The 56,347-nt window shown below is 67.1% G+C and carries 54 protein-coding genes (2 of these 54 only partly in view); 45 read left to right on the top strand and 9 right to left on the bottom strand.

All coding sequences use genetic code 11. From position 1 onward, the window contains the following. Positions 1-776, top strand: the 3' portion of a protein-coding gene (gene glmU / locus WG902_RS15955; RefSeq protein WP_340061122.1) for a bifunctional UDP-N-acetylglucosamine diphosphorylase/glucosamine-1-phosphate N-acetyltransferase GlmU. 628 nt of this gene lie to the left of the window's left edge; the window shows 776 of its 1,404 coding nt (coding positions 629-1,404); the start codon falls outside the window, past its left edge; it ends in the stop codon at positions 774-776. Positions 777-779: 3 nt separating this feature from the next. On the opposite strand, the gene WG902_RS15950 is transcribed toward glmU, so the two are convergent. Then, on the bottom strand, positions 780-1,283 hold the full coding sequence (locus WG902_RS15950) for an Lrp/AsnC family transcriptional regulator (RefSeq protein WP_340061121.1): 504 nt from the start codon (positions 1,281-1,283) through the stop codon (positions 780-782). 122 nt (positions 1,284-1,405) lie between these two features. On the opposite strand from WG902_RS15950, the gene glmS reads away from it, so the two are divergent. Together glmS and WG902_RS15940 are read left to right on the top strand one after the other, a co-directional pair. After that, on the top strand, positions 1,406-3,250 hold the full coding sequence (gene glmS / locus WG902_RS15945; protein WP_340061120.1) for a glutamine--fructose-6-phosphate transaminase (isomerizing): 1,845 nt from the start codon (positions 1,406-1,408) through the stop codon (positions 3,248-3,250). Positions 3,251-3,296: 46 nt separating this feature from the next. Continuing rightward, positions 3,297-3,974 (top strand): hypothetical protein, encoded by a 678-nt coding sequence (locus tag WG902_RS15940; RefSeq protein ID WP_340061119.1) that lies wholly within the window; start codon positions 3,297-3,299, stop codon positions 3,972-3,974. A 128-nt stretch (positions 3,975-4,102) separates the two neighbouring features. Here WG902_RS15940 and ligD read toward each other — a convergent pair whose 3' ends face one another. Continuing rightward, positions 4,103-6,691: a DNA ligase D gene (gene ligD, locus WG902_RS15935; RefSeq protein ID WP_340061118.1), complete on the bottom strand. Its 2,589-nt coding sequence runs from the start codon at positions 6,689-6,691 to the stop codon at positions 4,103-4,105. Between the two features lie 78 nt (positions 6,692-6,769). Beyond that, positions 6,770-7,744: a ferritin-like domain-containing protein gene (locus WG902_RS15930; protein ID WP_340061117.1), complete on the bottom strand. Its 975-nt coding sequence runs from the start codon at positions 7,742-7,744 to the stop codon at positions 6,770-6,772. A gap of 246 nt (positions 7,745-7,990) precedes the next feature. On the opposite strand from WG902_RS15930, the gene WG902_RS15925 reads away from it, so the two are divergent. Further along, positions 7,991-8,470 (top strand): hypothetical protein, encoded by a 480-nt coding sequence (locus WG902_RS15925; RefSeq protein WP_340061116.1) that lies wholly within the window; start codon positions 7,991-7,993, stop codon positions 8,468-8,470. Further along, complete coding sequence (locus tag WG902_RS15920; protein ID WP_340061115.1) at positions 8,467-9,303, top strand: hypothetical protein; 837 nt, start codon at positions 8,467-8,469, stop codon at positions 9,301-9,303. Before WG902_RS15925 ends, WG902_RS15920 begins: the two co-directional genes overlap by 4 nt. Positions 9,304-9,363: 60 nt before the next feature. Here WG902_RS15920 and metK read toward each other — a convergent pair whose 3' ends face one another. Continuing rightward, positions 9,364-10,545, bottom strand: coding sequence for a methionine adenosyltransferase (gene metK, locus WG902_RS15915; RefSeq protein WP_340061114.1), 1,182 nt, complete (start codon positions 10,543-10,545; stop codon positions 9,364-9,366). Positions 10,546-10,679: 134 nt separating this feature from the next. On the opposite strand from metK, the gene WG902_RS15910 reads away from it, so the two are divergent. Together WG902_RS15910 and WG902_RS15905 are read left to right on the top strand one after the other, a co-directional pair. After that, entirely contained in the window at positions 10,680-11,504 is an 825-nt protein-coding gene (locus WG902_RS15910) for a lysophospholipid acyltransferase family protein (protein ID WP_340061113.1), read from the top strand. Continuing rightward, the gene (locus WG902_RS15905) at positions 11,501-12,367 is read left to right on the top strand and encodes an LpxL/LpxP family acyltransferase (protein WP_340061112.1); all 867 of its coding nucleotides are present in this window, start codon (positions 11,501-11,503) and stop codon (positions 12,365-12,367) included. The genes WG902_RS15910 and WG902_RS15905 overlap by 4 nt, the downstream gene beginning before the upstream one ends. A 108-nt stretch (positions 12,368-12,475) precedes the next feature. On the opposite strand, the gene WG902_RS15900 is transcribed toward WG902_RS15905, so the two are convergent. Further along, on the bottom strand, positions 12,476-13,399 hold the full coding sequence (locus tag WG902_RS15900; protein WP_445263696.1) for an alpha/beta fold hydrolase: 924 nt from the start codon (positions 13,397-13,399) through the stop codon (positions 12,476-12,478). Continuing rightward, positions 13,366-14,052: a ribosome biogenesis GTP-binding protein YihA/YsxC gene (gene yihA, locus WG902_RS15895; protein WP_340061110.1), complete on the bottom strand. Its 687-nt coding sequence runs from the start codon at positions 14,050-14,052 to the stop codon at positions 13,366-13,368. The genes WG902_RS15900 and yihA overlap by 34 nt, the downstream gene beginning before the upstream one ends. Positions 14,053-14,165: 113 nt before the next feature. Between yihA and WG902_RS15890 the strand changes: the two genes are divergently transcribed. From WG902_RS15890 to WG902_RS15865, 6 genes are all read left to right on the top strand, one after another. Further along, a complete protein-coding gene (locus WG902_RS15890) occupies positions 14,166-14,834 on the top strand; it encodes a c-type cytochrome (RefSeq protein WP_340061295.1) in 669 nt (222 codons plus the stop codon). An 87-nt stretch (positions 14,835-14,921) separates the two neighbouring features. After that, entirely contained in the window at positions 14,922-17,033 is a 2,112-nt protein-coding gene (locus WG902_RS15885) for a cytochrome c biogenesis protein ResB (protein WP_340061109.1), read from the top strand. Then, complete coding sequence (gene ccsB, locus WG902_RS15880) at positions 17,030-18,358, top strand: c-type cytochrome biogenesis protein CcsB (protein ID WP_340061108.1); 1,329 nt, start codon at positions 17,030-17,032, stop codon at positions 18,356-18,358. Before WG902_RS15885 ends, ccsB begins: the two co-directional genes overlap by 4 nt. A 57-nt stretch (positions 18,359-18,415) precedes the next feature. After that, the gene (gene msrP, locus WG902_RS15875) at positions 18,416-19,414 is read left to right on the top strand and encodes a protein-methionine-sulfoxide reductase catalytic subunit MsrP (protein WP_340061107.1); all 999 of its coding nucleotides are present in this window, start codon (positions 18,416-18,418) and stop codon (positions 19,412-19,414) included. Positions 19,415-19,457: 43 nt separating this feature from the next. Next, positions 19,458-19,736 (top strand): hypothetical protein, encoded by a 279-nt coding sequence (locus WG902_RS15870; protein ID WP_340061106.1) that lies wholly within the window; start codon positions 19,458-19,460, stop codon positions 19,734-19,736. Positions 19,737-19,753: 17 nt separating this feature from the next. Beyond that, positions 19,754-20,398: a sulfite oxidase heme-binding subunit YedZ gene (locus WG902_RS15865; protein ID WP_340061105.1), complete on the top strand. Its 645-nt coding sequence runs from the start codon at positions 19,754-19,756 to the stop codon at positions 20,396-20,398. Positions 20,399-20,482: 84 nt separating this feature from the next. Here the strand turns inward: WG902_RS15865 and lysA are convergent, their stop codons facing one another. Then, positions 20,483-21,760: a diaminopimelate decarboxylase gene (lysA, locus tag WG902_RS15860; protein WP_340061104.1), complete on the bottom strand. Its 1,278-nt coding sequence runs from the start codon at positions 21,758-21,760 to the stop codon at positions 20,483-20,485. Beyond that, positions 21,757-21,987: an LPS translocon maturation chaperone LptM gene (lptM, locus tag WG902_RS15855; protein WP_340061103.1), complete on the bottom strand. Its 231-nt coding sequence runs from the start codon at positions 21,985-21,987 to the stop codon at positions 21,757-21,759. Before lptM ends, lysA begins: the two co-directional genes overlap by 4 nt. A gap of 14 nt (positions 21,988-22,001) precedes the next feature. On the opposite strand from lptM, the gene cyaY reads away from it, so the two are divergent. Next, complete coding sequence (cyaY, locus tag WG902_RS15850; RefSeq protein ID WP_340061102.1) at positions 22,002-22,325, top strand: iron donor protein CyaY; 324 nt, start codon at positions 22,002-22,004, stop codon at positions 22,323-22,325. A gap of 251 nt (positions 22,326-22,576) precedes the next feature. Here cyaY and WG902_RS15845 read toward each other — a convergent pair whose 3' ends face one another. Continuing rightward, complete coding sequence (locus WG902_RS15845; protein ID WP_340061101.1) at positions 22,577-25,033, bottom strand: penicillin-binding protein 1A; 2,457 nt, start codon at positions 25,031-25,033, stop codon at positions 22,577-22,579. A 265-nt stretch (positions 25,034-25,298) separates the two neighbouring features. Here WG902_RS15845 and WG902_RS15840 point away from each other — a divergent pair, with 265 nt between their 5' ends. From WG902_RS15840 to hisB, 31 genes are all read left to right on the top strand, one after another. Beyond that, entirely contained in the window at positions 25,299-26,378 is a 1,080-nt protein-coding gene (locus WG902_RS15840) for a pilus assembly protein PilM (protein WP_340061100.1), read from the top strand. After that, the gene (locus WG902_RS15835) at positions 26,375-27,067 is read left to right on the top strand and encodes a PilN domain-containing protein (RefSeq protein ID WP_340061099.1); all 693 of its coding nucleotides are present in this window, start codon (positions 26,375-26,377) and stop codon (positions 27,065-27,067) included. The genes WG902_RS15840 and WG902_RS15835 overlap by 4 nt, the downstream gene beginning before the upstream one ends. 31 nt (positions 27,068-27,098) lie before the next feature. After that, positions 27,099-27,776, top strand: a complete 678-nt coding sequence (locus WG902_RS15830) for a type 4a pilus biogenesis protein PilO (RefSeq protein WP_340061098.1) — start codon at positions 27,099-27,101, stop codon at positions 27,774-27,776. Next, entirely contained in the window at positions 27,773-28,315 is a 543-nt protein-coding gene (locus tag WG902_RS15825; RefSeq protein WP_340061097.1) for a pilus assembly protein PilP, read from the top strand. The genes WG902_RS15830 and WG902_RS15825 overlap by 4 nt, the downstream gene beginning before the upstream one ends. After that, complete coding sequence (gene pilQ / locus WG902_RS15820; RefSeq protein ID WP_340061096.1) at positions 28,312-30,429, top strand: type IV pilus secretin PilQ; 2,118 nt, start codon at positions 28,312-28,314, stop codon at positions 30,427-30,429. The genes WG902_RS15825 and pilQ overlap by 4 nt, the downstream gene beginning before the upstream one ends. 31 nt (positions 30,430-30,460) lie before the next feature. Then, positions 30,461-32,317 carry an Ig-like domain-containing protein gene (locus WG902_RS15815; protein WP_340061095.1) on the top strand — a complete coding sequence of 619 codons (1,857 nt, stop codon included), beginning with the start codon at positions 30,461-30,463 and terminating at the stop codon, positions 32,315-32,317. Further along, a complete protein-coding gene (locus WG902_RS15810) occupies positions 32,314-32,841 on the top strand; it encodes a shikimate kinase (protein ID WP_340061094.1) in 528 nt (175 codons plus the stop codon). The genes WG902_RS15815 and WG902_RS15810 overlap by 4 nt, the downstream gene beginning before the upstream one ends. A gap of 9 nt (positions 32,842-32,850) precedes the next feature. Further along, positions 32,851-33,954: a 3-dehydroquinate synthase gene (gene aroB, locus WG902_RS15805; RefSeq protein WP_340061093.1), complete on the top strand. Its 1,104-nt coding sequence runs from the start codon at positions 32,851-32,853 to the stop codon at positions 33,952-33,954. Positions 33,955-33,966: 12 nt separating this feature from the next. Beyond that, positions 33,967-35,109 carry a deoxyguanosinetriphosphate triphosphohydrolase gene (locus WG902_RS15800; RefSeq protein WP_340061092.1) on the top strand — a complete coding sequence of 381 codons (1,143 nt, stop codon included), beginning with the start codon at positions 33,967-33,969 and terminating at the stop codon, positions 35,107-35,109. Then, a complete protein-coding gene (locus WG902_RS15795; RefSeq protein WP_340061091.1) occupies positions 35,106-36,329 on the top strand; it encodes an MFS transporter in 1,224 nt (407 codons plus the stop codon). Before WG902_RS15800 ends, WG902_RS15795 begins: the two co-directional genes overlap by 4 nt. A 14-nt stretch (positions 36,330-36,343) precedes the next feature. Then, on the top strand, positions 36,344-36,991 hold the full coding sequence (locus WG902_RS15790; RefSeq protein WP_340061090.1) for a hypothetical protein: 648 nt from the start codon (positions 36,344-36,346) through the stop codon (positions 36,989-36,991). A 6-nt stretch (positions 36,992-36,997) separates the two neighbouring features. Further along, on the top strand, positions 36,998-37,549 hold the full coding sequence (locus WG902_RS15785) for a DUF1415 domain-containing protein (RefSeq protein WP_340061089.1): 552 nt from the start codon (positions 36,998-37,000) through the stop codon (positions 37,547-37,549). Next, entirely contained in the window at positions 37,546-38,400 is an 855-nt protein-coding gene (locus tag WG902_RS15780) for a class I SAM-dependent methyltransferase (protein ID WP_340061088.1), read from the top strand. Before WG902_RS15785 ends, WG902_RS15780 begins: the two co-directional genes overlap by 4 nt. A gap of 9 nt (positions 38,401-38,409) precedes the next feature. After that, positions 38,410-39,111, top strand: coding sequence for a transposase (locus tag WG902_RS15775; protein WP_340061087.1), 702 nt, complete (start codon positions 38,410-38,412; stop codon positions 39,109-39,111). A 112-nt stretch (positions 39,112-39,223) separates the two neighbouring features. Next, a complete protein-coding gene (locus WG902_RS15770; RefSeq protein ID WP_340061086.1) occupies positions 39,224-43,954 on the top strand; it encodes a glutamate synthase-related protein in 4,731 nt (1,576 codons plus the stop codon). A gap of 15 nt (positions 43,955-43,969) precedes the next feature. Continuing rightward, the gene (locus WG902_RS15765; RefSeq protein WP_340061085.1) at positions 43,970-45,436 is read left to right on the top strand and encodes a glutamate synthase subunit beta; all 1,467 of its coding nucleotides are present in this window, start codon (positions 43,970-43,972) and stop codon (positions 45,434-45,436) included. Between the two features lie 108 nt (positions 45,437-45,544). Continuing rightward, positions 45,545-46,363 carry an ABC transporter ATP-binding protein gene (locus tag WG902_RS15760; protein WP_340061084.1) on the top strand — a complete coding sequence of 273 codons (819 nt, stop codon included), beginning with the start codon at positions 45,545-45,547 and terminating at the stop codon, positions 46,361-46,363. Continuing rightward, a complete protein-coding gene (gene mlaE, locus WG902_RS15755; protein WP_340061083.1) occupies positions 46,360-47,142 on the top strand; it encodes a lipid asymmetry maintenance ABC transporter permease subunit MlaE in 783 nt (260 codons plus the stop codon). Before WG902_RS15760 ends, mlaE begins: the two co-directional genes overlap by 4 nt. An 8-nt stretch (positions 47,143-47,150) precedes the next feature. Further along, positions 47,151-47,639 (top strand): outer membrane lipid asymmetry maintenance protein MlaD, encoded by a 489-nt coding sequence (gene mlaD, locus WG902_RS15750; RefSeq protein ID WP_340061082.1) that lies wholly within the window; start codon positions 47,151-47,153, stop codon positions 47,637-47,639. A 35-nt stretch (positions 47,640-47,674) separates the two neighbouring features. Beyond that, positions 47,675-48,433 (top strand): MlaA family lipoprotein, encoded by a 759-nt coding sequence (locus WG902_RS15745; protein ID WP_340061081.1) that lies wholly within the window; start codon positions 47,675-47,677, stop codon positions 48,431-48,433. 110 nt (positions 48,434-48,543) lie between these two features. Continuing rightward, positions 48,544-49,191 (top strand): MlaC/ttg2D family ABC transporter substrate-binding protein, encoded by a 648-nt coding sequence (locus WG902_RS15740; protein ID WP_445263695.1) that lies wholly within the window; start codon positions 48,544-48,546, stop codon positions 49,189-49,191. Positions 49,192-49,198: 7 nt separating this feature from the next. Further along, positions 49,199-49,471, top strand: coding sequence for an STAS domain-containing protein (locus WG902_RS15735; RefSeq protein ID WP_340061080.1), 273 nt, complete (start codon positions 49,199-49,201; stop codon positions 49,469-49,471). A gap of 60 nt (positions 49,472-49,531) precedes the next feature. Beyond that, positions 49,532-50,452: an ABC transporter ATP-binding protein gene (locus WG902_RS15730; RefSeq protein ID WP_340061079.1), complete on the top strand. Its 921-nt coding sequence runs from the start codon at positions 49,532-49,534 to the stop codon at positions 50,450-50,452. Further along, a complete protein-coding gene (locus WG902_RS15725; RefSeq protein WP_340061078.1) occupies positions 50,449-50,616 on the top strand; it encodes a hypothetical protein in 168 nt (55 codons plus the stop codon). Before WG902_RS15730 ends, WG902_RS15725 begins: the two co-directional genes overlap by 4 nt. After that, complete coding sequence (locus tag WG902_RS15720) at positions 50,613-51,368, top strand: ABC transporter permease (protein ID WP_340061077.1); 756 nt, start codon at positions 50,613-50,615, stop codon at positions 51,366-51,368. Before WG902_RS15725 ends, WG902_RS15720 begins: the two co-directional genes overlap by 4 nt. Positions 51,369-51,386: 18 nt before the next feature. Then, on the top strand, positions 51,387-51,629 hold the full coding sequence (locus WG902_RS15715; RefSeq protein WP_340061076.1) for a BolA family protein: 243 nt from the start codon (positions 51,387-51,389) through the stop codon (positions 51,627-51,629). Positions 51,630-51,636: 7 nt separating this feature from the next. Next, positions 51,637-52,899 (top strand): UDP-N-acetylglucosamine 1-carboxyvinyltransferase, encoded by a 1,263-nt coding sequence (murA, locus tag WG902_RS15710; RefSeq protein ID WP_340061075.1) that lies wholly within the window; start codon positions 51,637-51,639, stop codon positions 52,897-52,899. Then, a complete protein-coding gene (gene hisG, locus WG902_RS15705) occupies positions 52,899-53,567 on the top strand; it encodes an ATP phosphoribosyltransferase (RefSeq protein ID WP_340061074.1) in 669 nt (222 codons plus the stop codon). Before murA ends, hisG begins: the two co-directional genes overlap by 1 nt. After that, the gene (gene hisD, locus WG902_RS15700) at positions 53,564-54,880 is read left to right on the top strand and encodes a histidinol dehydrogenase (RefSeq protein ID WP_340061073.1); all 1,317 of its coding nucleotides are present in this window, start codon (positions 53,564-53,566) and stop codon (positions 54,878-54,880) included. The genes hisG and hisD overlap by 4 nt, the downstream gene beginning before the upstream one ends. Before the next feature lie 146 nt (positions 54,881-55,026). Next, positions 55,027-56,103, top strand: a complete 1,077-nt coding sequence (gene hisC / locus WG902_RS15695; protein ID WP_340061072.1) for a histidinol-phosphate transaminase — start codon at positions 55,027-55,029, stop codon at positions 56,101-56,103. After that, positions 56,100-56,347 carry the 5' end (the start) of an imidazoleglycerol-phosphate dehydratase HisB gene (gene hisB / locus WG902_RS15690; RefSeq protein ID WP_340061071.1) on the top strand. The gene runs 346 nt beyond the window's last position, so only the first 248 of its 594 coding nucleotides appear in the window; its start codon is at positions 56,100-56,102; its stop codon lies off the right edge, out of view. Before hisC ends, hisB begins: the two co-directional genes overlap by 4 nt.

Raw genomic sequence — 56,347 nt, 5'->3', positions numbered from 1 at the left:
CCGCCGCGGATGGCGTCGAGGTCGTCGCCGCCCCGGCATCCGAGCAGGTGGAGGTGGATGGCGTCAACAGCCCGGTGCAACTGGCGGACCTGGAACGCGCGTTCCAGCGCCGGCAGGCCAACGCGCTGATGGAGCAGGGCGTGCGGCTGGCGGACCCCGCCCGCTTCGACCTGCGCGGCACGCTCGCTTGCGGGCAGGACGTGGAGATCGACGTCAACTGCGTGTTCGCGGGCCAGGTGAGCCTGGGCGACAACGTGCGCATCGGGCCGAACTGCGTCATCGCCAACGCCCGCATCGCGGCCGGCGCCGTGATCCACGCCTTCACCCACATCGACGGCGAGACGTCCGGCGTCGAAGTCGGCGAGGGGGCGCTGGTCGGTCCGTTCGCTCGCCTGCGCCCCGGCGCGCAACTGGGGGCCGAGGTGCACATCGGCAACTTCGTCGAGGTGAAGAACTCGACGATGGCGCGCGGCGCCAAGGCCAACCACCTGGCATACCTCGGCGACGCCACCGTGGGCGAGCGCGTGAACTACGGCGCCGGCAGCATCACGGCCAACTACGACGGCGCCAACAAGAACCGCACCGTGATCGAGGCTGACGTGCACGTCGGCAGCAATTGCGTGCTGGTCGCACCCGTGACGGTGAAGCAGGGCGGCACGATAGGCGCGGGCTCGGTCATCAACCGGAACACCGAGGCCGGCAAGCTGACCGTCGCGCGGGCGCGGCAGGTGAGCCTGGAGGGCTGGGAACGGCCGAAGAAGCCGGCGAAGAAATAGCAGCTACCGCGTGCGCGGCAGCGCGATGCGCGGGCGGAACTTGGCGCGGCGCACCGAGAAGAAGGCCTTGACGTTGCGCACGTTGGCGTCGCTCGTGAACAGGCGCTGCGCCAGCGCCAGGTAGTCGGGCATGTCGCGCGCATAGACCACCAGGATGAAGTCCGGACCCGGCGAGACGCGGTAGCACTGCTGCACGGCGTCGTCGGCCACGACCCGCGCCTCGAAAGTTTCCTGCTCCTCGCTGCCTTGCCGGTCCAGCGACACCTCCACCACCGCTTCGAGACCGTGCCCCAGCGTGGCGGCCAGGCGCTCGCGACTGAGCAACGCCACCTCGCCTTCGATCAGGCCGGCGTCCCAGAGGCGCTTGACCCGGCGCAGGCAGGTGGCGGGTGAAATGTGCACCTTCCTCGCCAAGTCCAGGTTGCTCAGCGAGCTGTCGTCCTGAAGCTGGGCCAGGATGGCCAAGTCCGCTTGATCGATGTCCGATGATTTCTCTTTATCAGGCATTTCGGAATTTTATTGCGGATCTGTTTCTCAATGGTTGTAAGTTTCAAATTAGATGGAATTTAGCATCCATATTGCACGACGCCACGCCTAAAGTCGCTGCATCTCAGCTTGAAAGGGCAGCCATGTGCGGCATCGTCGGCGCGGTTTCCACCCGCGATATCGTTCCCATCCTCGTCCAGGGCCTGCAGCGACTGGAATACCGCGGCTATGACTCCTGCGGCGTCGCGGTCTACGCCGACGGCCTGAAGCGCGCGCGCAGCACGGCGCGGGTCGCGGAGCTCGCTGAACAGGTGGCCACCGAACGCATCGCCGGCGGCACCGGCATTGCCCACACCCGCTGGGCAACGCACGGCGCACCCGCCGTCCACAACGCCCATCCCCACTTCAGTCACGGCCCGGGCGAGGCAGCCGCGTCGGCCCCCGGGAAGATCGCGCTGGTGCACAACGGCATCATCGAGAACCACGACGAGCTGCGCGCCGCGCTGCAGGCCCGGGGCTACAAGTTCAACAGCCAGACCGACACCGAGGTGATCGCGCACCTGGTGGACAGCCTGTACGAGGGCGACCTGTTCGAAGCCGTCAAGTCTGCGCTGGGCCAACTGCACGGGGCTTATGCCATCGCGGTGTTCTGCAAGGACGAGCCGCACCGCGTGGTCGGCGCGCGCGCCGGCTCGCCGCTGGTGCTGGGCGTGGGCAAGGACGAGAACTTCCTCGCCAGCGACGCCATGGCGCTGGCCGGCGTGACGGACCAGATCGTGTACCTGGAAGAGGGCGACATCGTCGACCTGCAGCTGGGGCGCTACTGGATCGTCGACCGCAACCACAAGCCCGCGACCCGCGCGGTGAAGACGGTGCAGGCGCACAGCGGCGCGGCGGAGCTGGGCCCGTACCGGCACTACATGCAGAAGGAGATCTTCGAGCAGCCGCGCGCCATTGGCGACACGCTCGAGGGCGTCATCAACATCATGCCGGAGCTGTTCGGCGACAACGCGCTGTCCGTCTTCAAGCAGGTCGACAACGTTCTGATCCTGGCCTGCGGCACCAGCTACTACAGCGGCTGCACGGCCAAGTACTGGCTGGAGTCGATCGCGAAGATCCCGACGCAGGTGGAGATCGCCAGCGAATATCGCTACCGCGAGAGCGTGCCGAACCCGCGCACTCTGATCGTCACCATCAGCCAGTCGGGCGAAACGGCCGACACGCTGGCAGCGCTGAAGCATGCGCGCGGTCTGGGCATGGAACACACCCTGACCATCTGCAACGTGTCCACCTCTGCGATGGTGCGCGAATGCAAGCTGGCCTACATCACCCGCGCCGGCGTGGAGATCGGCGTGGCCTCCACCAAGGCCTTCACCACCCAGCTCGCCGGCTTGTTCCTGCTGACGCTGACGCTCGCGCAGCTGCGCGGCCACCTGACGGACGAAGAGGAGTCCGCGCACATGAAGGCGATGCGCCACCTGCCTTCCGCGCTGTCGGCGGTGCTGGCGCTGGAGCCGCAGGTCATCAGCTGGGCCGAGGACTTCGCGGACAAGGAGCATGCGCTGTTCCTGGGCCGGGGCTTGCACTACCCGATCGCCCTCGAAGGCGCGCTCAAGCTCAAGGAGATCACCTACATCCACGCCGAAGCGTATGCCGCGGGCGAGCTGAAGCACGGACCGCTGGCGCTCGTGACCAGCGAGATGCCGGTGGTCACGGTGGCGCCCAACGACGCGCTGCTGGAAAAGTTGAAGAGCAACATGCAGGAAGTGCGCGCCCGCGGCGGCGTCCTGTACGTGCTGGCCGATGCGGACAGCCGCATCGAGAGCAGCGAAGGCGTGCACGTGATCCGGATGCCGGAACACTATGGAGCGCTCAGCCCCCTGCTGCACGTGGTGCCGCTGCAGCTGCTGGCATACCACACGGCCATCGCGCGGGGGACGGACGTGGACAAGCCCAGGAACCTGGCCAAGAGCGTGACGGTGGAGTGACAGGGCGCGTTTGACAGCGTCCTGCCGCTTCCCCTACCCTCGCCGCATGGCTTCATCCCCCGTCCCTTCCGGCAGTTCCGCTCTGCCGTCGCCCCAGGCCGAGGCCGCCCGCTACGCGCTTATCCGGCGGCTGGCGCCTTCCATGCGCCACCACCTGGTGGTCAACCTGCAGCCGATCGGCATGATCTACGAGGTGATGGAGCGGCGCCTGCGCGCCCCCACACCCGACCTGGCGCACGTGCAGGACAGCGCGGGCAAGATCAACGGCTTCGCCAGGGCCGCCCTGGCGTCTTGCCTGGACGTGGTCGGCTGGCTGGCGCCGGACGACACCGCGACCGCGACCGTGGACGACGTGGTGCGCGAGTGCGCGGGATTGCTGGCCACCAGCCTGAGTTTTCGCGGATATGCGCTGCGCAACCAGGTCTCTTCGCTGCCGGGCGCCATCCGCCGGTCCGGCGCGCGTACGCTGCTGACCGCCGCGTTGATCCATTGCACGGACCACCTGCCCGCGCCCGCGGACCTGGTGATCACCGGGGACGCCGGCGACGGCGGCGCGCAGCTGACCATCGAATTCCAGCCCACCCCCGGCGAGCACACGTTCGGCAGCGAGGCGAACTACCGCAAGCTGGCCTGGGTCGACCTGCATGCGCTCGCGGTGGCGGATGGGATCGGTGTCGAGACGAATGGCACGCAGGCGGTGCGGCTGCGGCTGCCGTGGGCGTAGGCCGGCGGTGAGCGCGGCGCCGAACCCCGGTATGGCGCGCAGTCACCGGGGTTCCTGACGTCACCCCGGCCTACGGGGCTGGGCGTAGCCGAACGCGCGCTCCGCTGGGGTTCCTGCGTCACCCCAGCCTACGAAGAGAAACCCAGCTTCTTCATCGCCGCGCCCAACGCGACGCGGCTGCGCTCGTAATCCGCCCACGGCGCATTGCCCTGGTCCAGGCGACGGTGCACCGTGCCGACGGTCCAGTGCGCCCCGCTTTTCAGCGCGCCCAGTTCGTCCCATCCGACCGGCACCGAAATGCCCAGGCCCGGACGCGCCCGGGCCGACCACGCGCATGCGGTCGTGGCGCCGTAACCGTTGCGCAGGTAGTCGATGAAGATGCGGCCGACGCGGTTGGTCGCGCCGCTCTTGGCCACGAAGCGGTCCGGCAGCGTGCGCGACAGGTGCTGCACCACGGCTTGCGAGAACGACTTGACCGTGTCCCAGTCCAGTTGCTTCTTCAGGGGCACCACCAGGTGCAGGCCCTTGCCGCCGCTGGTTTTCAGGAAGCACGGCAGGTCCAGCTCCTGCAGCATCGTGCGCACCAGCGTCGCCGCTTCCTGGATCTGGGCCCAGCTCACGCCTTCGCCCGGGTCGATGTCGAAGGTCATGCGATCCGGCTTGTCGATCGCGCTCTTCACGCCGTTCCAGGTGTGGATCTCGATCACGTTCATCTGCGCGGCCGACAGCAGCCCGCGCTCGTTGACGATCTCCAGCATCGCGGGGTGGCCGGGAAAGATCGCCGGATCGAGCTGCGCGACCCCTTCCATCTTGTAGCGGTCCAGGTGCTTCTGGAAGAACAGCTGTCCCTCCACGCCGTCGGGGGCCCGCACCATCGCGATCGGCCGGCCCTTGAGGTGCTCCATCATCAGCGGCGCGACCAGCGCGTAGTAGCGCACCAGGTCGATCTTGGTGGCGCCGCTTTGCGGATCGATGACGCGGTCCGGGTTGCTGATGCGCAGCGTGGGCGGCAGCGTGGCTGCAGCCGGCGCGCCCCCAGGCGCTGGAGCGGGTGCTGAAGTGGTCGTCTTCGCCGCCTTGCGGGGCTTGGCTGCGACCGCATCCGCCGGCGGTTCGTGCACCGTCGGCTCCCGCGAGATCGCGTCGGCAGGCTTGTCGGTGCGCAGGCCGTGGAAGACGGAATGGCGGACCTTGCCGTCGCGCGTCCACTCGCCGAAAGACACCTCGCACACCAGCTGCGGCTGCACCCAGTGCGCGGCGCGCGGCAGCCCCGTGCCGCTGCCGAAGGGACTGCGCTGCGCCTGGAGTGCATCCAGCTGGCGCCGCACTTCCGCCAGCGTCTTGTCATTGAACCCGGTGCCCACGTTGCCCGCGTAGCGCAGCTTCCCGTCGTCGTCGTGCACGCCCAGCAGCAGCGAGCCGATGCCGGTGCGCGAGCCTTTGGGGTCGGTCCAGCCGCCGATGACGAACTCCTGCCGCAGCTTGCACTTGAGCTTGATCCAGTCGCTGGAGCGACGACAGACGTAGGCCGAGTCGCGGCGCTTGGCGATCACGCCTTCCAGCCCGAGGCGGCAGGCGGAGTCGAGCATCTGCCGGGGCGGCACGTCGAACACCTCACTGAAGCGCACGTTCGGGTGCGGCTTGCGTTCGACGATGCGCTGCAGCACTTCGCGGCGCTGCAGCAGGGGCACGTCGCGCAGGTCATGGCCCGCGCAGTACGGCACGTCGAACAGGTAGAAGACGATCTGTTCGGTGCGCTTGCTGTCGAAGGCGCCCTGCAGCGCCTGGAAGTCGGCCGGCACGTCCTCGCCCGGCATGATGATCTCGCCGTCGTACCAGCCGTCGGGCAGCTCCATGGTGCGCAGCGCGGTCAACAGCCCGGGCAGCCGCGACGACCAGTCATTGCCGTTGCGCGAGATGAGCTGGATCTCGCCGGCTTCCACGCGCGCAAGCATGCGGTAGCCGTCGAACTTGATCTCGAAGATCCATTCTTCCGGGTCTTTCGGCGGCTCGTCGACCAGCACCGCCAGCTCCGGTTGCAGCGACGCGGGCAGTGCGGCCTTGCGCGCGCCCGCTGGCGGTCCGGACGATGCGGTCGGCGCGGTGGCAGTGGAGGGTGCAGCACTGGCGGCGCCCGGTGCGGCGACCGCTTCGGGACGGTCCGCCATCTTCTGCACGCTGTCCGGCATCTCGTCGACCAGGCTGAACTCGGCGATCGGCCGGGCGAACGCGTCGCGTTCCTTGATCAGCAACCAGGGATCCTCGCGGCCATTGCCGCGGCCCTTCATGCGCACCAGGGTCCAGTGCCCGTGCAGCTTGTGTCCGCGCAGTTCGAACTTGAGCTTGCCGTCACGGTAACCCTTGTGCGGGTCTTCCAGCGGGATCCAGGTGCCCTTGTCCCAGATGATCACCTTTCCCGCGCCGTAGTTGCCGGCGGGGATGGTGCCTTCAAATCGGTTGTACGCGATGGGATGGTCCTCGGTGGGCATCGCCATGCGCTTGTCGCCGGGGTCGTAGCTCGGGCCCTTCGGCACGGCCCAGCTTTTCATCGTGCCTTCCAGCTCCAGGCGGAAGTCGTAGTGCAGCCGGGAAGCCCAGTGCTTCTGGACGACGAAGCTGCGGGCGCCTTCATTCGCTTCGCCGCCTTCCGCCGGTTCCGGCGTGGCGTCGAAGTTGCGCTTGTCCCGGTATTTCTGGAGTGCGCTTTTGTCTGCCATTTCAGGGTGGAGCGTTGGGAGTCGGGCCCCGAGCGTAAGACGAATCCACGCTCAGCCCTGTACGCCCAACGCCCGACTTCAGGAGGCCGCGCGGAACTGGTCGCGCAGCATCTTCACCTGGTCATGGTTGCGCTGCACACCCTGCAGCTGGCGCTCCACGATCTGGCGCATGTCGGCCGGCAGGTTCTTCTGCAGCGCCTTGGTGTAGCGGGCCTTGGCGTTGTCTTCGCCGCGCTCGCACTCCTCCAGCACCGCCTTGTCGTCGTAGCTGGTCAGCTTGGACTTGATCGACACCCAGCCGCGGTGCATGGCGCCCATCGCGCTGCCGCCGTCCTCGGTGCTGCCGCCATTCTTGCGGATGCAGTCGTTGAGCTCCTGTGCGGCCCGGCGGCAGTCGTCGGCGCGTTGCAGGAACATCGACTTCAGGTCCTGGCGCTTGGCCTGCTCGGCGCATTCGCGGAAGCCGTATTCGCCGTCCTTGCAGCACTCGACCAGGTCCTTCAGCACGTCGACCGCGTCATCCCTGTCGCCGTCGTTGTTGCCGGCCGTCTGCATCGCGCCGACGGCACCCGCAGCGCCCGTTGCGGCGGTGCCGCTGCCGGAGCCGCGGTACTGGCTGTCGGCGCGTTGCCATGCGGCCTGCGAAGCAGGCCTGGCGCGATCCCAGTCCAGGGACGAACTGCCGCGGCTGCGTTCCCATTCGGAAGCCAGCCTGGGTTCGACGCTGGTCCAGGGATCCTGCGAGCGTTCGCGGCCCGACACGCCCAGGCGGTAGGCCGGACCGTAGTCGTCGAAGCTTCGGCCGGACTCGACGTACGGCTCCTTCGTGTAGTTGTCCTTCCAGAAGGCCTCTTCGGCCGTGGGGTTCACGGCTTCGCCCGCGGCCTTGCCCGCGAGGCCACCCACGACCGCGCCGACCACGCCGCCGACGGCAGCACCAATCGGACCGGCGATGGCGCCTGCGGCCGCGCCAGCCATCGCTCCGCCGGCAGCGCCGATGCCGGTGCCGACCGGGTGCGCACCGGGCTCATCGGTGATGGGGTCGCGGTTCATGTCTCGCTCTTCTCGTTCTTCAGCAGCCATTTGCTTGCTCCTTGTGTGGGGTGAAAGAAAGTCCTCTTCCCCATCTTGGGCCGATGGCCGAGCCTGGCCGTGCGCCAAAAGCCCACAGCGCTTGTAGGACGTGTCGGGCGGGCAGTTGGCGATGGGTCCTGGCTGCGGCCGCGCACAGCCGGTCGCAGCAGCGTCCTACAACTCGGGCGTTGTGTGTGAAGCAACCTGTCTGCACGGGGCAAAACCATGAAATATTCGCTTCGCAAGACTCCATCCCATCTCCACCTCACATACAAGTACGGTGAGGCGAACGGCGGCCTGCTGGGCCGCAACCTGTCCCTGGAAGCCGATGGCAACCGGCTCACGCTGGAAGTCGATCTCTCCGCGAACCTGCTGGCGCGCAACAAGCAATCGTCGTGGTACCTGGACGCGGTGTCCCTTTCGACCAACTTCCACAAGCTCAAGTCGCTGCAGTGCCCGGACAACCTGGTGCGCACCAGGCTCATCCGCGCGTGGGAAGGCGTCACCGATCCGCGGCTGCGCATGCGCCTGGTGCTCAGTCCGCGCGGCAGCTACCTGTACGAGGTGGCGCCGCATTCGTTGTTCATGGGGGGCATCCAGCTCGACGTGCAGGCTTTCCTGGAAGAAGAGTCGGACGTGGGCACCGCAACCACCGAGGCATCTGCCATGGCCGAAGCCGATGCCGACGGAAAGCACGCAACATGAACAACCTCCGCTGGTGGAAGAGCATCGGCGCTGCCTGCCTGCTGTCCTGCGCATCCCTGGCCGCGCATGCCGATGCCGGTGAATTGCGTGGACGCCACGTCGACCTGAAGGACCAGCTGCGCAGCAATTCCTACGGCCGCCCGCTGGTCATCGACTCCAAGGAGGGCAGCAACTCATTGCAGGGTGACGTGTACGCGGTGCTCGACCATCCGTTCGAGAAAGTCAAGGACGCGCTGCAGGACCCGGATGCGTGGTGCGCCATCATGCTGCTGCCTTTCAACACCAAGGCATGCCATGCGAACGGCTCCCGGCTGGCGATGCGCATCGGCCGCAAGCCGGATCAACCGGTGGAGCAAGCCTACCGGATCGACTTCTCGTTCCAGAACGCGGCAGCGACCGCCGACTATTTCGAATCGCGCCTGACGGCAGCACAAGGACCGTTCGGCACCCGCGACTACGTCATCGTGGCCGAGGCAGTGCCGCTGGAGGGCGGCAAGACTTTCATGCACATGCGTTACGCCTATGGCTTCAGCGGCAGCGGCCGCTTCGCGATGCAGGCTTACCTGGCCACGGCCGGGGCGAGCAAGGTGGGCTTCACCACCAACGGCGTGCGCGGCGCGGTGGAGCGCAACGCCATGCGCTACTACCTCGCCATCGATGCCTACCTGGACACGCTGCACTTGCCCGTCGCCCAGCGCGTCGAGAAGCGCGCGCTCGAGTGGTTCAACGCCACCGAACGCTACCCGAGGCAATTGCGCGAGATGGACCGGCACACCTACCTGGCCATGAAGCGGCTGGAGTACGACCGGCAGCAGACGGCGTCGGCGAACTGAAGAAGAAAGGGGCGCAGAGCGCCCCTTGTCATGTTCCGAACCGCTACGCGGTTGCGTGCCTCACTTGAGGCCGGCCGCTGCACGCAGCGCGGCAGCCTTGTCCGTGCGCTCCCACGTGAACTCCGGCTCCTCGCGGCCGAAGTGGCCATACGCTGCCGTCTTGGTGTAGATCGGGCGCATCAGGTCCAGCATCTGGATGATGCCCTTCGGACGCAGGTCGAAGTGCTCGTTCACCAGCGCGGCGATCTTCTCGTCGGAAATCACGCCGGTGCCTTCGGTGTACACCGTCACGTTCATGGGGCGGGCGACGCCGATGGCGTACGCCACCTGGATCTGGCACTGGCGCGCGATGCCCGCGGCCACGATGTTCTTGGCGACGTAGCGCGCCGCGTAGGCGGCGGAGCGGTCGACCTTGGACGGGTCCTTGCCGGAGAACGCACCGCCGCCGTGGGGGCAGGCGCCGCCGTAGGTGTCGACGATGATCTTGCGGCCGGTGAGGCCGCAGTCGCCCTGCGGGCCGCCGATGACGAAGCGGCCGGTGGGGTTGATCAGGTAGCGCGTCTCCTTCAGCCACTCCTTGGGCAGCACGGGCTTGATGATCTCCTCGATCACCGCCTCGATGAAGGAGGCCTTCATCTTGCTGCCGTCGCTCTGCTCGGGGCTGTGCTGGCTGGAGAGCACCACGGTGTCGATGCTGTGCGGCTTGCCGTCGACATAACGCATCGTGACCTGGCTCTTGGCGTCGGGCCGCAGGAAGGGCAGGCTGCCGTCCTTGCGCTTTTGCGCCTGGCGCTCGACGAGGCGGTGCGCGTAATAGATCGGCGCGGGCATCAGCACCGGCGTCTCGTCGCAGGCATAGCCGAACATCAGGCCCTGGTCGCCGGCGCCGGTGTTCAGGTGGTCGTCGGAGGCGTGGTCCACGCCCTGGGCGATGTCGTTGGACTGCTTGTCGTAGGCGACCAGCACCGCGCAGCCCTTGTAGTCGATGCCGTATTCGGTGTTGTCGTAGCCGATGCGCTTGATGGTGTCGCGCGCCACCTGGATGTAGTCGACGTGCGCGTTGGTCGTGATCTCGCCGGCGAGCACCACGAGGCCGGTGTTGGCCAGCGTTTCGGCCGCCACGCGGCTGCGCGGGTCCTGCTCGAAGATCGCGTCGAGGATTGCGTCGGAAACCTGGTCGGCCAGCTTGTCCGGGTGTCCTTCGGACACCGATTCGGACGTGAAGAGAAAGTCGTTCGCCATTTGAATACACTCCGTGCGTTGATGTGAAAGGGCGCGTTGCCTTCCGCCGGAGCCTGGGCGAACGCTTTAGCAGTGTTGTTTACCGTCGCCCTGCAAGTAGTTCATAACTCGGCGACGTCGTCATTCTAACCGGTGTGAAATCCCTTTTCCAACTGCTTTCGGGATGGCCGCTGCCCCTGCTGCATGCGCTCGGCGCCGCCGTCGGATGGCTGGCCTTCCTGCTGTCGCCCACGTATCGCCGCCGGTTCCTGGCCAATGCGGCGCAGGCCGGCTATGGTTTCGCGCAGGTCCGGGCCGCGGTGGCGCAGGCCGGCCAGCTTGTCACCGAAACGCCGCGGCTGTGGTTCGGCGCGCCGCCGCAGGTGCAGTGGCATGGCGCCGAGGCCATCGAGGCCGTGCGTGCGCAGGGGCGCGGCATCGTCTTCCTCACGCCCCACCTGGGCTGCTTCGAGGTGACCGCGCAGGCTTATGCGCAGCGCTTCGGCCCGATCACCGTGCTGTACCGGCCGCCGCGCAAGGCGTGGCTGCGCGACCTGGTGGAGACCGCGCGCAATCGCGCCAACCTCCACGCGGCGCCAACCACGATGGCCGGCGTGCGCCAGATGCTGCGCGCGCTGAAGGCGGGTGATGCCGTGGGCCTGTTGCCGGACCAGGTGCCGCCGCAAGGGCTGGGGGTGTGGGCGCCTTTCTTCGGCCGCGAGGCCTACACGATGACCCTGCCGGCGCGGCTGGTGCAGCAGACCGGCGCGGCGATCCTGCTGGCCTGGGGCGAACGCCTTCCTGGCGCGCGCGGCTACTGCGTGCATGTGTACCCGTGGGACGGCGAGTCGACCGCCGATGCGCAGCAGTCGGCGGCGCAATTGAACGCGCGCATGGAAGAACTGGTCCGCGCCGGCCCCAAGCAGTACCTGTGGGGCTATGCGCGCTACAAGAAGCCGCGCACCGAGGCCGTCGCATGATCAGCCGCCTGGGCGTGGTCTTCATGCATCTGCTGGCGCGGCTGCCGCTGCCGTGGGTGCGCACGCTGGGGCGCGGGTTCGGCTTGTTCCTGCACCTGGTGGTGTGGTCCCGGCGCCGGGTCGTCGACGTCAACCTGCGCCTGTGCTTTCCCCAGTGGAGCGATGCGCAGCGGCGGCAGGTGAGGAAAGAGGTGTTCGTGCATGTTGCGCAGTCGTTCTTCGACCGCGCGTGGCTCTGGCATGCGGACCCGGAAGTCGTGCGGCGCCGCATCGTGCTGACGGGTGCGCTGCGCGAGCTGGCGGGAGACGAGCCGACCATCGTGTTCGCGCCGCACTTCGTGGGGCTGGACGCCGGCGTCACCGGCCTGACGCAGCAGGTGCCGCGCCGCTTCACCGGCATCTACACGCCGCAAAGCAATGCGGTGGTGGACGAGTGGATCCTGAAGGGCCGGCACCGGTTCGGTGGCGCCAAGCCGCTGAGCCGCAATGCGGGCGTCCGCGTGCTGGTGGCGTCGCTGCGCGCGGGTGACGTGATGTACCTGCTGCCCGACATGAACTTCGGCCCGGAGGAATCGATCTTCGTGCCGTTCTATGGCGTGTCCGCGGCCACCGTTCCTTCGCTTTCCCGGTTTGCACGGCTGGGGCGCGCGAAGGTGGTGCCGGTCATCACGCGGCTGACGCCGACGGGCTACGAGGTGCGGGTGCTCGAAGCGTGGGCCGGGTTTCCGACCGACGACGTCGAAGCCGATACGGCCCTGATGAACGCGCGTCTGCAGGACTGGATCGACGAGATGCCGTCGCAGTACTACTGGGTGCACAAGCGATTCAAGACGCGGCCGCCGGGGGAGGCGAAGGTTTATTGATCACCGGGGTTCGGCTGCGCGCTCACCGCCGGCCTACCGGCTCACCGCCGGCCTACGGTTGGACGTGCCTGCGTAGGCCGGCGGTGAGCGCGCAGCCGAACCCCGGTATCACTGGCGCAAGAAAGCGCCGACCCGCCCGGCGACGAACGCCGGCCGCTCGTGGATGATCCAGTGGCTGGCCCCCGGGACCTTCTCCAGCGTGAGCTTCGAAACGTACTCGTCGAGCCCGTCCACCAGCTCCGGCAGCAGCGCCGCGTCTTCCATCGCCCAGAGCACCAGCGTCGGAATGTCGACGGTCAGCATCTCGCGCGGCAGCGTGATGGCCGCGGCGCCGGGGTCGCCCTCGCGCGACGGCCGCACCGGGGAGGCACGGTAATAGTTCAGGCCGCCGGTCAGGCTCTGGTCCCAGATCGCGCGGTAGCGGTCCTTGAGCTCGCCGGTGAGCCACGGCGCCTCGCCCCAGTGCGTGAAGAATGCCAGCAGGCGCCGATAGCCGTCCTCGCGCAGCAGCTTCTCCGCATCCGGCCGCGCCAGGAAGTTCATGTACTGGCTGGCCTCCTGCTGCCTGGCGCTGGTCTGCAGTGCGCGCAGGAAGGTGCCGGGATGCGGCGAATTGACGATCGCCAGCCGCTGCGTGAGGTGTGCGTGCTGGTTGGCGAAGTTCCACGCGACGGCACCGCCCCAGTCGTGCGCCACCAGGCAGGCCAGCGGCGCGCCTTCGAGCTGCGCCAGCGCCGCGATGTCCTGCACCAGGTGCTTGGGCCGGTAGGCCGCCACGTCCGTCGGCTGGCTGGAGTTCTCGTAGCCGCGCAGGTTGGGGGCGACGCAGCGGTAGCCACCGTTCTCCCCCTTCGCGAAGTGCTCCAGCAATTCGTCCCAGATGAACGCGGCTTCCGGAAAGCCGTGCAGGAAGATCAGGACCGGGCGGCCGCGCTTTCCGGTGGCGCGGCAACTGAGGGTGATGCCGTGCGGAAGCGCTTGCTGCCAGGTCTCGATGCTCACTTGGGGATCTCCGGATCGGGGTGGGTCCATTGCCACAGGAGGAGCGACGCTTCCTCCACGCCCTGCTTCTTCAGCGCGGAGAACAGCCTGGTCTCTCCGCCGCCGGTTTGCAGTCGCGCGATCGACAGCGCCTTGTTCTGCTCCTCGCGGTTGAGCTTGTCCGACTTGGTCAGCAGCACCAGCAGCTTCAGCCCTTCCACGACGCGGGGCCGGATCACGTCCAGCAGGATCTCGTCGAGCTCGGTCAGGCCCTGGCGCGGATCGACCAGCATCACCACGCCGCTCAGGCTTTCGCGCGTCATGAGGTAGTTGGCCATCACCTCCTGCCAGCGGATCTTGTCCGCCTTCGGCACCGCGGCGTAGCCGTAGCCGGGAAGGTCCGCCAGCAGCGCGTCGGTGACGCCCTGCTTGCCCAGCGAGAACAGGTTGATGGCCTGCGTGCGCCCGGGCGTCTTGGAAGCGAACGCCAGGCGCTTTTGCTGCGTCAGCGTGTTGATGCAGGTGGACTTGCCCGCATTGGAGCGGCCCACGAAGGCGATTTCGGGCACTCCCACCGTCGGCAGGAATTCCAGGCGCGGGGCAGTGGTGAGGAAGCGGGCCGTGTGCAGCCAGGCGACGGCTTGCGCTGCGGGCGAGGGTGCAGGCGGCGGGGCAGGGGCGCGCGGCGCCGGCGATGAGGTCATGTCAGAGGAGGTGTGCGGAGTCGGCATTGTAGAATCCTCGGGTTTTGCCCCTACGACCTGCCCAAAAAGTGAACAAGAAGCCTGCCTTTCTGCTGTTGGCCGCCGTGCTGGCGATGTCCGCTTTCCTGTCCGCCGCCCAGCAGCCGGCCGCGCCTGCGGCAGCTGCCAGCGCGCCCGCGCCCGGCCCGGCAGCCGCCACGCCTGCCGCCGCTGCCCCTGCCGCGCAGGCCGGCGCCGTCGGCAAGCCCGACCTCGTTGCAGGCGAGACGCGCTACACCGCGGTTTGCGCGGCCTGCCACGGCGCCGGCGGCAACTCCGGCACGCCGGCCAACCCGCGCCTGTCGCAGCAGCACCCGGCCTACCTCGTCAAGCAGCTGCAGGAGTTCAAGAGCGGCAAGCGCCCGAGCCCCATCATGCAGGGCTTCGCCGCCCAGCTGACCGATCAGGACATGGTCAACATCGGCGCCTACCTGGGCACGCAGAAGGCCAAGCCCGGATTCGCCAAGGACCGCGAGCTGGTCTCGCTGGGCGAGAAGATCTACCGCGGCGGCCTGCAGGACCGCCAGCTGCCGGCCTGCACCGGCTGCCACAGCCCCAACGGCGCCGGCGTGCCGGCCCAGTACCCCCGCCTGTCCGGCCAGCATGCCGACTACACCGCCAGCCAGCTGGTTGCCTTCCGCGACGGCGTACGCAAGAACAGCCCGCAGATGTCGCAGATCGCGGCCAGGTTGAACGACCGTGAGATCCGCGCGGTTTCCGATTACGTTTCCGGCCTGCGCTGAGCCAACGGTTGAACTAACCGCCGCTGCCGGACACCAAGACGGGCGGGCGCCTCGGAAGAGCGCCCGCCTTTTTTCCATGCCAGCCCGATGACCACCACCACCGCCGGCGTCCGCCCCCAGCCAGCGCCGCAAAGGCTGCGCGCGCTGCTGGAGCTCGTCTCCTCCATGCGGTTCGCCATCTCCCTGCTGACGGTGATCTGCATCGCGTCCGTGATCGGCACCGTGCTCAAGCAGGGTGAGCCGCTGGGCAACTACATCAACCAGTTCGGTCCCTTCTGGGCCGGCCTGTTCATGGCGATCAAGCTCAATGCGGTGTACAGCGCCTGGTGGTTCCTGCTGATCCTGGCCTTCCTGGTCGTCAGCACGTCGCTGTGCATCGCCCGCAACACGCCCAAGATCCTGGCGGACCTGAAGTCTTACAAGGAAAACATCCGCGAGAACAGCCTGCTGGCTTTCCATCACCGGGCCGAGGCGCAGCTGCCCGGCACGCCGGGGGAACAGGCCACGCGCATGGGGCACGCGCTGGTGAAGGCCGGCTGGAAGGTGCGGCTGCAGCAGCGCACCGACGGCTGGATGGTCGCGGCCAAGGCCGGCAGCGTGAACAAGGTGGGTTACCTGGCCGCCCACAGTGCCATCGTGCTGATCTGCCTGGGCGGGCTGCTCGATGGCGACCTGGTGGTGCGCGCGCAGATGTGGTGGGGCGGCAAGGTGCCGTACAACGGCGGCGGAATGATCTCGCAGGTGGCGCCGCAGCACCGCCTGCCCAGCACCAACCCCACCTTCCGCGGCAACGTGCTGGTGGCCGAGGGCACATCGTCCTCGACGGCGCTCCTGAACCAGTCCGACGGCGTGCTGCTGCAGGACCTGCCGTTCTCCATCGAGCTGAAGAAATTCATCGTGGAGTACTACTCGACGGGCATGCCCAAGCTGTTCGCCAGCGAAATCGTCATCCACGACGCCGAGACCGGCGAGAAGATCCCGGCGCGCGTGGAGGTGAACCACCCCGTGCGGCACCGCGGCATCGAGATCTACCAGTCCAGCTTCGACGACGGCGGCTCCAGCGTCACCCTGAAGGCGATGCCCATGGACGGCGGCGGCAAGAGCTTCGAGGTGAAGGGCACGATCGGCAGCACCACCGAACTCGCCAAGGGCCCCGAGGCGGCCGAGAAGATGACGCTGGAGTACACCGGCTTGCGCGTGATCAACGTCGAGAACCTCGCCGATGCTTCCGGCGGCCCCACCGACGTTCGCAAGGTGGACCTGCGCGCCTCGCTGGACGCCCGCCTCGGCGCGGCCAACAAGACCGTCAGGAACAAGAACCTGCGCAACGTCGGGCCCAGCATCACCTACAAGCTGCGGGATGCCGCCGGCCAGGCGCGCGAGTTCCACAACTACATGCTGCCGGTGGACCTGGGCGAGGGCGCTCCCGTGTTCCTGCTCGGCGCGCGCGAGACCCCGGCCGACGGCTTCCGCTACCTGCGGGTGCCGGCGGACGAAAACGGCGCCCTCGACGGCTTCCTTCGGCTGCGCGGCGCGATGGCGGATGCATCGCTGCGCGAGCAGGCCGTGAAGGCCTATGCCCGCGAAGCCACCGACCCGTCGCGCCCCGAGCTCGCACGGCAGCTCACGCTGTCGGCCTCCCGCGCGCTGGCCCTGTTCGCCGGCGCCGAGGCGGTGCCGGGGAGCAAGGCGCAAGGCGGCCTGCTGGCGGTGTCCGAATTCATCGAGGCCAACGTGCCGGCGGCGGAACGCCCGCGCGCCGGCGAGGTGCTGGTGCGCATCCTGAACGGGACGCTGTTCGAACTGGCGCAATTGAGCCGCGAGCGCGCCGGCCTGCAGCCGCTGCCGCGCGACGAACGCACGCAGGGCTTCATGACGCAGGCCGTGCTGGCGCTCAGCGACGCATTCGCCTACCCTGCGCCGATGGCCTTCGAGCTCAAGGACTTCACCCAGGTGCAGGCCAGCGTCTTCCAGGTGACCCGATCCCCTGGTCACTACATCGTCTATCTGGGGTGCGCCTTGCTGATCCTGGGCGTTTTTGCGATGCTGTACGTGCGCGAGCGCCGCCTCTGGGTGTGGCTCGGCGCCACGGGCGACGGCGCGCACGCCCGGATGGCCCTGTCCAGCAACCGCAAGCTGATGGACGTGGATCGAGAATTCCAGAAGCTCCGCGAGCGCCTCCTCGGGAACCAGTCATGAACACCGCCACCACCGCCACCACCACCATCACGCTCGACGAGGGTTTCCTCGCCCGCCGCAACTGGTTCGACTGGGTCTTCGCCCTCCTGGTCATCGTGGGCGGCCTGTATGCCTTCGCGCGGTACAGCCAGTACATGGACGGCTACGAAAAGGGCATCCTGCTCGCGGCGGTCCCGTCGGCCATCTGGCTGGGCTGGTTCTGGCGCCCGTTGCGGGTGCTGATGGTGGGCGTTGCAGCGATTTCGCTGCTGGCCATCGGCGCCTACCAGGGCGACCTGGCGCGCGGCGAAAGCGTGTTCTGGCTGAAGTACTTCCTGTCCAGCCAGTCGGCGATCCTGTGGATGAGCGTGCTGTTCGTGATGAGCACGCTGTTCTACTGGGGCGGCGTGTTCGGCCGCGGCCAGGCAGCCGCGCTCGAATCGATAGGCTCCAGGCTTGCCTGGGCGGCCGTCACGATGGCGCTGATCGGCACGATGGTGCGCTGGTACGAGAGCTACCTGATCGGCGCCGACGTGGGCCACATCCCGGTGAGCAACCTGTACGAAGTGTTCGTGCTGTTCTGCTGGATGACCACGGCGTTCTACCTGTATTTCGAGGAGCAGTACGAAACGCGCACGATGGGCGCCTTCGTGATGCTGGTGGTGGCGGCAGCGGTCGGCTTCCTGGTCTGGTATTCGGTGGCGCGCGAAGCCCACGAGATCCAGCCGCTGGTGCCCGCCCTCAAGAGCTGGTGGATGAAGCTGCACGTGCCGGCCAACTTCATCGGCTACGGCACGTTCGCCCTGGCGGCGATGGTCGCTTTCGCCTACCTGGTCAAGCAGCAGGCCACCGAGACGCGCTGGCACCGGCTCGCGCCGCTGTGGCTGCTGGGCGTGCTGCTGACGGTGATGCCGATGGTGTTCCGCAAATCGGTGGAAAGCAGCAGTGTCTACTGGCTGTCCTACCTGGGCGTGTCCGCCTTCATCGTCGGCGGCATCCTGGTGGCGCGGCGCCACATCGCGCTGCGGCTGCCGGCGCTGGATGTGCTGGACGACGTGATGTACAAGTCCATCGCCGTCGGTTTCGCCTTCTTCACCATTGCCACCGTGCTGGGCGCCTTGTGGGCGGCCGAGGCCTGGGGCGGCTACTGGAGCTGGGACCCCAAGGAAACCTGGGCGCTGATCGTCTGGCTGAATTACGCGGCGTGGCTGCACATGCGCCTGATGAAGGGCTTGCGCGGCACCGTGTCGGCCTGGTGGGCGCTGGTCGGGCTGGCGGTGACGACCTTCGCGTTCCTGGGGGTGAACATGTTCCTTTCAGGGCTTCACAGCTACGGCGAGCTGTAAAGCTGAATCCTTTGCAGAATGCCTTGCGTATTGACGCCAGGACACCCAGGAGACCCCATGTTGATCAGGACGGACCGCGATGGCTTCCAGCACCCCCACGCCAGCGAGATCACGCCTCGTGCCGTCTACGAGGACCGGCGGCAACTGCTGAAGTGGATGGCCACGGGCGTCGCCGGCGCGGCGCTGGCCACCTGGGCCCAGCGTGAAGCGCTGGCGCAGCAGGTCCAGCGCCCCGGCAAGCTCGCGCCGCTGACCGTGGTGCGTTCGGCCGTTCCTGGTGCGGTGACGATGGAAAAGGTCACCGAGTACAAGGACGCCAGCACCTACAACAACTTCTACGAGTTCGGCACGGACAAGTCGGACCCCGCGCAGAACGCCCACACGCTCAAGACCAAGCCCTGGACCGTGGAGGTCGAGGGCCTGGTCAGGAAGCCGGCGAAGTACACGCTGGAAGACCTGATGAAGATGGGCGCGCAGGAAGAGCGGATCTACCGCCTGCGCTGCGTCGAGGGCTGGTCGATGGTGGTGCCCTGGGTCGGATTCTCCCTGTCGAAACTGGTCGAGAAGGTCGAGCCGCTCGGCAACGCGAAGTACGTCGAGTTCCTCACGCTGGCCGACAAGGCCACCATGCCGTTCGTGGGCTCGCGCGTGCTGGACTGGCCGTACGCCGAAGGCCTGCGCATGGACGAAGCGATGCATCCGCTGACGCTGCTGACGTTCGGCATGTATGGCGAAGTGCTGCCCAACCAGAACGGCGCACCGGTCCGGTTGGTGGTGCCCTGGAAGTACGGCTTCAAGAGCGCCAAGAGCATCGTGAAGATCCGCTTCACCGAGCAGATGCCGAAGACGGCGTGGAACAAGGCGGCCGCGAACGAGTACGGGTTCTATTCGAACGTCAACCCGGAGGTCGACCACCCGCGCTGGTCGCAAGCCACCGAGCGGCGCATCGGCGAGGACGGCCTGTTCGCCAAGAAGCGCAAGACGCTGATGTTCAATGGATACGAGCCGCAGGTCGGGCAGATGTATGCCGGCCTGGACTTGAAGAAGAATTTCTAGCTACACCGGCCTAGAATGCCTGCTCAGCAAATGGAGACAAGCTATGACTGACCCCGTTGCATTGGCCGAGACTTTCTTCACCCAGGCCAAGACCGCCGCGAAGGCCCAGCACGATGCGTACACCCTCATGGTGAACTCGCAGAAGGGCATGCTCGACGGAATGAAGTCCATGGGTTACCCGTTCGAAGCCGCCTCGGCGCAGTTCGGGAAGATGATCGACTTCCACGGCCAGCAGTACGCGGCGGCCGTGAAGCACATGGACCAGATGTTCGCGGAGTGGCAATCGATGATTGCCAAGGCGAACGGCAAGCCGAAGAAGTAGTCGCTCCCAGCCACTCGATGGTCCTCGCGAAGGCGTTGCTGCACCCCGCCGCCAAGCCGCTGGTGTTCATCGCCGCGCTGCTGCCGTTCGCGTGGCTTTTCTACGGAGCCCTGGCGGACAGGCTCGGCGCCAATCCGGCCGAGTACCTCTCGCGTTCCACCGGTGACTGGACGCTGCGCTTCCTGTGCCTGACGCTGGCGGTGACGCCGATCCGCGTGATCGCGCACCTGCCGACGCTGCAGCGCTTTCGCCGCATGCTGGGCCTCTTCACGTACTTCTACGTGGTGCTTCACTTCATCGCGTGGGCCTGGTTCGACCAGGGGTTCGATGTTGCGGACATGGCCAGGGACATCGCCAAGCGGCCTTTCATCCTGGTGGGTTTCGCCGCGTTCGTGCTGCTGACGCCGCTGGCAGCGACGTCGTTCAACCGCGCGGTCAAGGCGATGGGCGCGAAGCGCTGGCAAATGCTTCACAAGCTGGTGTATGTGATCGCAGGCCTGGGCATCCTGCACTTCTTCTGGATGCGAGCGGGCAAGAACAACTTCGCCGAGGTGGCCGTTTATGCGGCGATCCTCGCCGTGTTGCTGGGGTGGCGGGTGCGGGAGGCGTTGCGCAAGCGCGCCGGGGTCGCTGCGCGAACCCGGCCTACGGGCAGTACGTGAGGCGGCGCAATACGATCGTCGGGTCGCCGCGCAGACCCGGCCGTCTTCCGTAGGCCGGGTTCGCGCAGCGACCCCGGCAATGCATCACGGCAACAACGTCTCGTTGCGCAACTGATCCTCGATGCTCTCCCGCTCGCGGATCACATGCACCTGGCTCCCGTCCACCAGCACTTCCGCCGCGCGCCCGCGAGAGTTGTAGTTGCTCGCCATGCTCATGCAGTACGCGCCCGCGGAAAGCACGGCGAGCAGGTCGCCGGCCTGGGCGGACAGCGCCCGATCGCGGCCGATCCAGTCGCCGCTCTCGCACACCGGCCCCACCACGTCGCAGACCATCGCCGCTCCCGCCCGCCGCTGGACGGGGACGATCTGGTGGAAGGCCTCGTACATCGCCGGCCGCGGCAGGTCGTTCATGGCCGCATCGATGATGCAGAAGTTCTTCTGCTCGCCGGGCTTGAGGTACAGCACCTCGGTCACGCAGATGCCGGCGTTGCCGACCAGCGATCGGCCCGGCTCGACCAGCAGTTGCCGGTCACCGAAGCCGCGGGCATCCAGCTTGGCCAGCAGGCGCTGCCACAACGCGTCGGCCGCCGGCGGTTGCTCGTCGTTGTAGACGATGCCCAGGCCGCCGCCGAAGTCGATGTGCGCGATCGGGATCCCGGCGGCCTCGATGGCCGTGACGAGGTCCAGCATGCGGTCCATCGCATCCAGGTAGGGCGTGACGTTGGTGATCTGCGAGCCGATGTGGCAGTCGATGCCCACCACCCGCAGGCCCGGCAGCGCCGCCGCCTGCCGGTAGGCGCGCAGCGCGTCCTTGTGCGCGATGCCGAACTTGCTGCCCTTCAGGCCGGTGGAGATGTAGGGATGGGTGAGCGGGTTCACGTCCGGATTCACGCGCAGGCTCACCGGCGCCCGCACGCCCAGCCCGGTCGCCACGGCATTGAGCACTTCCAGCTCCGGCTCGCTTTCCACGTTGAAGCAGTGGATCCCGAGTTCCAGGGCCCGGCGCATCTCGTGCCGCGTCTTGCCGACGCCGGAGAAGATGATGTCGGCCGGCTGCGCGCCGGCGGCGAGCACCCGCTCGAGTTCACCGCCGGAGACGATGTCGAAGCCGCAGCCCGCGCGCGCGAAGAGCTGCAGGATGGCCAGCGACGAATTGGCCTTCAGGGCGTAGAAGACGCGGGCCTTGCGGCCGGCGAAGCCGCGCTGGTAGGCGGACAATGCAGCGAGCATCGCCGCGCGCGAGTAGACGAACAGGGGCGTGCCGTGCTCGCGGGCGAGGTCGGCCACGCGAACGTCTTCCACGAACAGGACGTCGCCCTCGTAGCGGACGGCGGGGCCTTGCGGCAGGTGGGTCGGGTTCATGGATTGCGCACGGGTGCGGCGGTGCCAGAGGGTGGCGTCACGGAGCCCGGGCCGGAGGCGGCCTGCGCCGGGCGGACGGCGGTGGAGGGTGCAAGCGTGTCCGGCAGCGAAGCGCGGCCCGACGCAGCTTCCCCGCTGGGCAGGTACAGCGGGCCCTTCTGGCCGCAGCCAGCCAGGAGAAGCGCGGCCGCGAGGCCGCTGACTAGAATTTGGAAAACACCGGACATATCTGGAAATTGTAATGACCGACCTCGAATACCTCGATTGCGCCGAGGCCCTGCTGGCCCGGGTGGAGGCCGGTTGCGACCGGATCAATGAAAGCACGGACGCCGACATCGACAACCAGCGGGTCGGCGCCATGGTGACGCTGACCTTCCAGGATGGCAGCCAGATCATCGTCAACCTGCAGAAGCCGTTGCAGGAAGTGTGGCTCGCCGCCCGGGCCGGCGGCTTCCACTACAAGTATGACGGCGCGGCCTGGCGCGACACCAAGAGCCGGGGCGAATTCTTCGCTGACCTGGCCCGCTGCGCCAGCGCGCAGGCGGGCCGGCCGCTTAATTTCTGATCCTTGAAAAATCGCCTGAAGCGATTTTTCAAAGATGTCGATCAGTGTGGGGAGGACCGGCAAAGCCGGATCCTCCCCACAGGCGAGACCGCGCTGCGTGTTACTCCGCGCGATCTTCCATGGTTGAAACCCGGACCGGGCGGCGCATCGCGCCGTCCGGTCCCCCTTGTGAAGAGGATCCGGCTTTGCCGGGCCTCTTCACACTGTTCAGGCCACTTCAAAAGGTGCGCAGCACTTTTTGAAGTGAACAATCAATTTCTGAACAAGTCGAGGATGCTGCGGCGCTCGTCCGCCGCGGCGGGTGGCCGCACGGGCGGCAGGCCGTCGGAATTGTTGACGGTGCCCGGCACGCCCGGGGACTGCTCGCCCTGGGGTCCGGCCGCCGCAGGCGCGGCGCCTGGCACAGCCTCGCCACCCGCGAGGCCGAGGCTGCTGACGCCCAGGCCGCGCGCGAATTCCTCGTAGAACCACTCGCCGCCGATGTTCACCAGGCCTTCCGGGGCGGTCGGCTCCATGACCGGCACGCCCTTGAGCGCCGTTTCCATGAAGTTGATCCACACCGGCAGGCTCAGCCCGCCCCCGGTTTCCTTGTCGCCCAGGGAACGCGGGTTGTCGTATCCCATCCAGACGATGGCCACCAACGTGGGGTGGAAGCCGTTGAACCAGGTGTCGATGGAGTCGTTGGTGGTGCCGGTCTTGCCATACAGGTCCGGCCGCTTCAAGTCGCGCTGCGCGCGCGCCGCCGTGCCCGAGCGCGCGATTTCCTGCAGCAGCCGGTTCATCACGAAGGCGTTGCGCGCATCGATCGCGCGCATGGATTCGTTCAGCAGCGGCGGCTGGCTTTCCACCAGCGTCTTGCCCTTCTGGTCGGTGATGCGCGTCACCAGCCACGGGTTCACGCGATAGCCGCCATTGGCGAACACCGCGTAGCCGGTGGCTATCTGCAACGGCGTCACGGACCCGGCGCCGAGCGCCATCGTCAGGTAGGCCGGGTGCTTTTCGGGTTCGAAGCCGAAGCGGCTGACCCAGTCCTGCGCGTTCTGCGTGCCCACCGCCTGCAGCACGCGGATGGACACCATGTTCTTGGACTTGGCCAGCGCGGTATGCAGCGGCATCGGTCCCTCGAACTTGCCGTCGTAGTTCTTCGGCTCCCAGGGCTGGCCGCCGGTGACGTCGGCGCCGAAGAACAGCGGCGCGTCGTTCACCACGGTGTTGGGCGAGAAACCCTTTTCCAGCGCCGCGGAATAGATGAAGGGCTTGAAGCCCGAGCCGGGCTGGCGCCAGGCCTGCATCACGTGGTTGAACTTGTTCTTGTTGAAGTCGAAGCCGCCGACCAGCGCGTGGATGGAGCCGTCGCGGGGGTCCAGCGCAACGAAGGCGCCTTCGACTTCCGGCAGCTGGGTGATCTCCCAGGCGTCCTTGGGCGTCTTCATCACCCGGATCACGGCGCCGCGGCGGATCTTGATCTTGGGCTGCGCCTTGGCGGTCAGGCCGGACGCCGCCGCCCGCAGGCCCTCGCCGACGATCTCGAAGCGGTCCCCGTTCTGGCGCACCGCCACGATCTTCTTGGCATCGGCTTCCAGCACCACCGCCGCCATCACGTCGCCGTTGTCCGGATGTTCCGCCAGCGCGTCGTCGATCGCGTCTTCCAGCTCCTTGACGTCGTTGGGCAGGTCGACGAAGCGCTCGGGGCCGCGGTAGATCTGCCGCTTCTCGTAGTCCATGATGCCCTTGCGCAGGGCCTTGTACGCCGCTTCCTGCTCCTTGGCCTTCACCGTGGTGTACACGTTCAGGCCGCGGGTGTAGGTCTCGTCGCCATACTGGGCGTAGACCAGCTGGCGCACGGTTTCGGCGACGTACTCGGCGCGCACGGCGGTGGTCTGGGCGCCGGTGCGGATGCGCAATTCCTGCTTCTTGGCTGCCTCGGCTTCCTCGGCGGTGATGAAACCGTTGTCCTGCATCCGTTCGATGATGTACAGCTGCCGCGCCCGGGCACGGGCCGGGTTGCTGATCGGGTTGTACGAGGACGGCGCCTTGGGCAGCCCGGCCAGCATCGCCGCCTCGGCGGTGGTCAGGTCCTTCATCGGCTTGCCGTAATACGCTTCCGAAGCCGCCGCGAAGCCGTAGGCGCGGTTGCCCAGGAAGATCTGGTTCATGTAGATCTCGAGGATCTGGTCCTTGGACAGCAGGTGCTCCAGCTTGAAGGTGAGCAGCACCTCGTACAGCTTGCGGGTGAAGGTCTTCTCGGACGAGAGATAGACGTTGCGCGCCACCTGCATGGTGATGGTGGAGGCGCCCTGGCTCTTGGCCCGGCCCAGGTTGGCCAGTGCCGCGCGCATCAGGCCCTTGTAGTCGACGCCGCTGTGCGAATAGAAGCGCGCATCCTCGATCGCCAGCACCGCGTTCTTCATCACGGCGGGGATCTCGTCGATGGGCGTGAGGTTGCGGCGCTCCTCGCCGAATTCGCCGAGCAGCACCCCTTCGGCGCTGTACACCCGCAGCGGCAGCTTGGGCCGGTAGTCGGACAGGTCGCTGATGTCGGGCAGGTTGGGGTAGGCGACGGCCAGGGCCACGGCGCCGATGCTGATCCCGGCCGCAAGCAGGGCGAAGGTGACGCCGAAGGTCCAGCCCAGGAATCCCAGGATGAAACGTTGCCAGTAAGGGCGGCGGGCGGGGGCGGGGGCGGCGGAAGAAGGGTCGGATTCCATAGAACTCCATCGGGCGGCCCCGAGCGCCCATTATAAAAATGCATCCGTCTGAGCCAGCAGGCTCGCCAGGGTTCCGGCAGCCTGCGCGGGACTTGAGATAAGCGGCTTAAGCCACCGGAGTATGGCATCCAAGCTCGTCGGGTTTTGACAACGAACCCAGCCGTACGAATCCGAAATTCCTTTGTGCGACAAGGATGTTACGGCTAGCATTGAAGTGGAATCTTAAGTACGTTACGCCTTGACACGAGGCGTGGGAGACGGGTCTGTGATCTCAATCGGCTCTCTGTTTGGCCGCCAGTCGGCACCCCTGCTGGGCCTGGACATCAGTTCATCCAGCGTCAAGCTGGTGGAGCTCGGGCGTGCCAAGGATGGCAGCCTCATCCTGGAGCGCTGCGCGATCGAGCCGCTCGAACGGGGCTGGATCAATGACGGCAACGTCGAGAAATTCGACGAGGTGGCGGAAGCCATGCGCCGGGTGGTCAAGAAAAGCGGCACCCGCACGCGCAACGTCGCCATGGCGCTGCCCGCATCGGCGGTGATCACCAAGAAGATCATCCTGCCCGGCGGCATGACCGACCAGGAACTCGAAATCCAGGTCGAGACCGAGGCCAACCAGTACATCCCATTCTCTCTGGACGAAGTGAGTCTCGACTTCTGCGTGGTGGGGCCGAGCAGCACGTCCGCCGGCGACGTCGAGGTGCTGATCGCCGCGTCGCGCAAGGAAAAGGTGCAGGACCGCCAGGGCCTGGCCGAGGCCGCCGGCCTGAAGCCCGTCATCATCGACGTCGAATCGTATGCCTCGCGCCTGGCTGCCGGCCGCCTGATCCAGGTCCTGCCGTCGGAGGGCAAGGACCAGATGGTCGCCCTGTTCGAGGTCGGCGCTTCCACCACCAGCATGCAGGTGATCCGCAACGACGAGGTCCTGTACGACCGGGACCAGGCGTTCGGCGGCGCCCAGCTCACTCAGTTGATCGTCCGCCAGTACGGCTTCTCGCCGGAAGAGGCGGAGGCCAAGAAGCGCAGCGGCGAACTGCCCGAGGACTACGAGGCCGGCGTGCTGAAGCCCTTCGTGGACAGCATGGCGCAGGAAGTCGCGCGGGCGCTGCAGTTCTTCTTTACCAGCACGCCGCACAACCGCGTGGACCACATCATGGTGGCCGGCGGTTCCGCGGCGCTGCCCGGGCTGAGCGAGGCGATCACGGCCCAGACGTCGTTCCCCTGCGCCCTGGCCGACCCCTTCGAAGGCATGCAGTTCGGCGACGCCGTGCGCGAAAAGAAGGTTCGGCGGGAAGCTCCCTCCTACCTCACCTCGTGCGGTCTCGCCATGCGGAGGTTCATGCAGTGATCCTGATCAACCTACTCCCGCACCGGGAAGCAGCGCGCAAGCGCCGCCGGGAGATCTTCTATGCCGGCCTGGGCGCCTCCGCCCTGGCGGGCGCGGTGATCGCCGGCGGCGTATATCTCTGGTACGCCGCCCAGATCTCGACGCAGCAGCAGCGCAACGGGGTGCTGGCCAGCGAGATCAAGCGCCTGGAAAGCCAGATCAAGGACATCGCCAGCCTGCAGGAGGAGATCGCGGCGCTGCGCGCGCGCCAGCAGGCGGTGGAAGACCTGCAGGCCGACCGCAACATGCCGGTGCACCTGCTCAACGAGCTCACCCGCCAACTGCCCGACGGTGTGTACCTCACCGCCATGAAGCAGACCAACGACACGGTGGCGATCACCGGCGTGGCGCAGTCCAACGAGCGGGTTTCCGAGCTTCTGCGCAACCTGAGCGCCAACAGCGCGTGGGTCACGCGGCCCGACCTGGTGGAGATCGTCGCCGGCAACGTGACGCTCGCGGCGAAGGACTCGCGCCGCGTGTCGGTCTTCAAGGTGACCGTGAAGGTGCTGCGCGCCAGCGAAGCGGCGAAGGCCGCATCGGCGGCCGCCAGCGCGGCCGCGGCCGCCACCACCACCAGCGCCGTGGTGCCGGCGCCGGCACCGGCGCCGAACGCCACCGTGGCGGCGACGCCGGCCCCGGCGAAGAAGTGATGAATCGCCCCACCGCAACATCGGACTAACCATGGCGACTACCGCATCCAGGCTGGACCCGGCCGCTCTCAAGGAAACGATCTCGGCGCAGTTTCGCGGGCTCAACCCCAACGATCCGGCGTCGTGGCCGCTGCTGCCCAGGGCGGCGCTGTTCCTCTTCGTAATGGCGGCCATCGTCGTCGCGCTGTGGTTCGTGTGGCTCACCAACTCCGCCGAGGAACTGGAAGCGGAGCAGAAGAAGGAACAGGGCCTGCGCGAGGACTACAAGAAGAAGCTGACGCAGGCGGTCAACCTCGACGCCCTGCGCAAGCAGCGCGAGCAGGTGCAGCAGTACGTGACGCAGCTGGAAAAGCAGCTTCCCAGCAAGGCTGAAATGGATGCCCTGCTGTCCGACATCAACCAGGCCGGCCTCGGCCGCAGCCTGACCTTCGAACTGTTCCGCCCGGGGCAGGTGAGCGTCAAGGAGTACTACGCGGAGCTGCCGATCGCGGTGAAGGTCGTCGGGCGGTACCACGACATCGGTTCGTTCGCCTCCGACGTGGCCCACCTGTCGCGGATCGTCACGCTGAACAACCTTGAAATCGTCCAGGCCAAGGACGGCAACCTCGTGCTCGACGCCACGGCGAAGACCTTCCGCTACCTGGACCCCGATGAGGTCTCGGCCCAGCGCAAGGCGACGAGCAAGAACAAGGCCGGAGCGAAGAAATGATGAAGCAGTTGTGGCTGGCCGTGGCGGCCGCGGGCGTGCTGAGCGCCTGCGGGCAGTCCGACAACGAGGAAGTGCAGCGGTGGATGGCCGAACAACGCGCCAACACCAAGCCGCAGGTGACGCCCATCCCCGAGCCGAAGAAGTTCGCCCCGCAGGGATACACCCAGGAAGCGTCGATCGAGCCTTTCAGCAACCAGAAGCTGACGCAGGCGCTCAAGCGCGACTCCCAACAATCGGGCACGGCCAGCGCCGCGCTGCTGGCGCCCGAGCTGGCGCGCCGCAAGGAACCGCTGGAAAGCTACCCGCTGGACAGCATGGCGATGGTGGGCAGCTTGCAGAAGAAGGGCCAGCCGGTCGCGTTGATCAAGGTGGACAACCTGCTGTACCAGGTCAAGTCCGGCAACTACCTGGGTCAGAACTATGGTCGGGTGACGAAGGTCGCCGAGACCGAAGTGGTGCTGCGCGAGCTGGTACAGGATGCCGCCGGCGAATGGATCGAGCGAAACGCGACACTGCAACTGCAGGAGAAGTCCAAATGAAGAAAACAAACGAGTGGAGTTGGCGTGGGCTGGTGGCAGCGGGGCTGCTGATGGCGTCCGCGTGGGCTCCGGTCCTGCACGCGGCCCCGGTGGTCGAAAACGTGACCGCCTCCATGCAAGGCGGCGCCGAGGTGGTGCGGATCGACTTTTCCGAGCCGCTGGCAGCGGTGCCGGCCGGCTTCACGATCCAGGCGCCAGCCCGGATCGCCCTGGACGTGCCGGGCGCGACCAATTCCATGGGCCGCAATTCGGTGGACGTCAACGTCGGCAACCTGCGCTCCGTCAACGTGGTGCAGGCTGCCGACCGCGCCCGCCTCGTGCTGAACCTGAAGGCGCCGACCAACTACCGCATGCAGCTGGAAGGCAAGTCGCTGCTCGTGCTGCTCGACCCCGTGGCGCAGAGCGCCAGCTCGCCGGCGCAGACCTTCGCGGAAAGCCGCAATCGCGAGACCCAGCCGATCAAGGACCTGGACTTCCGCCGCGGCCCGGACGGTTCCGGCCGCGTGATCGTCGACCTGCCCAGCAACCAGGTGGGCGTCGACATCCGCCAGCAAGGCCAGGGCCTGGTGGTCGAATTCCTGAAGTCGTCGCTGCCCGAAGGCCTGCGCCGCCGGATGGACGTGACCGACTTCGGCACCCCGATCCAGACCGTGACCACGGCGCAGCAGGGTGACCGCGTGCGCGTGGTGATCGAGCCCCGCGGCGCCTGGGAACACAGCGCCTACCAGTCGGACAACCAGTTCGTCGTGGAAGTCCGCACCCAGAAGCAGGACCCGAACAAGCTCTCGCAAGGCCCCGGCTACACGGGCGAGAAGCTGTCGCTGAACTTCCAGAACATCGAGGTGCGCTCGCTGCTGCAGGTGATCGCCGACTTCACCAACTTCAACATCGTGACCTCCGACTCCGTCACCGGCGGCGTCACGCTGCGGCTGAAGGATGTCCCCTGGGACCAGGCGCTGGACATCATCCTGCAGGCCAAGGGCCTGGGCATGCGCCGCTCCGGCAACGTGCTGTGGATCGCCCCGAAGGACGAGATCGCGGCCAAGGAAAAGCTGGAGCTGGAGGCCAATGCCGCCATCCAGAGCCTGGAAGCGCTGCGCACGCAGGCCTTCCAGCTCAATTACACCAAGGCGGCGGATATCGCCGTGCAGCTGACGGGCACCGGCTCGTCGCGGATCCTCAGCGCGCGCGGCAGCGCCATCGCCGAGCCGCGCACGAACCAGCTGTTCGTGACCGACGTCGGCGCCAAGCTGGAGCAGGTGCAGGGCCTCATCACCAAGCTGGACATCGCGGTGCGCCAGGTGCTGATCGAGGCGCGCATCGTGGAGGCGTCCGACACCTTCGGCCGCTCGCTGGGCGTGCGCCTGGGCGGCAGCGACCTGCGCGGAGTGAACGGCGGCGACGCCGGCTACGCGATCGGCGGCGGCACCAACCGCATTGCCTTCGGCGGCACCTATGACGCCGTGTCCGGAACCACGGGCGAGAGCAACACGCAGCTGACCACCACCAACACGACCTTCGTGAACCTGCCGGCGACGGGTGTGGGCGGCTTCAATGCCTCCACCTTCGCGCTTTCCATCTTCAGCTCCGCGGCCAACCGGTTCCTGAACCTGGAACTGTCGGCACTGGAGGCGGACGGCAAGGGCAAGCTGGTGTCCAGCCCCCGCATCGTGACAGCGGACAAGAGCAAGGCGCTGATCGAGCAGGGCACGGAATTCCCGTACCAGCAGGCCACCTCCAGCGGTGCGACCTCGGTGGCATTCCGCCGGGCGACGTTGAAGCTGGAAGTGACCCCGCAGATCACGCCCGAGGGCAACATCATCCTCGACCTCGACATCGCCAAGGACAGCCGGGGCGAGACCACGGCGGCCGGCATCGCCATCAATACCAAGCATATTCGCACGCAGGTGTTGGTGGAAAACGGCGGCACCGTGGTGATCGGCGGCATTTTCGAGCTGACCGAGACGGAAAACGAGACACGGGTGCCGTTCCTGGGCGATCTTCCGATTGCTGGCTACCTGTTCAAGAACAGGCTGCGCAGCAGCAACAAGCAGGAAATGCTCGTATTCATCACGCCGAAGATGGTGGCGGAGCGCCAGCCGGCAAGCCGTTAATTTCAAGAAGTACCGACGGAGAACGATCAGAATGAACCGATACATCAAAGCGCTGGGGACACTGTTCCTGGCTGGCGCGCTGGCCGCGTGCGGCGGGGGCGGCGGCAGCTCCGGGAACGAGCAGCCCACCGACCCGACGGATCCGGTGACGCCGGCAGTGGCGTCCATCGACGTCTTCACCTCCGGGACTGAACTGCAGTCCGCGAGCAATTCCAGCATCAGCTTCACCGTGCTTCCGAAGGACGCCAACAACCAGGCGATCCCCAACCAGGCAGTCTCCTTCTCGGCCACGTCCGGCAACCTCTCCGGCGCCTTGCCGGCACCGACCACGGGCGACGACGCCGTACCCATCACCGGGGTCACCCTGTCGCCGGGAGAAAACCGTGCGAACCGCAACATCACCGTGACCGTGATCGCCGGCGGCGCCAGCCAGCAGGTGGTCATTCCGGTGGTCGGCACGGCACTGACCCTGTCGGGCGACAGCTTCGTCGTGCAAGGTTCCACGATTTCGTACACGGTTCGAGCGATGGATTCGGCCGATACACCGATCCCGAACGCCCCGTTGACCGTGCGGTCCACGCGCGGCAACACCGTGAGGCCCCTGAGCCTCACCACCAATTCGCAGGGCGTGGCCAGCTTCGATTTCACCGGCACGCAGCCGGGGAACGACACCATCGTTGTCTCGGGTCTGGGCACTTCGGCCAGCGCGAATGTCTCCGTCAGCGCGGATGCGTTCCAGTTCCTGTCCCCGAACGCGAACTCCAACGTCAACGTGAATGTCAACCGGACGGTGACGGTGCAGTTCCTGACCAACGGGAACCCGGTTGCAGGGCAGGCGATCAACTTCAGCACCACGCGCGGCACCGTCACGCCGGCTTCGGTGGCGACTGACGCCAACGGGCAGGCCTCGGCGACCATCAATTCGGCCAGCGCCGGCCCGGCGACCATCGTCGCCCAATCGGGCTCCGCGCAGGTGACCTTGTCGGTGAACTTCCTGGCCACCGCTCCGCGCGAGCTGGAACTGCAGGCGAGCCCGAGCGCAGTGGCGCCGAACTCGGGTGGCAGCACCAACAACCAGTCCGCGTTGAGCGCCATCGTGCGGGACAGCTCCGGCAACGCGGTCGCGAATCGTGTCGTGAGTTTCACGGCCGAATCGGATCCCAGCGGCGGCACGATCAGCCCGGCCACCGCGATGACCGATTCGAGCGGCACCGCCACCACGCAGTTCATCCCCGGCGCGGGCACGACGGCCAACAACGGGGTCGTGATCCGTGCAACGGTGCAGGGCACGACCGTGTCGGGCACGGCGTCACTGACGGTGAACACGCAGGCCTTGTTCCTTGCGCTGTCAACCGGGAACGTGATCACCAACGTGAGCGGAAGCCAGACCACGTACGAGAAGGAATTCGCGGTACAGGTGACCGACTCCAATGGCGCGGCCGTCGCCAGCAAGTCGGTGACGCTGGCGGTGGTTCCCCAGTTCTACCGCAAGGGCAGTCTGGCATTCCAGACGGGCTCGTGGAAATATGCGCCCGGCGTCATTCAATGCGACAACGAGGACACGAACCTGAACGGCCGCCTCGACGCCGGTGAGGACCGCAACAGCAACGGCACGCTCGAGCCGGGTGGCCCCGTGTCCCTGAGCCGCGCCACGGTCACGACCAATGCGAGCGGCATGGGTACGTTCACCGTGCAGTACGGCGAGAACTACGCGCTCTGGGTTGGCGTGCAGATCGTGGCGACCAGCACGGTGGGTGGCACCGAATCGTCCGCAACCATGAATTACCTGCTGCTCGGCATGGCATCCGACTACAACCAGGCGACTACCGCGCCCGCCGGTGTGGTCAGCCCGTTCGGCACTGCCACGGTTTGCCGCGACCCGAGTTGATCCTCACCCTTGTCGGCATGCCCGGCAGTGGCAAGTCCACTGTCGGGCGCCAACTCTCAAGGCGGCTTCGGCTGCCTTTTTTTGATTCCGACCACCTGGTCGAGCAGCACCTGGGATGCACGATCAAGGACTACTTCGCCCGTGAGGGCGAAGCTGCTTTCCGCGACGTCGAGGAACGGGTGATCCGGGATGCGATGCAGGGGGCTGCGTCGGTGCTGGCCACCGGCGGCGGCGCCGTGCTGCGCGAGGAAAATCGCCAGCAACTGCGCGCCGGCGGCCAGGTCGTCTACCTGCGCTCGACGCCCGAGGAGCTGTACCGGCGCCTGCGCCACGACCGCGTCCGGCCGCTGCTGCAGGTGGCGGACCCGCTCGACAAGCTGCGCGCCATGTACGCCGAACGCGACCCGTTGTACCGCGATGCGGCGCATTTCGTGATCGAGACCGGCCGGCCTTCCGTACCCTCGCTGGTGAACATGATCGTGATGCAGCTGGAGCTGGCGGGCGTGCTGCCGCCGGCCCCTTAAACTCGCGGGATGCCTCCGCCGCTTCCCCACGCTTCGCAACATGTGCACATCGCCCTGGGCGAGCGCAGCTACGACATCCTGATCGGCGCCGGCCTGCTGGACTCGCCGCAGGCCTGGCAGGGCCTGCCCAGGTCGGCCGCCGCCCTGATCGTCACCAATGCAACGGTGGCCCCGCTCTATGCGGCGCGGCTGCGCGCGGCCCTCGCGCCGCACTACCGCACGGTGCACCAGGTAGACCTGCCCGACGGCGAGGAGCACAAGGACTGGCCCACGCTGAACCTGGTGTTCGACACCCTGCTGGCGCGCGGCTGCGACCGCCAGACGGTGGTCTTCGCGCTGGGTGGCGGCGTGGTCGGCGACATGGCGGGTTTCGCTGCGGCGAGCTACATGCGCGGCGTGCCCTTCGTGCAAGTTCCCACGACACTGCTGGCGCAGGTGGATTCTTCCGTCGGCGGCAAGACCGCCATCAATCATCCGCGCGGCAAGAACATGGTCGGCGCGTTCTACCAGCCGCTGCGGGTGGTCTGCGACCTGGACACGCTGAAGACGCTGCCCGCGCGCGAGCTGAGCGCCGGCCTCGCCGAGGTGATCAAGTACGGGCCCATCGCCGACATGGCCTTCCTCGACTGGATCGAGTCCAACATCGACGCTCTGATGCGGCGTGACGCGGCGGCGCTGGCGCATGCGGTGCGGCGCAGCTGCGAGATCAAGGCGGATGTCGTGGGCGTGGACGAACGCGAGGCAGGACTGCGCGCGATCCTCAACTTCGGCCACACCTTCGGCCACGCCATCGAGGCCGGGCTGGGCTACGGCAAGTGGCTGCACGGCGAAGCGGTCGGCTGCGGCATGGTGATGGCGCTGCAGCTGTCACGGCGCCTGGGGCTGGTGGACGAAGCCTTCGCGCAGCGCATCACCGCGCTCATCGCGCGTGCCGGGCTGCCCATCGTGGGCCCGGCGCTTGGCGCCGATCGCTACCTGGAGCTGATGCGCGGGGACAAGAAGGCCGAAGGCGGCCAGATCCGCTTCGTGGTGATCGAGGCACCGGGGCGGGCAGGCGTGCGGGGCGCGCCGGACGACGTGGTGCGCCAGGTGCTGGCCGACTGCACGCGCTAGCCGCCGCAACGCATGACGCTCGCACCGTACGCCTGCGACCCGGCGCGCACGCGCGGCCGTCGTCATGCCGAACTGGCGCCACCGACGCGCACCGACTTCCAGCGGGACCGCGATCGCATCGTGCACTCCACCGCGTTCCGGCGGCTGGTCTACAAGACACAGGTGTTCCTCAATCACGAGGGCGACCTGTTCCGCACGCGCCTGACGCATTCGCTGGAGGTGGCGCAGCTGGCGCGGTCCATCGCCCGGCCCCTGGGCCTGAACGAGGACCTGGTGGAGGCCATCGCCCTGGCGCACGACCTCGGCCACACCCCCTTCGGGCATGCGGGACAGGATGCGCTGAACGAGTGCATGGCGGCCCACGGCGGCTTCGAGCACAACCTGCAAAGCCTGCGCGTGGTCGACGCGCTGGAGGAGCGCTATCCGGATTTCGACGGTTTGAACCTCTGCTTCGAAACGCGGGAAGGCATCCTGAAACACTGCTCGCGCGCCAACGCCGAAAAGCTGGAGGCCGCGGAGCCCGGCGGCGTGGGCCGGCGCTTCCTCGATCGGGCGCAACCCAGCCTGGAAGCGCAACTGTGCAACCTGGCCGACGAGATCGCCTACAACGCGCACGACATCGACGACGGCGTGCGCTCCGGCCTCATCACCCTGGAGCAGGTGGCCGAAGTGGCGCTGTTCGGCCGCCATTGCACGGATGCGCAACGCGACCACCCGCGGCTGCACGGGCGCCGGCTGCTGTACGAGGGCATCCGCCGCATGCTGAGCGCGCAGGTCTTCGACGCCATCGACGCCACCCGCGCGCTGCTGGCCATGCATGGTCCGGATAGTGTCGATGCGGCGCGGCAGATGCCGCCGCTGGTGGCGTTCAGCGCGGCATCGCGGGCCGAATCCACCGAGCTCAAGGGCTTCCTGTTCCACAACCTGTATCGCCACCCGCGCGTGGGCGAAACGACCGAGCAGGCCCAGGAAGTGGTGCGCGACCTGTTCGGCCGCTACCTTGCCCAGCCGCAGGAGATGCAGGCCGGCTTCGCCGCGCGCGGCGACACTGCGCGGGCCGTGGCCGACTACATCGCCGGGATGACCGACCGCTATGCGCTGCGCGAGCACAAGCGGCTGACCGGGCGCAGGCTGCTCGCCGCCGCGGCTCCGTGAAGCGGCTCGACCCCGCGCTGGTGGTGGTGTTGGCGGGCATCAGCGCCGCACTGCACATCGGCAAGCTGCCACCGGCGTTGCCCGTCCTGCGTGAGGCCCTGCAGATCAGCCTGGTCGAAGCGGGATTCCTGTTGTCCATGGTGCAGCTGGCCGGCATGACGCTGGGCCTGGCTTTCGGTGCGGTCGCCGATGCATGGGGACCGCGACGAACCATGGTGCTCGGGCTGGCCTTGCTGTCGGCGGCCAGTCTGGCCGGTGGCGCCTCGCAAAGCGCGCAGGCATTGCTGGTGCTGCGAGGCTGCGAGGGCGTGGGCTTCCTGCTGGCGACCTTGCCCGCACCCGGCCTGATTCGCCGCCTGGTGGAGCCGGCCCGCCTGAGTGGCTTGCTGGGCTGGTGGGGCGCGTACATGCCCTTCGGCACGGCCGTGGCGCTGTTGGTCGGCCCGGCCTTCATCGCGCTGGCCGGCTGGCCAGGCTGGTGGTGGCTCCTGTCGATGCTGTCCGCGCTGATGGCGGCCGTGTTGTGGTGGAGCGTTCCTCGGTCGGCGGACGCTGCCGGTCGCACGACCGCGGGCAGCGGCCGCATCCTGCGCACCTTGCGCGCCCCAGGCCCGTGGCTGGCGTCCCTCGCTTTCGCGGTGTATTCGGCGCAGTGGCTGGCCGTCATCGGATTCCTGCCGACGATCTATGCGCAGGCCGGTCTCCCCGTTGCCTACGCTGCGCTCGCCACCGCGCTGGCAGCCGCGGTGAACATGGCGGGCAACATCGGCTCCGGGCGCTTGTTGCAGCGCGGCGTGCGCGCGCCATTGCTGATGCAGGTGGGGTACGCGGCAATGGCGGTGGGTGCAGTCGTGGCGTTCGCGGGCTGGACGCAGGACGCGTCCGCGGCGACGGCCGTCATGCGTTATGGCGGCGTCCTGCTGTTCTCGGCCGTCGGGGGCCTGGTGCCCGGCACGCTGTTCTCGCTGGCGCTGCGCATGGCGCCCGACGACGGCACGGTGTCCACCACGGTCGGCTGGATGCAGCAATGGTCCGCGTTCGGCCAGTTCGTGGGCCCGCCGCTCGCGGCATGGGCGGCGGCCAGGGCAGGCCACTGGGAGTGGACGTGGGCGATCACGGGCGCATTCGCCATGGCCGGGCTGGCCCTGACCTCCGCCATCATCCATCTTCTTGCGCGGCCCGCGCCTGCCGGGCACGCAACGGCGCGCCGCGGCCCGTAAAATCGCGGCACACCATGAGTTTCCTCAACCAGCTGAAGTCCCAGGCCAAGGCGCTGCAGAGCGATCGTGTCTCGAACGAGCACGTCGTGGAGGAGCGGACCGCGGCGACGGAGCAGGCCGGCAAGCTGGTGCTGTTCTACCTGCAGGACCTGGCGCGCCAGTTGTCCGTGATCGAGCCCGCCGGCCCGGCGTTCAGCCTGGACGGCAGGACGCCCTGGCCGGCGATGAAGCTCATCGACTTTCGCGTCGACGCGCGCCGCAAGATGCTGCGCAACCGGGAGGTGATCGACTACATCGCGATGGGCTGGCAGGTCGTGCCGCAGATCGGCGGCTCCGTCAGCGGCCTCGTCACCGTGAATTTTCCGACCGACATGCGCCGCGTGGAGGACAGGCTGGCGATGGGGCCCGTCAAGCATGACCGCCGCGAGATCCGCAAGCAGGACAGCAGTGCACTGGTGGAAGTGCGCTACGAATACCTGACGCAGACGCGCGCCAACGTGACCGCCACGCTGGACCACGACAACGGCATGGTGCACTGGCGGATGTTGAACACCGCGGGCTTCGAGGTCGTGCAGACCACCTGGCCGGCGGCGCGCGTCCAGCAACCGTTGCTGGACGAACTGGCCAAGCGCGTGGTCGGCCAGCCGAACACCTTCGTCTAGGAGAGCATGGCCGATGCTGCGCAGGCCGTGGAGGACACACGGCGGTGGCTCGAGCGCGCCGTGGTGGGGCTGAACCTGTGCCCTTTCGCCAAGGCCGTTCTCGCCAAGCACCAGGAGCATTTTTCCACGAGCCAGGCGCAGGATGCGGCTGGGGTGCTGGATGACTTTGCCAGGGAACTGGATGCGCTGGTGGCGCTGCCGGCGTCGGAGCGCGACACCACCTTGCTGGTGCTGCCGCAAGGCTTCGACGATTTCCTGGCGTTCCACGACCTGACGCTGCGGGCCGAACGCCTGGTGCGCAAGCGCGGGCTGGAGGGCGTGGTGCAGGTGGCCAGTTTTCATCCGCGCTTCGTCTTTGCCGGCACGGAGGAAGACGACATCACCAACTTCACCAACCGCGCGCCGTGGCCGACGCTCCACCTGCTGCGGGAGGAGAGCATCGATCGTGCGGTGGCGGCGTTCCCGGACGCAGCGGCCATCTACGAGGCCAACATGGACACCCTGCGGCGCCTCGGGCCGGATGGCTGGCGTGCGCTGGACGTGGGAGCCCGGCCATGAAGAAGGACGTGGCCGGGGAACTGGGCCTGCGCCCGGGCCAGTCGCTGGAGCTGCTGCAGGAACTGCACATCCTCACGCGGGAAGGCAAGATCAACCAGGACTCGCGGCGCAAGCTCAAGCAGGTCCATCACCTGGTCCAGTTCATCGAGAAGCTGCTGCTGGAGATCCCGGCAGGCGCTGGCCACCCGACCCTGGCGGACCACGGCGCGGGCAAGTCGTACCTGGGTTTCATCCTGTACGACCTGTTCTTCCGGGAGCGGGGGCACGGCCACATCTACGGCATCGAGACCCGCGCGGAGCTGGTGGCGAAGTCGCGCGACCTGGCACAGCGGCTTGGCTTCGGCCGCATGTCGTTCCTGCACTTGAGCGCGGCGGAGGCGGCCGACGACGCGCAGCTGCCGGAACGCATCGACGTCGTCACCGCGCTGCACGCATGTGACACGGCGACGGACGACGCCATCGCGTTCGGGCTGCGCAAGCAGGCGGGGTCCATGGTGCTGGTGCCGTGCTGCCAGGCGGAGGTGGCCAGCGTGCTGCGCGAACACAAGGCGCTGGCGCTGTCACGCACGCCGCTCGCCGAGCTGTGGCGCCATCCGCTGCACACCCGCGAGCTGGGAAGCCAGGTGACCAACGTCCTGCGCTGCCTGTACCTGGAGGCCATGGGCTACCAGGTGACGGTGACGGAGCTGGTGGGCTGGGAGCACAGCATGAAGAACGAGCTGATCCTGGCCCGGCGCGTCGGCCCGCGCAAGCGCGCACCGGCGGAGCGGTTGCGGGCGATCCTCGCTGAATTCGGCATCCCCGAACTGGAGGCGCGCCGCTTCCCTCAATTGGGGTCAGATTCCAATTAATATCCGCCGATGGCTCGCCTTCCGCGATTGACGGTCCCCGGGTACCCGCACCACATCATCCAGCGCGGCAACAACCGCCAGGCGATCTTCACCGACGCGGCGGACTACGAGTTGCTGCTGTCGCTGGTCGACGAGCATGCCCACAAGCAGCACGTGGCCGTGCATGGCTACGTGTTGATGAGCAATCACTTCCACTTGCTGGCAACGCCGGATACGGTGGAAGGGATTCCTCAGATGATGCAAGCGGTCGGCCGTCGCTACGTGCGCCACTACAACCTGCGGCATGTCCGCACCGGCACGCTCTGGGAGGGCCGGTACAAGTCGACGCTGATCCAGGCCGAGCGCCACCTGCTCGCGTGCATGGTGTACATGGACCTCAATCCGGTACGGGCAGCGATGGTGGCGGATCCGGCGGACTATGCCTGGTCGAGCCATCGGCACTTCATCGGCCGCCGGACGGACAAGCTCATCACGCCGCATCCCCTGTATTGGGAGTTGGGCAACACGCCTTTTGCCCGGGATGAGGCTTATGCGGACATGGTTCGGTCGGGCATCAGCGAGGAGCAGCGCAAGGCGCTTGGCGAATCGGTCAATCGCGGCTGGGCCTTGGGGGACGCGGACTATGTCGCGGACCTCCAGCGGCGCACGCAGAGGCGGGTGGCTCGCGCCCAGGCAGGCCGCCCCTTCAAGGATCAACCTGTCCCCGATTAATTCAGACGCAGGATCAGCCAGCGATAATTGGAATCTGACCCCAATTATTGTGCTTGGCGAAGGTGGTGCAGTGCAGTAATCTCGGGTTTCCCCTGAATTCCCGGAGTGCGCCATGACCACGGCTGCAGAAATCGCCTATCTACAAGAACATGGCCTTTACACGGGTGCGAACGAGCACGACGCATGCGGCGTCGGCTTCGTGGCCCACATCAAGGGCGAGAAAAGCCACAACATCATCGAGCAGGCGCTGCTGATCCTGAAGAACCTGGATCACCGGGGCGCCGTGGGCGCGGACAAGCTGATGGGCGATGGCGCCGGCATCCTGATCCAGTTGCCGGACGCGCTGTACCGCGACGAAATGGCCAAGCAGGGCGTGGAGCTGCCGCCGCCCGGCGAGTACGGCGTCGGCATGATCTTCCTGCCGAAGGAACATGCCTCCCGCCTCGCCTGCGAGCAGGAATTCGAGCGCGCGATCCGCGCGGAAGGCCAGGTGCTGCTGGGTTGGCGCGACGTTCCGGTGGACACCGACATGCCGATGTCGCCCGCCGTGCGCAAGAAAGAGCCGATCATCAAGCAGGTGTTTATCGGCCGTGGCACCGACGTGATCGTGCAGGACGCGCTGGAGCGCAAGCTCTATGTGATCCGCAAGACGGCCAGCGCCGCGATCCAGCGCCTGAAGCTCAAGCACAGCAAGGAATACTACGTTCCCAGCGTCTCCAGCCGCACCATCATCTACAAGGGCCTGCTGCTGGCCGACCAGGTGGGCGTGTACTACAAGGACCTGCAGAACCCCCGCTGCATGTCCGCGCTGGGCCTGGTGCACCAGCGCTTTTCGACCAACACGTTCCCCGAGTGGCCGCTGGCGCACCCGTACCGTTACGTCGCCCACAACGGCGAGATCAACACGGTCAAGGGCAACTACAACTGGATGAAGGCGCGCGAAGGCGTCATGTCCTCGCCGGTGCTGGGCAACGACCTGAAGAAGCTGTATCCCATCAGCTTCCCCGACCAGTCCGACACCGCCACCTTCGACAACTGCCTCGAACTGCTGACGATGGCGGGCTACCCGCTGGCGCAGGCCGTGATGATGATGATCCCGGAGCCCTGGGAACAGCACACGCTGATGGACGAGCGCCGCAAGGCCTTCTACGAGTACCACGCGTCGATGCTCGAGCCCTGGGACGGTCCGGCCTCCATCGTGTTCACCGACGGCCGCCAGATCGGCGCCACGCTGGACCGCAACGGCCTGCGGCCCTCGCGCTACTGCGTCACCGACGACGACCTCGTGATCATGGCCTCCGAGTCCGGCGTGCTGCCGGTGCCGGAGAACAAGATCGTGCGCAAGTGGCGCCTGCAGCCCGGCCGCATGTTCCTGATCGACCTGGAGCAGGGCCGCATGATCGACGACGAGGAACTGAAGTCCTCGCTCGCCAACGCCAAGCCGTACAAGCAGTGGATCGAAAACCTGCGCATCAAGCTCGACGACCTGTCGGAGACTTCGGGTGACGCGCCGGCGGCCAGCGTCGAACTGCTGGATCGCCAGCAGGCCTTCGGCTACACCCAGGAAGACCTCAAGTTCCTGATGGCGCCCATGGCGACAGCCGGGGAAGAGGGCATCGGATCGATGGGCAACGACAGCCCGCTGGCCGTGCTGTCGGACAAGAACAAGCCGCTGTACAACTACTTCAAGCAGCTGTTCGCGCAGGTGACGAACCCGCCGATCGACCCGATCCGCGAAGCGATCGTGATGTCGCTGGTGTCCTTCATCGGACCCAAGCCGAACCTGCTGGACATCAACCAGGTCAACCCGCCGATGCGGCTGGAGGTGAGCCAGCCGATCCTCGACTTCGCCGACATGCAGAAGCTGCGCGAGATCGAGAAGCACACGCATGGCAAGTTCCGCAGCCACACGCTGGACATCACCTATCCGCTGGCCTGGGGCCACGAAGGCGTCGAGGCCAAGCTGGCGTCGCTGAACGCGGAGGCGGTGGACGCGCTGCGCAGCGGCCACAACATCCTGATCATCAGCGACCGCAGCGTGTCGCCCACGCAAGTCGCCATCCCGGCGCTGTTGGCGCTGTCGTCGATCCACCAGCACCTGGTGCGGGAAGGCTTGCGCACCACCGCGGGCCTGGTGGTGGAAACCGGATCGGCGCGCGAGGTGCATCACTACGGCGTGCTCGCCGGCTACGGCGCCGAGGCCGTGCATCCCTACCTGGCGATGGAGACGCTGGTCTCGATCCACAAGGACCTGCCTGGCGACCTGTCCGCCGAGAAGGCGATCTACAACTACATCAAGGCCATCGGCAAGGGCTTGTCGAAGATCATGTCCAAGATGGGCGTGTCGACGTACATGTCCTATTGCGGCGCCCAGTTGTTCGAGGCGATCGGCCTGAACACCGACACCATCGAGAAGTACTTCACCGGCACCGCCAGCCGCGTGGAAGGCATTGGCGTGTTCGAGATCGCCGAGGAAGCGATCCGCCTGCACAAGGCGGCGTTCGGCGACGACCCGGTGCTGGCCGAGATGCTCGACGCGGGGGGCGAATACGCCTGGCGCAACCGCGGCGAAGAGCACATGTGGACGCCCGATGCCATCGCCAAGCTGCAGCACAGCGCGCGCGCCAACAACTGGAACACGTACAAGGAATACGCGCAGATCATCAACGACCAGGGCCGCCGCCACATGACGCTGCGCGGCCTGTTCGAGTTCCGCGTGGATCCTGCCAAGGCGATCCCGGTCGACGAGGTCGAGTCCGCCAAGGAGATCGTCAAGCGCTTCGCCACGGGGGCGATGTCGCTCGGCTCGATCTCCACCGAGGCGCACGCCACGCTGGCCATCGCCATGAACCGCATCGGCGGCAAGAGCAACACCGGCGAAGGCGGCGAGGACCCGGCGCGTTACCGCCAGGAGCTCAAGGGCATCCCGATCAAGGCCGGCCAGACCATGGCCAGCGTGATCGGCCGGGAGGCGGTGGAAGTCGACATCCCGCTGCAGGACGGCGACTCGCTGCGTTCGCGCATCAAGCAGGTGGCGTCGGGCCGCTTCGGCGTGACCGCGGAGTACCTGTCGTCCGCCGACCAGATCCAGATCAAGATGGCGCAGGGCGCCAAGCCCGGCGAAGGCGGCCAGCTGCCCGGCGGCAAGGTTTCCAAGTACATCGGCAAGTTGCGCTACTCGGTGCCCGGCGTCGGCCTGATCTCGCCGCCGCCGCACCACGACATCTACTCGATCGAAGACCTGGCGCAGCTCATTCATGACCTGAAGAACGTGGCCACCCACGCTTCCATCAGCGTCAAGCTGGTGTCCGAAGTCGGGGTCGGCACCATCGCCGCGGGCGTGGCCAAGTGCAAGGCGGACCACGTGGTGATCGCCGGCCATGACGGCGGCACCGGCGCTTCGCCCTGGTCTTCCATCAAGCACGCCGGCTCCCCTTGGGAGATCGGCCTGGCCGAAACCCAGCAGACCCTGGTGTTGAACCGCCTGCGCGGCCGCATCCGCGTGCAGGCCGACGGCCAGATGAAGACCGGCCGCGACGTGGTGATCGGCGCGCTGCTGGGCGCCGACGAATTCGGCTTCGCCACCGCGCCGCTGGTGGCGGAGGGCTGCATCATGATGCGCAAGTGCCACCTGAACACCTGCCCGGTGGGCGTGGCCACGCAGGACCCGGTGTTGCGCAAGAAGTTCGCCGGCAAGCCCGAGCACGTCGTCAACTTCTTCTTCTTCATCGCCGAGGAAGTGCGCCAGATCATGGCGCAGCTGGGCGTGCGCAAGTTCGACGACCTGATCGGCCGCGCCGACCTCCTCGACACCCGCAAGGGCATCGCGCACTGGAAGGCGCGCGGCCTCGACTTCAGCCGCCTGTTCGCGCAGCCCAAGGTGCCGGCGGACGTGCCGCGCTTCCACTGCGAGGAGCAGGACCACCGCCTCGACCGCAGCCTCGACAAGGTGCTGATCGAAAAGTCGCGGGCGGCCATCGAGCGCGGCGAGAAGGTCCAGTTCATGGAAGTGGCGCGCAACGTCAACCGTTCGGTCGGCGCGATGCTGTCCGGCGCGCTGACCAAGGTGCATCCCGAAGGGCTGCCCGACGACACGCTGCGCATCCAGCTCGAAGGCACGGGCGGCCAGTCGTTCGGCGCGTTCCTGGCCAAGGGCATCACGCTGTACCTGATCGGCGACGCCAACGACTACACCGGCAAGGGCTTGTCGGGTGGCCGCGTGGTGGTGCGCCCCAGCATCGACTTCCGCGGCGAGGCCACCAAGAACATCATCATCGGCAACACCGCCCTGTATGGCGCGACGTCGGGCGAAGCGTTCTTCAGCGGCGTGGCCGGTGAGCGCTTCGCGGTGCGCCTCTCGGGCGCGACCGCGGTCGTCGAAGGCACCGGCGACCACGGCTGCGAGTACATGACCGGCGGCACGGTCGCCGTGCTCGGCAAGACGGGCCGCAACTTCGCCGCCGGCATGTCCGGAGGCGTGGCCTACGTGTATGACGAGGACGGCAAGTTCGCCAGCCGCTGCAACACATCGATGGTCTCGCTCGAGCGGGTGACCAGCGCCGCCGACCAGCAGGCCGCCGGCGCACGCACGCTGCTGCACCGTGACCAGGCGGACGATGCGCTGTTGAAGAAGCTGCTGGAAGACCACAACCGGTGGACGGGCAGCCGGCGCGCCCGCGAGCTGCTGGACGACTGGGCCACCGCGCGGACGAAGTTCGTCAAGGTGTTCCCCAACGAATACAAGCGCGCCCTGGCCGAGATGTACGAGCGCGAGGTGGAACTCGCCAGCGTCGGCAACAACCAGGAAGTCGCGATGCCGGTCGAGCCGGTCCCGGCGAAATAAGAGGGAGAAGAACCAGTGGGAAAAGTGACCGGCTTCCTGGAATACGAACGCGTGGAAGAGGGCTACAAGCCCGTCCCCGAGCGCCTGAAGCACTACAAGGAATTCGTCATCGGCCTGGACGACGCACAGTCCAAGGTGCAGGCGGCGCGCTGCATGGACTGCGGCACGCCGTTCTGCAACAGCGGCTGCCCCGTCAACAACATCATTCCCGACTTCAACGACCTGGTGTACCAGGGGGACTGGAAGAACGCGTGGACGGTGCTGGACTCCACCAACAACTTCCCGGAGTTCACCGGCCGCATCTGCCCGGCACCCTGCGAGGAAGCCTGCACGCTCAACTACAACGACGAGCCGGTGGGGATCAAATCGCTGGAGCACGCGATCATCGACCGCGCCTGGGAGAACGGCTGGGTGCAGCCGCGCGTGCCGCGCATCAAGACCGGCAGGAAGGTGGCGGTGGTGGGCTCCGGCCCCGCCGGCATGGCGGCGGCGCAGCAGCTCGCGCGCGCCGGACACGACGTGACGCTGTTCGAGAAGAACGACCGCGTCGGCGGCCTGCTGCGCTACGGCATCCCCGACTTCAAGATGGAGAAGCGCCACATCGACCGCCGTGTCGAGCAGATGAAGGCCGAGGGCGTGACCGTGCGCACCGGCGTCATGGTGGGGCAGCTGCCGAAGGGCTCGAAGGTGACCAACTGGGCGAAGGAGACGATCGCCCCCGAGCAGCTGCAGAAGGACTTCGACGCGGTGCTGCTGGCCGGCGGCGCCGAGCAGTCGCGTGACCTGCCGGTGCCCGGCCGCGACCTCGACGGCGTGCACTTCGCCATGGAATTCCTGCCGCAGCAGAACAAGGTGAACGCCGGCGACCCGGTCAAGGGCCAGATCATGGCCACCGGCAAGCATGTCATCGTCATCGGTGGCGGCGACACCGGCAGCGACTGCGTGGGCACGAGCAACCGGCATGGCGCCGCCAGCGTGGTGCAGTTCGAGCTGATGCCGCAGCCGCCGGAGGAAGAGAACAAGCCGCTGACCTGGCCTTACTGGCCGTACAAGCTGCGCACCAGTTCCTCGCACGAAGAAGGCGTGAAGCGCGAGTTCGCGATCGCCACCAAGGAATTCATCGGCGACAAGGGCCGGGTCACCGGCCTGAAGACCGTGCACGTGGAGATGAAGGACGGCAAGTTCGTCGAGATCGCCGGCACCGAGAAGGACTACAAGGCCGACCTCGTGCTGCTGGCGATGGGCTTCGTCAGTCCGGTGCAAAGCGTCCTCGAAGGCTTCAAGGTGGACAAGGACGCCCGCGGCAACGCACGTGCGACGACCGACTTCCACGGCGGCTATGTGACGAACGTCCCGAAAGTGTTCGCTGCCGGTGACATGCGTCGCGGTCAATCGCTGGTGGTGTGGGCGATCCGGGAAGGCCGACAGGCGGCGCGCGCCGTGGACGAATTCCTCATGGGCTTTTCGGACCTGCCGCGATAAAGCCACAGCGCCCCGGCAGTGCAGCGCCGCCGCCGCTAGGCCCGGCGGCAAACCGCCTATCATCCGTGGCTTTCGACTCGCGGCCGCCCGCCGGCCCCACTCCCCTGGATGATTCCACCTGACCCCGACACGCTGGTCGACTGCCGCCACCTGAGCTTCGGGTATGGCGCGCGGGCGATCCTGCAGGACGTGAGCTTCACCGTGCCGCGCGGCAAGGTGACCGCGCTCATGGGGGCCTCCGGCGGCGGCAAGACCACGGTGCTGCGCCTCATCGGCGGACAGGTGCGGCCGCAGCGCGGCGAGCTGCTGTTCGATGGCGAGGACATCGCGACAATGGAGCGCAATGCGCTGTACCGCATGCGGCGGCGCATGGGCATGCTGTTCCAGTTCGGCGCGCTGTTCACGGACCTCAGCGTGTTCGACAACGTGGCCTTCCCGTTGCGCGAACATTCCGGCCTGCCGGAAAGCCTGGTGCGCGACATCGTGCTGATGAAGCTCAACGCGGTGGGCTTGCGCGGTGCGCGCGACCTCATGCCGTCCGAAGTTTCCGGCGGGATGGCCCGGCGCATCGCGCTGGCCCGCGCGATCGCGCTCGACCCCGACCTGGTGATGTACGACGAGCCCTTCGCGGGCCTCGACCCGATCTCGCTCGGCACGGCGGCCCACCTGATCCGGCAGTTGAACGACACCCTGGGCATCACCAGCATCGTCGTCTCGCACGACCTGGAGGAAACTTTCCGCATCGCCGACCAGGTGATCGTGCTCGCCAACGGCAAGGTTGCCGCGCAGGGCACGCCGCAGGAGGTGCGATCGTCCGTCGATCCCCTGGTGCACCAGTTCGTGCACGCCTTGCCGGAAGGACCCGTGCACTTCCACTACCCCGGCCCGACCGTCTCCGAAGACTTCAGCGGGGGGCTCGGCAAATGAGCTGGTGGAGCCCCTCCGACATCGGCTTCGGCGTGCGGCGCAAGCTCGTCGACGTCGGCCATTCGACCCGGCTGCTGGTGCGGCTGTTGCTGCTGCTGGGCCCGACGCTGGCACGCGGGCGCCTGCTGCGCGACCAGGTGCACTTCCTGGGCAACTATTCGCTGGCCATCATCGGCATCTCGGGCCTGTTCGTGGGCTTCGTGCTGGCACTGCAGGGCTACTACATCCTGCAGCGCTACGGCTCGGCCGAAGCGCTGGGGTTGATGGTCGCGCTCAGCCTGGTGCGCGAGCTCGGCCCGGTGGTGACCGCGCTGCTGTTCGCCGGCCGTGCCGGCACCTCGCTGACCGCGGAGATCGGCCTCATGAAGGCCGGCGAGCAACTGTCCGCCATGGAGATGATGGCCGTCGACCCGGTGCAGCGGATCCTCGCGCCGCGCTTCTGGGGCGGCGTGTTCGTGATGCCCTTGCTGGCGTCGGTCTTCAGCGCGGTCGGCATCCTGGGCGGCTGGGTGGTCGGGGTCCTGCTGATCGGCGTGGACCCGGGCTCGTTCTGGAGCCAGATGCAGGGCGGCGTGGACGTGTGGAAGGACGTCGGCAACGGGGTGATCAAGAGCCTGGTGTTCGGCATCGCAGTCACCTTCATCGCGGTGCTGCAGGGCTTCGAAGCCCATGCGACGCCGGAGGGGGTGTCGCGGGCGACCACGCGCACCGTCGTCATGGCATCGCTGGCCGTGCTGGCGCTCGATTTCGTGCTGACTGCGATGATGTTCAGCATCTAGGAGTGGAAATGGACCGCAACAAGAACGACGTATGGGTGGGGCTCTTCGTGCTGATCGGCGGCGCGGCCCTGGTGTTCCTGGCCCTGCAGGCCGCCAACCTGCTGACGCTGAGCTTCCAGCCGACTTACGGGCTCAGCGCCAGGTTCGACAATATCGGCGGGCTGAAGCCGCGTGCCGCGGTGAAAAGCGCCGGCGTGGTGGTCGGCCGCGTGGATGCCATCACGTTCGACGACAAGTCCTTCCAGGCGAACGTGCACATGTCCATGGAAAGCCAATACCGGTTTCCCAAGGACAGCTCGCTGAAGATCCTCACCAGCGGCCTGCTGGGTGAGCAGTACATCGGCATCGAAGCCGGCGCCGGGGACAAACTCCTGGCCGCTGGCGATACCATTACGAGCACGCAGTCGGCCGTGGTATTGGAAAATCTGATCGGCCAGTTTCTCTACAACAAGGCGGCGGACGCTCCCGCGGCCGCTGCAGCGCCGATCAAGAAATGAAATTTGCCAGACCCGGAGCGCCCCGCGCATTCGCCATGGCCGCTCTGGCGCTCGCTCTGGGCGGCTGTGCCACCGTGCCCAACCCGACTCGCAGCGACCCGTGGGAAGGGTTCAACCGGCCGGTGCACGAATTCAACGAGGGCGTGGACCGCATCTTCCTGCGCCCGGTGGCCACGTTCTACCGCGAGAAGGTTCCGCCCCTCGTGCGCACCGGCGTGTCCAACTTCTTCGGCAACCTGAACGACGTGTGGTCGGGGGCGAACAGCCTGCTGCAGTTCCGCCTGCAGGACGCCGCGGACAGCATCGCACGCGTGAACATCAACACGGTGGTCGGCTTCGGCGGCATCGTCGACGTCGCCAGCAACTTCAACATCGAGCGGCACCGCGAGGATTTCGGCCAGACCCTCGGCCGCTGGGGCGTGCCCACCGGCCCCTATCTCGTGATCCCGTTGCTCGGGCCCGCGACGCTGAGGGACGCGGCCGCGCTGCCCGTCGACCTCACGTTGCACCCGGTCAGCTACCTGGATTCGTTCGCGCTGGGCCAGGCGCTGTTCGTGCTGGGCATCGTGGACCGGCGCTCCAACCTGCTGCGCGTGGGCATGGTGCTGGACGAGGCGGCACTGGACAAATACTCGTTCATCCGCGATGCGCACCTGCAGCGCCGCCGCGCCCAGGTTTTCGACCGCGAAGCCGACGACGACCGGCAGACACCCCCTGCATTGCCGGATGAGTCGCTGGATCCCGCGACCGTCCAGCCTGCGGCCGCGCAGCCCGCAGCGCCGGTGGCCCGCTGATGGGCTTGCAGGCTGTTGCGTTCGTGCATCGAAATGCTGAACCTGGCCGGGCTGCCGGCATCCAAGCTGGATCCCGGGCGTCCGCGCCCCCATGAAGGAATGAAACCAAGATGAATCGCCGCTCCATTTTCCGCACCGCAAGCATGCTGCTGGCCAGCATCGCCCTGGCCGGCCCCTGGTCCTTCGCGCAGGCTGCGGACGAGGCCCCCGACGTGATGATCAAGCGCCTCTCCGACGAGGTGCTCACGATCATCCGGACCGACAAGGGCGTGCAGTCCGGTGACATCAACCGGATCATGCAGGTCGTCGACTCGAAGATCATGCCCAACGTCAACTTCCAGCGCATGACCGCCTCCGCCGTCGGCCCCAAGTGGCGGGAAGCGACGCCCGAGCAGCAGAAACGCCTGCAGGACGAATTCAAGGTCCTGCTGGTCCGCACCTATGCCGGTGCCTTGTCGCAGATTTCCGACGAGGCCGTGAACATGAAACCCCTGCGGGGCTCGCCCACCGATACCGAGGTGGTGGTGCGCAGCGAAATCCGCGGCCGCGGAGATCCGATCCAGCTCGAATACAGGCTGGAAAAGACGCCCGGCCAAGGCTCCGGCTGGAAGATCTTCAACCTGAACGTGCTGGGTGTGTGGCTGGTGGAAACCTACCGCAGCCAGTTCACGCAGGAGATCAATGCCAAGGGAGTGGACGGCCTGATCACCTCGCTGTCGGAACGCAACCGCTCCAACTCCGGCGGCAAGAAAGGCTGAAGCTTTCATGCTGGTCCTGCCCGCCGAACTGATGCACGCCCAGGCCACGGCGTGCTGCCGGATGCTGGCGCAGGCATTGCGTTCGGATCTCGGGCCGCAGGCCGTGGTCGATGCGTCGGCCTTGCGCCGTTTCGATTCGTCCGCGCTGGCGGTGCTGCTGGAATCCCGGCGCGAGGCGTTGGCCGTCGGCAAGACCTTTGCGGTCAGCGGCCTGCATCCGCGCCTGCGCGCGCTCGCCACGCTGTACGGCGTGGGCGAGCTGCTGCCGGCCACCGACTAAGGCCACTGACCGCCAGGAAGCGGACCGCCACGGGCCGGCCGCTAAAATGGCCGGTTGCCCATGGCCGCCATCTCCTTCCAGTCCGTCTCGAAGACCTATCCCACCCCCCGCGGCCCGTTCCAGGCGCTGGATGGCATCACGTTCGACATCCAGCCGGGTGAGTTCTTCGGGCTGCTCGGTCCGAACGGGGCCGGCAAGACGACCCTCATCAGCATCCTGGCAGGCCTCGTGCGCGCCACTTCCGGCCACGTGCTGGTGCACGGCCACGACGTGCAGGCCGACTACGCCCACGCACGCCGGCAGCTCGGCGTCGTGCCGCAGGAGCTGGTGTTCGATCCTTTCTTCACCGTGCGCGAGGCGCTGCGCATCCAGTCCGGATACTTCGGCGTGAAGAACAACGACGCCTGGGTCGACGAGCTGCTCTCCAGCCTCGGCCTGGCGGACAAGGCGCAGTCCAACATGCGCCAGCTTTCCGGCGGCATGAAGCGGCGCATGCTGGTGGCGCAGGCGCTGGTGCATCGGCCGCCCGTGATCGTGCTGGACGAGCCGACGGCGGGGGTCGACGTGGAGCTGCGGCAGACGCTGTGGCAATTCATCGCCAAGCTGAACAAGCAGGGCCACACCGTCCTGCTCACCACCCACTATCTCGAGGAGGCGGAGGCGCTGTGCAGCCGCATTGCGATGCTGCAGTCCGGCCGGGTGGTGGCGCTGGAGCGCACCAGCGACTTGCTCAAAGCGGCCTCCAGCAACGTGCTGCGCTTCAAGGTCGATGGGCCGTTGCCCGCTGAATTCGAAGGCAAGGCGCGCGTCACTGGCCGCATCGTGCAATTGCCCGCGCACGACGCCCACGAGATCGAACAGCACCTGGCCGTGATCCGGCAGGCCGGCCTGCGCGTGGAAGACGTCGAGATCCGCAAGGCGGACCTGGAGGACGTGTTCCTCGACGTGATGTCAGCTGGCCGCAAAAAGGTTGCCGCATGAGGTTTTACGACCAACATCCGGACGCAGAAAGCGCAGAAGTTACGCAGAAGGCGCAGAAGAATTTCCAGAAGAAGAGCAAGAAAATTCAGGAGGTTTTTTTTGCGTCTTCTGCGCAACTTCTGCGTCTTCTGCGTCCGGCTGCCCGTATTGGATTTCAAGCATGACCGGCTGGCAAACGCTCCTGTACAAGGAAACGCTGCGCTTCTGGAAGGTCGGCTTCCAGACCGTAGCCGCTCCGGTGCTCACCGCGCTGCTGTACCTGCTGATCTTCGGCCACGTGCTGCAGGACCATGTGAAGGTCTATGACCGCATCGAGTACACCGCCTTCCTGGTGCCGGGCCTGGTGATGATGAGCGTGCTGCAGAACGCCTTCGCCAACAGCTCGTCGTCGCTGATCCAGAGCAAGATCATGGGCAACCTGGTGTTCGTGCTGCTGACGCCGCTGTCGCACTGGAGCTGGTTCGTTGCCTACGTCGGTTCTTCGATAGCGCGTGGCCTGTGCGTGGGCACCGGCGTGTTCCTCGTGACCGTGTGGTTCACCCAGGTCACGTTCGCGGCGCCCTTGTGGATCCTGGTGTTCGCGGTGCTGGGCGCCGGCATGCTGGGCGCCCTGGGGCTCATCGCCGGCTTGTGGGCGGAGAAGTTCGACCAGATGGCCGCCTTCCAGAACTTCGTCATCATGCCGATGACCTTCCTGTCCGGCGTGTTCTATTCGATCCACTCGCTGCCGCCGTTCTGGCAGCAGGTGAGCCACCTCAACCCGTTTTTCTACATGATCGACGGCTTCCGCTACGGCTTTTTCGGCGTCAGCGACGTTTCGCCGTGGCTGAGCCTCGCGATCGTCGGCACGGCCATGCTGGCCGTGAGCGCCGTTGCCGTGCACCTGCTGCGCATCGGCTACAAGATCCGCAGCTGACGAACAGGAAAACGCGTTATGACTGCCGAAGAACTGCAATCCATCATCGCCGCCGGCATCGCCTGCGACCACATCGAAGTCGACGGTGACGGCCGCCACTGGTCCACCGTGGTCGTGTCAGCCGAATTCGCCGGACTGCGCACGCTCCAGAGGCACCAGCGCGTCTATGCCACGCTCGGTGCGAGAATGCACACCGACGAGGTGCACGCCTTGTCGATCAAGACATTCACGCCCACCGAGTGGGCCGGCCACCCACACTGAACCACACATGGACAAGCTCCTGATTCGCGGCGGCAATCGCCTCAACGGCGAGGTGCGCATTTCCGGCGCCAAGAATGCGGCGTTGCCGGAGCTTTGCGCCGCGCTGCTCAGCGCCGAGCCCATCACCCTGCTCAACATCCCGCGCCTGCAGGATGTGGCAACGATGCTCAAGCTCATCCGCAACATGGGTTGCACGGCCGAGTTCAGCCCGGACGGCACGGTCGTCATCGACTCCGGCCAACTGCATTTCCCCGAAGCGCCGTACGAGATGGTCAAGACCATGCGCGCGGCGGTGCTGGCGCTCGGCCCGTTGCTGGCGCGCTTCGGCGAAGCCACGGTGTCGCTGCCGGGTGGCTGCGCCATCGGGGCGCGCCCGGTCGACCAGCACATCAAGGGCCTGCAGAAGATGGGCGCCGAGATCGTCATCGAGCACGGCTACATGATCGCCAAGCTGCCCAAGGGCTGGACGCGCCTGAAGGGCGCCAGCATCACGACCGACATGGTGACGGTGACGGGCACCGAGAACTTCATGATGGCCGCGGCGCTGGCCGAGGGCGAAACCGTCCTGGAGAACGCGGCGATGGAGCCCGAGATCATCGACCTGGGCGAGATGCTCGTTGCGATGGGCGCGAAGGTGGCCGGCCACGGCACCGGCCGCATCCGCATCGAGGGCGTGGAGAAGTTGCACGCCGCCACGCACAAGGTGGTGGCGGACCGCATCGAGGCCGGCACCTTCCTGTGCGCGGTGGCTGCCACCGGGGGGGACGTGCTGCTCAAGGATGCGCGCGCCGAGCACCTGGGCGTGGTGATCGACCTGCTGCGCGCAGCCGGCGCGCGCGTGGAGCCCGTCAACGGCGGCATCCGCATCAGCGCGGACGGCCGGCTGGAAGCACAGAGCTTCAAGACCACCGAATACCCCGGCTTCCCGACCGACATGCAGGCGCAGTTCATGGCGCTGAATTGCATTTCGGAAGGCGACGCGAAGATCACCGAGACGATCTTCGAGAACCGCTTCATGCACGTCAGCGAGCTGATGCGCATGGGCGCGCGCATCGACGTCGACGGCAAGGTCGCCATCACGCACGGGGTGGAGCGCCTGTCGGGCGCCACCGTCATGGCGACCGACCTGCGCGCGTCCGCCAGCCTGGTGATCGCCGGCCTGGTGGCCGACGGCGAGACCGTGGTCGATCGGATTTACCATCTCGACCGTGGCTACGAGCAGATGGAAGCCAAGTTGCGCGCCATCGGCGCGGATATCGAAAGAGTCTGATGACCTCTGGGGGAAGGCCCACCCTCACCCTGGCGCTCTCCAAGGGGCGCATCTTCGACGAGACCCTGCCGCTCCTGAAAGCCGCCGGGATCGAGGTGCTGGAGGACCCGGAAAAGTCCCGCAAGCTGATCATCGGCACCACCAACCCTGACTTGCGGGTGGTGCTGGTCCGCGCCAGCGACGTGCCGACGTACGTGCAGTACGGCGGCGCCGACCTGGGGGTGACCGGCATGGACACCTTGATCGAACATGGAGGCCAGGGGCTTTACCAGCCGCTCGACCTGCAGATCGCCAAGTGCCGGGTGAGCGTGGCGGTGCGTGCGGACTTCGACTATGCGCGTGCGATGCGCCAGGGCTCGCGCCTGCGGGTGGCCACCAAGTACGTCGGCATCGCGCGCGAATTCTTCGCCGCCAAGGGTGTGCACGTGGACCTGATCAAGCTGTACGGGTCGATGGAGCTTGCGCCGTTGACCGGCCTGGCCGACGCCATCGTCGACCTGGTCTCCACCGGCAACACCCTCAAGGCGAACAACCTGATGGAGGTCGAGCGCATCATGGACATCAGCGCGCGCCTGGTGGTCAACCAGGCCGCGCTGAAGCTGAAGCAGGATCCCATCCGGAACCTGATCGACATCTTCGCCCGCACGGTTGCAGCCAACGCGAAATGACTTTCTCCGCCCGTCCCCTGCGCCTTCGCACGACCGACGCCGGCTTCGACGCCGCGCTGGCGGCCCGGCTGCATTGGTCGGCGGACACCGACGCGGGCATCGAGCAGGTGGTGGCCGACATCCTGGCCGACGTGAAGCGGCGCGGCGATGCCGCTGTGCTGGAATACACCAACCGCTTCGACATGAAGGCCGGCTCGCTGCTGGAACTGCAGTTGCGGCGCAGCGAGCTGAAGAGCGCCTTCGACGGCTTGCCCGACCGGCAGCGGGATGCGCTGGTCGCCGCGGCCGACCGGGTGCGCAGCTACCACGAGGCCCAGAAGAAGGCGAGCGGCGAAAGCTGGAGCTACCGCGACGCGGACGGGTCGCTGCTGGGACAGAAGGTGACGCCGCTGGACCGCGTCGGCATCTACGTGCCGGGGGGCAAGGCGGCCTATCCTTCCTCGGTGCTGATGAATGCGATCCCGGCCCAGGTGGCCGGCGTCGGCGAGATCGTGATGGTGGTGCCGACGCCGCGCGGCGAGCGCAATGCGTTGGTGCTGGCCGCGGCGCACGTGGCGGGCGTCACCCGGTGCTTCACCCTCGGCGGCGCGCAAGCCATCGGTGCCCTCGCGTACGGGACGGAGTCGGTCCCGCGGGTGGACAAGATCACGGGCCCGGGCAATGCCTACGTCGCTGCCGCGAAGCGACGCGTGTTCGGCCAGGTGGGCATCGACATGATCGCCGGTCCCAGCGAGATCCTGGTGCTGGCCGACGGCACCACGCCCGCCGACTGGGTGGCGATGGACCTGTTCTCGCAGGCCGAGCACGATGAACTGGCGCAGAGCATCCTGCTGTGCCCCGATGCCGGGTACATCGAGCAGGTGCAGGCGGCCATCGACCGGCTGCTGCCCGAACTGCCGCGCGCGGAGATCATCTCGAAGTCCTTGAACGGCCGCGGCGCGCTGATCCAGACGCGCAGCATGGAAGAAGCGTGCGACATCAGCAACCGCATTGCGCCGGAGCACCTGGAAATCGCCAGCGGGGACCCGCATCGCTGGGAGCCCTTGCTGCGGCATGCGGGCGCGATCTTCCTGGGTGCGTTCACCAGCGAGTCGCTGGGCGACTATTGCGCGGGCCCGAACCACGTGCTGCCCACGAGCAGCACGTCGCGTTTTTCCAGCCCGCTGGGGGTGTACGACTTCCAGAAGCGCAGCAGCATCATCGAAGTGAGCGAAGCCGGCGCCCAGACCCTCGGCGCGATCGCCGCCGAACTGGCCCATGGCGAAGGCCTGCAAGCGCATGCACGGGCGGCGGAGATGCGGTTCAAGCGCTGAGAGAACGCCCAACAACCGGACGCAGAAGTCGCAGAAGTACCGCAGAAGACGCAAAAAAGAAGAAACCCGATAATGGGAATTCCTTCTGCGACTTCTGCGTAACTTCTGCGACTTCTGCGTCCGGTTGTCCGTTCCCCCATTCCCCAATGAGCGCCACCCTCGAAAACCTCATCGCCACCCGCATCCGCCAGGACGTGCAGGGGATGCACGCCTACGCGATCCAGGAGTCGGCGGGCATGGTCAAGCTCGACGCGATGGAGAACCCGCACCGGCTGCCGCCGGCGCTGCAGAAGGAGCTCGGCGAACGCCTCGCCGCTGTGGCCCTCAACCGCTACCCCGGCCAGCGCATCAACGACCTGAAGGCCGCCCTGGCGCGCCACGCCAGGCTGCCGGAGGGTTTCGGCCTGATGCTGGGCAACGGCTCGGACGAACTCATCGCCCTGCTGGCACTGGTCTGTGACGTGCCCGGCGCGTCCCTGCTGGCGCCGCTGCCCGGCTTCGTCATGTACGAGATGAGCGCCCAGCTCCAGGGGCTGAAGTTCGTCGGCGTCGACCTCACCCCCGACTTCGAACTGGACGAACGCGCCATGCTGGACGCCATCGCGGTGCACCAGCCGGCCATCGTCTACCTTGCGTACCCGAACAACCCGACGGCCAACCTCTGGAACGACGCCACCATCGAGAAGATCGTGGAGGCCGCGCCCGGGCTGGTGGTGATCGACGAGGCCTACCAACCCTTCGCCAGCCGCAGCTACCTGGACCGCGTGACGCGCCACCAGCATGTGCTTCTGATGCGCACCATGAGCAAATTCGGCCTGGCCGGCGTGCGCATCGGCTACATGATGGGACCCGCGGCGCTGGTCGCCCAGGTCGACAAGGTGCGGCCGCCGTACAACATCAGCGTCCTGAACGCCGAGGCCGCCTTGTTCGCGCTGGAGCACGAGGACGTCTTCGCCGCGCAAGCGGTCGAATTGAAGCGCGAGCGCGCCCGGCTGCAGTCCGCCCTGAAGGAAATGGGCCTGAAAAGCTGGCCCAGCGACGCCAACATGATCCTGGTGCGCGTGCCGGATTCCGCCGGCAGCTTCGAGGGCATGAAAGCGCGCAAGGTCCTGGTCAAGAACGTTTCTAGAATGCACCCATTGCTGGCCAACTGCCTGCGCCTGACCGTCGGCACGGCCGACGAAAACACGCAGATGCTCGCCGCCCTGCAGTCCACCCTATGACCACTCGCCAAGCTGAAGTCACCAGAAACACGGCGGAAACGCAGATCACCGTCCGCGTGAACCTGGACGGAACCGGCCAGGCGAAGCTGGAAACCGGCATCGGCTTCTTCGACCACATGCTGGACCAGATCGCCCGCCACGGGCTGATCGACCTGGACATCCACGCCAAGGGCGACCTGCACATCGACGGCCACCACACGGTGGAAGATGTCGGCATCACGCTCGGCCAGGCCGTCTACAAGGC

Source organism: Ramlibacter sp. PS3R-8 (assembly GCF_037572435.1).
Lineage (GTDB): Bacteria > Pseudomonadota > Gammaproteobacteria > Burkholderiales > Burkholderiaceae_C > Ramlibacter.
Note: the sequence above shows the minus strand (reverse complement) of the source record. Positions and strands in the feature narration are given on the sequence as shown.

Bases quoted from the DNA above. Each gene is read 5' to 3' on its own strand.
- WG902_RS15950 (WP_340061121.1), bottom strand. From the start codon at position 1,283: ATGCCTGATAAAGAGAAATCATCGGACATCGATCAAGCGGACTTGGCC.
- glmS (WP_340061120.1), top strand. From the start codon at position 1,406: ATGTGCGGCATCGTCGGCGCGGTTTCCACCCGCGATATCGTTCCCATC.
- WG902_RS15940 (WP_340061119.1), top strand. From the start codon at position 3,297: ATGGCTTCATCCCCCGTCCCTTCCGGCAGTTCCGCTCTGCCGTCGCCC.
- ligD (WP_340061118.1), bottom strand. From the start codon at position 6,691: ATGGCAGACAAAAGCGCACTCCAGAAATACCGGGACAAGCGCAACTTC.
- WG902_RS15930 (WP_340061117.1), bottom strand. From the start codon at position 7,744: ATGAACCGCGACCCCATCACCGATGAGCCCGGTGCGCACCCGGTCGGC.
- WG902_RS15925 (WP_340061116.1), top strand. From the start codon at position 7,991: ATGAAATATTCGCTTCGCAAGACTCCATCCCATCTCCACCTCACATAC.
- WG902_RS15920 (WP_340061115.1), top strand. From the start codon at position 8,467: ATGAACAACCTCCGCTGGTGGAAGAGCATCGGCGCTGCCTGCCTGCTG.
- metK (WP_340061114.1), bottom strand. From the start codon at position 10,545: ATGGCGAACGACTTTCTCTTCACGTCCGAATCGGTGTCCGAAGGACAC.
- WG902_RS15905 (WP_340061112.1), top strand. From the start codon at position 11,501: ATGATCAGCCGCCTGGGCGTGGTCTTCATGCATCTGCTGGCGCGGCTG.
- WG902_RS15900 (WP_445263696.1), bottom strand. From the start codon at position 13,399: ATGGACCCACCCCGATCCGGAGATCCCCAAGTGAGCATCGAGACCTGG.
- yihA (WP_340061110.1), bottom strand. From the start codon at position 14,052: ATGACCTCATCGCCGGCGCCGCGCGCCCCTGCCCCGCCGCCTGCACCC.
- WG902_RS15890 (WP_340061295.1), top strand. From the start codon at position 14,166: ATGTCCGCTTTCCTGTCCGCCGCCCAGCAGCCGGCCGCGCCTGCGGCA.
- WG902_RS15885 (WP_340061109.1), top strand. From the start codon at position 14,922: ATGACCACCACCACCGCCGGCGTCCGCCCCCAGCCAGCGCCGCAAAGG.
- ccsB (WP_340061108.1), top strand. From the start codon at position 17,030: ATGAACACCGCCACCACCGCCACCACCACCATCACGCTCGACGAGGGT.
- msrP (WP_340061107.1), top strand. From the start codon at position 18,416: ATGTTGATCAGGACGGACCGCGATGGCTTCCAGCACCCCCACGCCAGC.
- WG902_RS15870 (WP_340061106.1), top strand. From the start codon at position 19,458: ATGACTGACCCCGTTGCATTGGCCGAGACTTTCTTCACCCAGGCCAAG.
- WG902_RS15865 (WP_340061105.1), top strand. From the start codon at position 19,754: ATGGTCCTCGCGAAGGCGTTGCTGCACCCCGCCGCCAAGCCGCTGGTG.
- lysA (WP_340061104.1), bottom strand. From the start codon at position 21,760: ATGAACCCGACCCACCTGCCGCAAGGCCCCGCCGTCCGCTACGAGGGC.
- lptM (WP_340061103.1), bottom strand. From the start codon at position 21,987: ATGTCCGGTGTTTTCCAAATTCTAGTCAGCGGCCTCGCGGCCGCGCTT.
- cyaY (WP_340061102.1), top strand. From the start codon at position 22,002: ATGACCGACCTCGAATACCTCGATTGCGCCGAGGCCCTGCTGGCCCGG.
- WG902_RS15845 (WP_340061101.1), bottom strand. From the start codon at position 25,033: ATGGAATCCGACCCTTCTTCCGCCGCCCCCGCCCCCGCCCGCCGCCCT.
- WG902_RS15830 (WP_340061098.1), top strand. From the start codon at position 27,099: ATGGCGACTACCGCATCCAGGCTGGACCCGGCCGCTCTCAAGGAAACG.
- WG902_RS15825 (WP_340061097.1), top strand. From the start codon at position 27,773: ATGATGAAGCAGTTGTGGCTGGCCGTGGCGGCCGCGGGCGTGCTGAGC.
- pilQ (WP_340061096.1), top strand. From the start codon at position 28,312: ATGAAGAAAACAAACGAGTGGAGTTGGCGTGGGCTGGTGGCAGCGGGG.
- WG902_RS15815 (WP_340061095.1), top strand. From the start codon at position 30,461: ATGAACCGATACATCAAAGCGCTGGGGACACTGTTCCTGGCTGGCGCG.
- aroB (WP_340061093.1), top strand. From the start codon at position 32,851: ATGCCTCCGCCGCTTCCCCACGCTTCGCAACATGTGCACATCGCCCTG.
- WG902_RS15800 (WP_340061092.1), top strand. From the start codon at position 33,967: ATGACGCTCGCACCGTACGCCTGCGACCCGGCGCGCACGCGCGGCCGT.
- WG902_RS15790 (WP_340061090.1), top strand. From the start codon at position 36,344: ATGAGTTTCCTCAACCAGCTGAAGTCCCAGGCCAAGGCGCTGCAGAGC.
- WG902_RS15785 (WP_340061089.1), top strand. From the start codon at position 36,998: ATGGCCGATGCTGCGCAGGCCGTGGAGGACACACGGCGGTGGCTCGAG.
- WG902_RS15780 (WP_340061088.1), top strand. From the start codon at position 37,546: ATGAAGAAGGACGTGGCCGGGGAACTGGGCCTGCGCCCGGGCCAGTCG.
- WG902_RS15775 (WP_340061087.1), top strand. From the start codon at position 38,410: ATGGCTCGCCTTCCGCGATTGACGGTCCCCGGGTACCCGCACCACATC.
- WG902_RS15770 (WP_340061086.1), top strand. From the start codon at position 39,224: ATGACCACGGCTGCAGAAATCGCCTATCTACAAGAACATGGCCTTTAC.
- WG902_RS15760 (WP_340061084.1), top strand. From the start codon at position 45,545: ATGATTCCACCTGACCCCGACACGCTGGTCGACTGCCGCCACCTGAGC.
- mlaE (WP_340061083.1), top strand. From the start codon at position 46,360: ATGAGCTGGTGGAGCCCCTCCGACATCGGCTTCGGCGTGCGGCGCAAG.
- mlaD (WP_340061082.1), top strand. From the start codon at position 47,151: ATGGACCGCAACAAGAACGACGTATGGGTGGGGCTCTTCGTGCTGATC.
- WG902_RS15745 (WP_340061081.1), top strand. From the start codon at position 47,675: ATGGCCGCTCTGGCGCTCGCTCTGGGCGGCTGTGCCACCGTGCCCAAC.
- WG902_RS15740 (WP_445263695.1), top strand. From the start codon at position 48,544: ATGAATCGCCGCTCCATTTTCCGCACCGCAAGCATGCTGCTGGCCAGC.
- WG902_RS15735 (WP_340061080.1), top strand. From the start codon at position 49,199: ATGCTGGTCCTGCCCGCCGAACTGATGCACGCCCAGGCCACGGCGTGC.
- WG902_RS15730 (WP_340061079.1), top strand. From the start codon at position 49,532: ATGGCCGCCATCTCCTTCCAGTCCGTCTCGAAGACCTATCCCACCCCC.
- WG902_RS15725 (WP_340061078.1), top strand. From the start codon at position 50,449: ATGAGGTTTTACGACCAACATCCGGACGCAGAAAGCGCAGAAGTTACG.
- WG902_RS15720 (WP_340061077.1), top strand. From the start codon at position 50,613: ATGACCGGCTGGCAAACGCTCCTGTACAAGGAAACGCTGCGCTTCTGG.
- WG902_RS15715 (WP_340061076.1), top strand. From the start codon at position 51,387: ATGACTGCCGAAGAACTGCAATCCATCATCGCCGCCGGCATCGCCTGC.
- murA (WP_340061075.1), top strand. From the start codon at position 51,637: ATGGACAAGCTCCTGATTCGCGGCGGCAATCGCCTCAACGGCGAGGTG.
- hisG (WP_340061074.1), top strand. From the start codon at position 52,899: ATGACCTCTGGGGGAAGGCCCACCCTCACCCTGGCGCTCTCCAAGGGG.
- hisD (WP_340061073.1), top strand. From the start codon at position 53,564: ATGACTTTCTCCGCCCGTCCCCTGCGCCTTCGCACGACCGACGCCGGC.
- hisC (WP_340061072.1), top strand. From the start codon at position 55,027: ATGAGCGCCACCCTCGAAAACCTCATCGCCACCCGCATCCGCCAGGAC.